The organism is Mesorhizobium sp. WSM4898, assembly GCF_029625845.1.
Lineage (GTDB): Bacteria > Pseudomonadota > Alphaproteobacteria > Rhizobiales > Rhizobiaceae > Mesorhizobium.
In genome coordinates this window covers 57672-105954 of record NZ_JARTVQ010000012.1, presented here as the reverse complement: position 1 = coordinate 105954, position 48283 = coordinate 57672, and the positions used below count along the sequence as shown (strand labels likewise).

The window sequence follows — 48283 nt, the reverse complement described above, 5'->3', positions numbered from 1 at the left end:
ACCTCCACAAGGAAGTGAATCACAAACCTTACATCAGCGGAATCCTTCGCGATTCAATCTGATGGTCCGACGCTCTAGTCGCCGTCGACGAACACCTTGGCGAGGAAGCGTACGCTGTTCTGGTGTGAGACATGCATCAGGATGGCCAGCAATACGCTGCCCGTGTTCTGGTAAAGCCAGGTGAAGACGATCCCGGCCAGCACGACGTTGATCGTGCTGTAGAGGCTGAGATCGCCAAGCAGGCCGAGCGGCAAGTGCCAGATTGCCCATATCACGCCGAGGATCAGGCTGCCGGCGAGTGCTGGGCGACGGCCAAGAAAATGCGGGGTCGCAAAGCCGCGCCAGCCGGGCTCCTCGCCCAGCGGACCGCTGAATACGGCATAGAGCGCGATCATGGGCGCCACCTCGGAGAAGGCCGGAATGTTCCCCCACGACGGCTCCGCCGAACCGAGGAACGGATTGATCACGATCGAGGCGAGCTGCGTCCCGAACGGCAGGCCGACCGCCACCAGATACCAGATCGGGCGAACGCGCCATTTCACCATCGAGGCGAGGATGGTCTTCACCGCACCCCAGCCGCCGGCGAGTGCCGCGACGGTGAAGCCCGAGATTGCCGGTCCGAAGGTGAACCAGGGAATGCTCTCGCCATGCGACAGATAGAAGGGAATGAACGCCAGCCATGTCAGGCCGAGCGCCAGCGAAAAGAAGATGGTCAACTGGTGCCCGCGCACCTCGCCCAGGAAGGAGCTCATAACGGTCCTCTCATCGGGCCATTGTTGCGAGTGGTCGCCTGCCCGAGAGGTCGACGCTTCGGGAAAAAGCCAGCCGAGCCGCTCGGCGGTCTGCGCCGGTTCACCCGGTCAACGTGCCGGTATTTGGCGCCGGCGCGGCCGAAAAATCCCGAACGGTTTCTGAGAATTTTCCGATATTGCCGCCTCGGCGGCAGCGGCAGATGTTGCCTGCCATCACTGTCAGGACAGATTTTGGGTTACGGACGGCAATCTTGATTTCGCCGCCCAACAGGTGAAAAGCTCGACGTATGGAATGGCGCGACGAGGGAATCATTCTCGGCACCCGCAGGCATGGCGAAACCAGCGCCATCCTCGAGGTGATGACGCGCGCCCATGGCCGGCATCTCGGCCTGGTGCGGGGCGGCCGCTCGCGCAAGCAGCAGCCGGTGCTGCAGCCCGGCAATCGAGTCGACCTTTTGTGGCGGGCACGTCTCGACGAGCATCTCGGCATCTTCCAGGCCGAGGCGATCGAGATGAACGCCGCCCGGCTGATGGACAGCGCAGTCGCCGTCTACGGCCTGCAGACCATGGCCGCGCATCTCAGGCTTCTGCCCGAACGCGATGCCCATGGCGGCCTTTACGAGGCTCTTGCGGTGATGATTTCCCATCTGGGCGATGCCGATGCCGCGGGCGAGCTGGTGGCGCGCTTCGAATTGCTGATCCTGGATGAGCTCGGCTTCGGCCTCGACCTCAGCCAGTGCGCGGCGACCGGATCGCGGCAGGATCTCGCCTATGTGTCGCCGAAATCCGGGCGCGCCGTCTCGCGCGCCGCGGGCGCGGCATGGCACGACAAGATGCTGGCGCTGCCCGCCTTCCTGCAGCGCGGCTCCGGCGTTCGCGCCGATGCCGCGGCGCTGGAGGACGCCTTCCAGCTGACCGGCTTCTTCTTCACTCGCCACGTCTATGAGCCGCGCGGCATCGAGCCGCCCGACGCCCGCGCCGGCTTCCTCGCGGCTCTGCGCCGGCATCAGGCGGCGGTGAAGGAGATTGCCGGCGAATGAGGCGAGGATCTAATCGGCTCGCCGTCGTTCCAGAAAATCGTCGAGGATGGGACGCTGGCCTTTCAGGATCTTGAGACCGGCGTCTGGGAGTGAGAACCAGCCGGCTTTGTCCACTTCGGGAAATTCCTTCATGGCGCCCGACCTTGGCGGCCATTCCATGGTGAACATGTTGCTCCTGACGGCATTCACATCGATGTCCGCTTCGACGCTCCAGGCGATCACGATTTTACCGCCCGGCTGCTTGTAGCTGCCGACTGGCTGGAAATCGCCGTCGATCGCGACGCCTAGCTCCTCCTCGGCCTCACGCCGAGCGGCCACGAGATCGTCCTCGCCATCGTCGATCAGCCCCTTCGGGATCGACCAGGCCCCTTCATCTTTCCTTGCCCAGAACGGTCCGCCGGGATGGACCAGCAGGAACTCGAACACACCGGCGGTTTGCTTGAAGATCAGCAGGCCCGCGCTTCGTTGCGGCATCGGTCATCCTCTTGTTAATTCCCGCTAGCGTTCGAGGATAGCACGAGTGTTCCGCGGCGAGCGGCCGGCAATTTGCGGCCCGAGCCTCAGCCGCTTCGACGTATCGCCGTTGGACAAAGCCTGCGGTCGCTGGCAATCGGCGCCGAAACATGCTCGATCTTGCAGGCCGGCCGGGCGCTGATTGGGTAGCCGTCTCATCGCCGCATTTGTCGGCCACGACTGGCACGGTTTTGAGGGGAAACCGCCATGTTTTTCGGCCTGATCGCCATTGCCGCCGTCATCGCTCTATTCGTTATCATTTCACGCCAGCAGACGCGCATCGGCCTGATCGAGCGCGAGCTTGGCGCGCTGCGCAGCCTGGTGCTTTCGGGTGTCCCGCAGCCCGCGCCCCGAACTGGCGAGGCCGCGGAAGCTGCTGCAGGCCAAGCTACCGCCGTGATTGCCGCAGCGGCCGCGCCGTCGGCAGGTGAAGCAGCCCCGCAGGCCACAGCCGCCGCGACGCCCGACGAACCAAAAGCCGAAGCGCCAGCCCAAGCGGGCGAGGGGACTCCGTCCGAACCCGCCGGAGAGGGACAATTGACGCAACCTGCCGCGCCGGCCGAAGCGGCAGTACCTGCAAGGGCCGCCCGCGATGTCGAGACGGCCCTCGGCACACGTTGGGCGGTCTGGGTCGGCGGCATCGCGCTGGCGCTGGGTGGCCTGTTCCTGATCCGCTACACGATCGAGGCCGGCATTTTCGGCCCCGGCGTGCGACTGACCATGGCCGGCGTTCTCGGTCTTGTGCTGCTTGCCGGCGCCGAGTTCATCCGCCGCACCGGCTTCCGGGTGCCGGTGCAGGGAGCTGCCGGCGCCTACATCCCGGCGATTCTGACGGGCGCCGGCGCCTTCATCCTGTTCGGCACCGTCTATGCAGCCTATGGCATCTACGGCTTTATCGGCCCGGCGCTCGCCTTCACGCTGCTCGGCGCGATCGGCGTCGCCACCATTGCCGTCTCGCTGGTCCACGGCCTGGCGCTGGCCGGCATCGGCCTCGTCGGTGCCATGGTGACGCCGGCCCTCGTCGCCTCGGAGGCGCCGAACCCGTGGGCGCTGTTCGTCTATTTGGCGATCGTGCTTGCCGCCACGGCGGCTATCGCCCGCATCCGCGATTGGAAGGCGCTTGTGGCGGCAGCCTTTGCCGGCACCGGCATCTGGACCATCGTCTACATGACCAATGCACCGGAGGTGAATCTCTCGACGGTGCTGTTCATCAGCCTGGCCTCGCTTGCCGTGCTCGCCTTCGTCTGGCTAGCCGATTTCTTGACTGCTGGCCGCGACGACGCGGAGCCCGGCTTCGACTGGCCATCAATCGCGCCCGGCTTCTTCGTTGCGCTGACCGCGCTCGGGCTGTCGGTCGATCCGGTGTTTGCCAAGGCGGGTTATGCCTCGCACGGCGCGGTGCTGCTCGCCGCGCTGCTGGCAGTGGCGCTCTACCGGCCGCGCGCCTTGCCGCTCCTCTTCGCCGCCGGCCTGGCGACCGCGCTGATCTATCTCGGCATCATCCCGCCCGCCACCATCGGCGCCGATGCGCTGGATGTCGGCCTGGGCGCCGAGCCGCTGGCCGCATCCGACACGCTGACCTTCCGCCTCGGCATCGCGCTTGCCCTGGTCTTCATCGCAGCCGGATTCTGGGCCGCGCGCCGCTTTGCGGCTGCTGCGCCTATCCGCGCCGCGTCCTGGGCGGCATGGGGTGTCATTGTGCCGCTGGTCGTGCTCACCGCGCTCTGGCTCACCTTCGGCGGCATCGACCGCGATTTTGGCTACGCGCTGCCGGCCCTGCTTCTGGTGCTCGTCTTTGCCGCCGGCGGCGAGTGGATCGCGCGTGCCGAGGAACCGCCGCTCCGCGGCGGCCCCGCCGTCTCCTTCGCGCTCGGCAGCGGCGGCGTCGCAGGCTTGTTGATGCTGCACATGGCCTTCGGCTCCGGCTGGACGACGGTGCTGCTCGGCGCCGCCGCCGTCGTGCCGGCGCTCGCGACGCGCTGGCGCAGCTTCCCGGTGCTGGGCTGGATCGCGGTCGGCGCGGCGGTCGCCGTGCTCGGCCGCGTCGCCTTCGATCCAACCATCGTGGGCGCGGCGGCACTGTCGAGGACGCCGGTCTTCAATTGGCTCTTGCCGGGCTATGGCGTTCCGGCGCTCGCCTTCGGCTTCGCCGCCTGGCAACTCGCGCGCACCACCAACGGACGGCCGCGTCTTGCCATGGAAGCGGCCTCGGCGCTGTTCGGTCTGCTCACCATTGCGATGCTGGTGCGCCATGCCATGCATGGCGGCGTCATCGACACCGGCCCCGTCACCCTTGCCGAGCAGGCGATCTACACGCTGATCGCGCTAGGCGCCGGCGCCCTACTGGTCGCCATCGACCTGCGCTCGCCGAGCCCGGTGTTGCGCTATGGCTCGATGGCCGCCGGCGTGCTCTCGGTCGCCTTCATCCTCATCCGGCACTTCGTGGTGCTGAACCCGCTGCTGACGGATGAATCGACCGGCGCCGTCCCGTTCTTCAACCTGTTGTTGCTCGCCTATCTGCTGCCGGCGGTCGCAGCAGGAGCATTGGCGCTTTACGTCCGCGACAGCCGCCCGAGATGGTATGCCGCGATGCTGGCGCTGGTCGCTTCGCTGCTTGGCTTCGCCTACGCCACGCTGTCGGTCCGGCGCCTGTTCAAGGGCGAGTTCATCGGCCTGTGGAGCGGCCTCGGCCAGCTCGAGACCTATACCTATTCGGCGCTCTGGCTGATCATCGGCGTGGCGCTGCTGACAGCCGGCGTCTGGCTGAGGTCGCAGGTGCTGCGCATTGCCTCGGCCGTGCTCATAGCGGTCGCCGTGCTGAAGGTCTTCCTCTTCGACATGTCGGAGCTGGAAGGCGTGCTGCGCGCACTCTCCTTCATCGGTCTGGGCGCCGTGCTGATCGGCATCGGACTTTTCTATCAGCGTCTGCTGACAAGGGCGGCGAGGTTAGGAGCCGAATAAAGGTCAGGCCAGATCGGTCTGCGAGAAGTCGTTGCCTTTGTAGAGCAGAGGTACGCGATAGGCTTTGGCGCATGCGTAGCTGAAGCAGTCGCCGAAATTCAGTTTGGCTGGGTGGCCCACATATCGACCATAATCTTGCGCGGCCCTTACAGCGAGTTCTCGGATCCGCGTGTCCAGCGGGACCTCAACGGCCTTGAGTTCGGCCAGGAAACCCAAGACGATCATTTTACATCGTTCGATCAGGGCGGGTGGTGTCGGAAGCTGGTCGCCGTTTTCCGCTACGGACTTCCTGCGAGCTATCCCAACAATCGCCTCGAATGCGGAACTCGGCGAGAAATAAAGCTTCTCGGCGGCTTCCATTTTCCTAAGAAGGCGGTTCGCATCCGGCTCTTCCGATATGATAGCGATGATAGTGGAAGCATCGAGGAACATCAGAGGTCATCCCATCCTTCGTCCATGAATTTCTTCATGTCGAAGTCCGGGTCGTCCGGACCGAGCGCCCTCGCTGCGTCCTGATACTTTCTAATGCGCTCGCTTAGTGGGAGGACGGCATGTGCCCGTTCGAGCTCACGCTTGAGCGCGATCCGCACGGCTTCAGTCTTCGTGGGCGCCTTGATCGCGGACTGCAGCTGACGCGCCAGCGCGTCAACCTCGTCATCGCGGATATACAAAGACATTGTCGAATTCCTCCGGCGTATATTCTAAGATGAATATGCAAGATATTCAATGACGAATATACGATGGCCAGAACCGGTATTCAACCTTGGTTCCGCTTCCGCTCGCGCCGGGAATAAACCGGCATCCGCCGGCGTTATCCAGGTGCTTGGGTACCGGAGCGGGTGGTCCGCTTCGTGCTGGCTGCTTGCGCCGCGCCGGGAAAGCGCGTTCAATCGAATGGAAGACGACGAAACAAGCGGTCATGGACGACAAGAAGGCAGCGATCCTGAGCGAGATACCGCGTCTGCGCCGCTACGCGCGCTCGTTGCTGCGCGACCGCGATTCCGCCGACGATCTCGTCCAGGACTGCCTCGAGCGGGCGCTTGTGCGGCTCGACAACTGGCAAACTGGAGAAAGCCCCAGGAGGTGGCTGTTTACGATCATGCATCATCTGTTCATCGACCAGATGCGCAAGGTTAACCGGCGAGGCGAGGCGGCAATGTTGCCTCTGGAAGCCGGCGAGGCCCAGGCCGCGCCCGCCGATCAGGTCGAAAGCATAGCCTCGCGCGAGATCATGGATGCCCTGCAGGCGATCGGCCCCGATCGGCGCGCGGCATTGGTCATGGTCGCTATCGAAGGCTTTTCCTATGCCGAGGCCGCCAACATCCTGGGCGTGCCGGCCGGCACGCTGATGTCGCGCATCGCGCGCGGCCGCGAGGAACTGCGCGGCCTGCTGGACGACTCCTCGCGCCGCCGCTCGATAAGGATCGTCGAGCGATGACCCGGCGCGATTTCACCGAACGCGATATCCACATGGCCCTCGATGGCGAGCTGCCGGGCGAGGAGCGCATGGCCTATGACGCCTGGCTCGAAGCCAATCCCGAAATGAAGGCGAAGAGCGCCCGTTACATAGCCGACCGTGCGGCGCTCCGCGCCGCCCTGGCCGGCGTGATGGACGAACCGGTGCCGGCAAGGCTACGGCACGCCGTGCTTGGCGAAGCGCCGGCGCGGACGCCTGCCTGGCGCTCGCGCTGGTGGCTTTCGGCGGCGGCAGCAGCCGTGCTGATGGTCGGCGGGTTCGGTGGATATCTCGCCGGCATCGACGGCATTGGCCGCAGCGGTGAGAGCGACGACCAACTCGCGGAGCAGGCGATTTCCGCCCATCTCATCTACGCCGTCGAGAAGCGTCACGCGGTCGAGGTGCCGGCAAGCGACAAGGACCATCTGCAGACCTGGCTGTCCAACCGGGTAGGGCTGAAGCTGGTGGCGCCCGATCTCGCGGCCGAGGGCTTCGCACTCGTCGGCGGCCGGCTGTTGCCGGCGGGCGAGCGTGGCAAGGCCGCGATGTTGCTTTACGAGGACGCCAAGGGCGAGCGCATCTCGCTCTTCGTCACCGCCGAATCATCGCAGACCACCAAGGGAACCTATACGGCCGAGGCTGACGGTCCGGAAGCGGTGTATTGGCTGGACAAGGGCTATGGCTGCGCCGTCGTCGGCACATTACCGCCGGAGCGTCTGTCGGAGGTCGCCAAGAGCGCCTATGGCCAGCTTCTGGCCGGTATTTCGAGCTGAGGAGGCGGCTATTTTCAACGGCCTACGCTGTTTCGAATTAGTGGTTCAATTCAAAGCCGTGGTGCTTTTCTGCCGCCGCGGAACCTGTCACAATTCGGCCCTAATCAAGGAGCGATAGCGCTTGATGAAGACCGGCGCTTCGGCCGGGGTGCTGCTTTTGACCGGGGCCGTTTCCTTTAATCCAATCGAGGTTCTCCCAAACCCCGCATGCCTGCCGAGATCCGCAAGGCCCGCGCGTCGGACGTCGATGACCTCGCCGCCATCGAGAAGGCTGTCTTCTCAAGCGATCGCCTGTCGCGCCGCTCCTTTCGCCAGTTGATAGAGCATGAGACCGCCGAGATGCTGGTGGCTGAGAATGACGGCCATGTCGCCGGCTACGCGGTGGTCTTGTTTCGCAAGGGCAGCGGCGTGGCCCGGCTCTATTCCATCGCCGTCGGTCCCTTCTTCGGCAATCTCGGCATCGGCCGCCAATTGCTGGCCGCGGCCGAAGAGGCGGCTTATGAACACGATCGCATGATGCTGCGGCTCGAGGTTCGCGAGGACAATCAGCGCGCCATCGGCATCTACGAGCAGGCAGGCTACCGAAAGATCGGCCGCGAGCCCGACTATTACGAGGACGGCGCCACTGCGCTCCGTTACGAAAAGACGCTGCGCGGCGATGTCCCGACCAGCACCGGGGTGCCGTTTTACCAGCAGACCTGCGAGTTCACCTGCGGTCCGTGCTGCCTGATGATGGCAATGGCCAATTTCGATTCCGGCTTCGTGCCCGATCCGGTCATGGAAATACGCCTGTGGCGCGAGGCGACCACGGTATTCATGATGTCGGGGCCGGGCGGCTGCGAGCCTTTCGGCCTGGCGGTTGCCGGCTATGAAAGCGGGCTTGCCGCCGAGATCTTCGTATCCTTTCACGGCGCGCTGTTCCTGCAGTCGGTGCGCAGCGAGGACAAGCGCCGGGTGATGGAGCTCGCCCAGGTCGACTTCCGCCGGCGCGCGGAACTTTACGGCATCCCGGTGAATTACCGTCCGTTCGGCATCGACGACATCCGCGCCGCCCTTGCCGAGGGCAAGCTGGTGCTGGTGCTGATCAGCGGCTTCCTGATGTTCGGCAAGAAGGTGCCGCATTGGGTGCTGGCCATCGGCGACGACGGCGACCATATCCTCATCCACGATCCTTGGGTCGAAGACGAAAGGCAGGAAACCATCCTCGACGCCGCCAACATTCCCGTGCCCTATGGCATCTTCATGAACATGGCTCAGTTCGGCCGCGACGGGTTGCGCGCCGCCATCAACCTGGGAAAACGCTGACACAATGACCTGGGTCATCCTAACAGGCAGGCAGAACGATCTCGACCAGGTGGCGACGCCGCACAAGATCATCACCAACCGCGACTATCTCGCGCATCCGGCGCTGTTTCGCGGCCAGCGGCCGAAGGTGATCAACCTTTCGAACAACTACGGCTATCAGAGCCGCGGCTATTATGCCTCGCTGCTCGCCGGATCGCGCGGCCACAAAGTGATTCCGACCGTCGAGACCATGATCGATCTGTCGGAGCGCAAGCTCTATGAGCATGCGTTGCCGGAACTCGAGCTCGCTCTCAACAAATGCCGCAAGGATCTCGACGGAACCTTTCCGACGAAGGTCGCAGTCTTTTTTGGCATCGGGCCCTCGAAAGTTTGGGACCGGTTCACCAAGCTCTTGTTCGACTGGTTTCGCGCGCCGGCGCTCGAGGTCCACATCAAGGACAGCGCCGAATGGGCTTCGATCCGCAAGATCGGCTTCCTGCCGCTCGCGCGCATGAGCGAGGAGCAAGAAGAAGTCTTCCTGCAATGCCTGGAGACCTACACCAACCGCGAGTGGCGCGACACCAAGGGGCGCACGCCGGCGCGCTACACGTTCGCGACGCTCGTCGATCCGCATGAGGAATTGCCGCCTTCGGAGATTTCGTCCCTGCGCTACTGGGCGAGGATCGCGGAGAAGATGGGCGTCGAGGTCGAGCCGATCACCAGGAAGGATTTGGCCAAGCTCGCCAATTACGACGCGCTGTTCATCCGCGAGACGACATCCATCTCCAACCACACCTACCGCTTCGCGCGCCGCGCCCAGCAGGAGGGCATGCCGGTGATCGACGACCCGCTGTCGATGATCCGCTGCACCAACAAGGTCTATCTCAACGAGCTGATGACCTACAACAAGGTGCCGGTACCGCCGACGGTGATGATTGCCGGCACCTCCGATCTGGAGCTCGCCGCCCAGACGCTGGGCTTTCCGCTGGTGCTGAAAATCCCGGACTCATCCTTCTCGCGCGGGGTCAAGAAATGCGAGAACCTTGCCGATCTGACAAAGCTGGCGACCGAGTGGCTGGAGGATTCCGACCTCCTCATCGCGCAGAAATTCATCCCCACCGAATATGATTGGCGCGTCGGCGTGCTCGGCGGCCAACCGCTGTTTGCCGTGCATTACCTGATGGCCAAAAAACACTGGCAGATCGTCAACCACAAGGCCAACGGCAAGCCCGATCAGGGCGGCATCAAGACCTTCACGCTGAAGCAGACGCCGCCGCACGTGGTCGAGACGGCGGTCAAGGCGGCGCGCTGCATCGGCGACGGGCTCTACGGCGTCGACCTCAAGGAAACCAAGGACGGCGTCTTCGTCATCGAGGTCAACGATAACCCCAATCTCGACCATGGCTGGGAGGATTCCGGCGAGAAGGACGAGCTCTGGGTGCGGCTTACGCAATGGTTCCTGGAGCGGCTGGAGCGCACTGGTCGCTAAAGCATTTTGCATCCGGACGGGATCGCCTGGCGTCGCTGAATCCGGCTAAGACAATCAACTGAATGGGGGCAAGATGCTGTTTTTCGTTGTCGAGGATTTTCGCGGCTGCGACCGCAAGGAAATCTACCGGCGGTTCCGCAATCGGGGCCGGCTGAAACCGGACGCGCTTGTCGTTCACCATAGCTGGATCGCAGGCGACATGAGCCGCTGCTTCCTGCTTGTCGAGGCCGATGACGTCACGCTGCTGCAGCGTTGGGTCATCGAATGGGCCGATCTGGTGGAGTTCGAGATCGTTCCGGTAGCCACCAGCAAGGACATGGTCGCGGCCCTGGCCGGGCATCTCTGACTGCTAGGCACCGAGCGCCGGCGACCTGACCGCGCGCACGCATTCCGCGATCAGCCACTCGCGAAACGCCGCCACCACATCGCGCCTTGCGCTGCGTTCAGGGATCGTCAGGCAATAAGGCTGGCGCAATTCCAGCGCTCGGGCAACCGGCCGGACCAGCCTGCCGTCTTCCAGCGCCCGGGCGCAGTAGATGCCTTGCGCCAGCGCCACGCCCAATCCCGACATGGCGAGATCGAGTGCGGCCCGCGACGAGTTGGCCGAAAGCCCGCGCTGGGCCGACCGGCCCGGCGCGATGCCCCCCGCCTCGAGCCAGTTGCGCCAGGACGGAAAGGCAGCACCGGTCGGGCCCCAGTCGGTGTGGATCAACGGCAGGCCGGCGAGAGTTTCCGGCTTGGCTGCGCCGGCAAGGCTGGGCGCGCAGACGGGATAGACCGCATCCCGGGCGATCTCCTCGGTCGGATGCTCGCGATAGTGCCGGCCGTAGGATAGCCGGATGTCGACCATCTCATGGTCGAACGGCACAGGGTCGTCCTCGCCTCTCAGCGAAATATCCGCGGCGCCGTGGCTGGCGACAAAGCCGGCGAGGCGTTCGGAAAGCCAGCCCATCGCCATCGAAGGCGGCACCGAGATGACGAGCCTCGGCCGGAACGCATCGCCGCCTACATCCCGCGCGACGCTGCCGATTTCCTGGAAGGCCATGGTAAGCCTCGGCAACATCTCGACGCCGGCTTCGGTGAGCAGGACGCGCCGGTTGACGCGGTGGAACAACTTGCGGCCCATCTGTTCTTCCACGGTGCGGATGAGCTGGCTGACCGCCGCCGCCGAAATCGACAGCTCTTCCGCCGCTGCGGCAAAGCTGCCGCTGCGCGCCGCCGCCTCGAAGGCTTGAAGTCCGCGCAGGGAGGGAAGTGCGACCATGGCGACGGAAAAGATAAGCTGAGCTTATCTATTTTGCAGAATTCCTCGTTTTTCGAAAGCTTTCTTTCTGCAGTACGGTAGCCTCATGAGCGCCATCGACCACACCATCGACCACCGCGACGTCATCGCCTCGCTGACCAATGAGGAGCGCAGCCGGCTGACCGGCAAGTCCGATCTGCCGGGCATCATCCAATTCGTCGTTCATCTCGGCGCCATCGTCGCTCTCGGCGCGCTGATCGCGGCCAAGGTGCCGTACTGGCCGGTTCTGATGCTGCCGCAGGGCATCCTGATCGTGTTCCTGTTCACGCTGCTGCATGAGACCGTGCACAGGACGGCCTTCGAAACGCAGTGGCTGAACGATGCCGTCGCGCGGCTCTGCAGCCTGGCGATCGCGCTGCCGGCCGACTGGTTCCGCTATTTCCATTTCGCCCATCATCGCTTCACTCAGGACCCGCAGAACGATCCGGAGCTGGCTTTCCCGAAGCCCGAGACCTTGCGACAGTACATCGTCCATGTGTCTGGCCTGCCGGTGTGGTGGGGTCATTTCAAGACGCTCTACAGAAATGCCAGCGGCCGCTGCGGGGACAGCTATGTGCCCCCGAAAGGCTTGCCGAAAGTCCAGGCCGAGGCGCGGGCGATGATCGCCTTCTACCTCGTCGTGCTGACGCTTGCGATCTGGCTCGAGGCGACCGTGCTCCTCTACGTTTGGCTCGTACCGGCGCTGCTCGGGCAGCCCTTTCTCAGGCTTTATCTGCTGGCCGAGCATGGCCGCTGCCCCTTCGTCGCCAATATGCTGGAAAACACCAGGACGACGCTGACCAACTGGTTCGTGCGCAAGCTCGCCTGGAACATGCCCTACCATGCCGAGCACCACGCCTATCCGGGTGTGCCGTTCCATCAATTGCCGGCTTTTCATCGGCTGATCGCGCGGCATCTCAAAGTGGTAGAACCCGGCTATGTGAGCTTCCACGAGAAATATTTCGAGACGCTGCGCTGACCGGTGCCTGGCATCAACCGGATCGGCGAAGCTTTTCCTGCGAGCGCAGCAGGCGGCTCATCTCCGAGGCCCTGGCCGGCGCGCCGATCAGAAAACCTTGCGCCTCGCCGCAGCCGGCCTTGCGCAGCATGTCGAGCTGCGCTTCGGCCTCGACGCCTTCGGCGGTGACGGTGATGCCGAGCTCGGCGCCGAGCCCGATAACCGTGCGCACGATCGCCGCCGTGTCGCGCTTGTCGAGATCGTGGATGAAGGAGCGGTCGATCTTGATCTTGTCGACCGGGAAGCGCCGCAGATAACCGAGCGAAGAATAGCCGGTGCCGAAATCGTCGAGCGCGATGCGCACGCCGAGCCCGCGCAATTGCCCGAGCGTCCTCAGCACGCTGTCGCTCTCGTCCATCATCACCGTTTCGGTGATTTCGAGTTCCAGCCGGCTTGCTGGCAGGCCGGAAAAGGCGAGCGCCGCAATCACGCTGCGGGCGAAGCCGCCGCTCTTGATCTGGGCCGCCGAGACGTTGACCGCCATGCGCACGTCCTGCGGCCAGCCCGCCGCCACGCCGCAGGCCTTGCGCAGCGCCCAGTCGCCGAGCTGCACGATCAGCCCGGTTTCTTCGGCCGCGGCGATGAAGTCTTGCGGCGGCACCAGCCCGCGCGACGGCGAGCGCCAGCGCATCAGCGCTTCGGCGCCGACGATCTCACCGGAGGCGATGTCGAGAATCGGCTGGAAATCCAGTTCGAACTCGCGCCTCGGGAGTGCAGCTTCGAGGTCGGCCTCGAGCGCCAGGCGCTCCCGCACCATGGCATCCATGCCCGGCTCGAAGAAACGGTAGATGTTGCGCCCCTCGCTCTTGCCCCGGTAGAGCGCCATGTCGGCATTGGTGAGCAGCGTATCCGCATCCTGCCCGTCGCTGGGATAAAGCGCGATGCCGAGGCTCACCCCGACATGCATTTCGCGGCCCTTGTCGCGATAAGGCTTGCCGATCACCTCGATAATGCGCTTGGCCAGCTTTTCGGCGTCGACCGCGTTTCTGATATTGGATTGAATGATGGCGAATTCGTCGCCGCCGAAACGCGCCACCACGTCCTTGTCGCTGCGCAGGCAGCGTTGCAGGCGCTCGGCCACCCTTTTCAGCAGCCAGTCGCCGGCCGGATGCCCGAACGTATCGTTGACGGCCTTGAAGCGGTCGAGGTCGAGCGAGAAGATCGCCACCGGCGCGGCTTTGGCCTCGCTCAATGCCTGGTCCAGGCGCTCGCGGAACATCGAGCGGTTGGGCAGGTTGGTCAGCGTGTCGTGATGCGCAAGATGCGTCATGCGCTCTTCGGCGCGGCGACGCTCGGTAACATCGTCGAAGGTCACGACCCAGCCGCCGCCGCTCATCGGCTGCCGAACCACCAGAAAAGTCCTGCCGTCGGCAAGATAGCGGTAAGCCGACTGCATTTTCCCTGCTCGCAGGCAGGCTTCGGTCCTGGTGACTTCGCTGTCGACGTCGATCTTGGTGTAGATGCCGAGTTCCAGCAGTCGTTTGAGCGCGTCGCGGTGTGTCGTTCCAAAAGGGAAATCTGTCGCGGCGACGTTGTAGAGCTCGAGAAAGCGCTGATTGCGCACGATCATCTTGCCGTCGGCGTCATACATCAGCAGGCCTTGCGACATGTTGGCCAAAGCGGCGTCGAAGCGGCGATGCTGCTCCTTCAGTTCCTCTTCGGAGCGCCGCTGCACGGTCACGTCCTCGTAGATCGACACCCAGCCGCCGGAGGCCAGCGGCCGATGCGAGATGACGATGATGCGCCCGTCCGCCAGCGTCTCCTCATAAGTCGAGGGCTTGGCGCCGTCGATATAGGGTTTGCGGACGGCGTAGAGCTGCTCGGCGGTTTGCGAGGCGATGCCGATTTCGACGCTGTGCTGCAAGATGTCGAAGAAGCGAATGCCGGGCTTCGTGACTTTGGCGTCGAGGCGGAAGAGGTCGATGTAGTTTCGGTTGCAGATGATCATGCGCTCGTCGGCGTCGAACATGCACAGGCCATGCGACATGTTCTCGACGGCGGCCGAAAAGCGCTCGTTTTGTGCGCGAAGTTCCTCCGCTATTCGTCGAACCGGGCCAATACCGGTTGCCTTCCGCCTGACTGCGGCCGAACCAGCCTTGACATGAGCAACGGGCATGAGCGCGCCTGCCGACCGTGACTGAACAGTTTACTGTCGTGGCCGCCGGTTAATTTAGCGTTCTTTTATTTGACGGAATTGGCAGCGAGAAAAGGCTGGCGTTTAGCTTCCAGCGCCGCGAATCGTTTCAGAAATGCCGCCTGCGCCCAGGTCACCGAGCGTGGAGTGAAGTCGAAATGGTCGGCGGAAAAGCTGCGCGGCCGGCCGAAATACTCCGTCGCCTCCGCGGTCGAGAAGCCGGCAAGCAGCGTCGCTTCGTAATAGGCGGCGATCTGGTCGGCGCGCTTGATGTCCTTGCGCAAGGTGGAACCGAGCTCGGCCGGCAGCGAGAAACGTTGATGGATGGCGCGCTGCAGCCTGAGCTCGCAGTCCTTGTAGGAGCCGCCCATCACCGATTTGAAGGGGGAGATCATGTCGCCGATGACATATTCGGGCGCGTCGTGCAGCAGCGCCGCGAGCCGCGCCTCGGCGGAGGCGGCCGGCACCAGCTCACCATAGAGTGCCTCGACCAGCAGCGAATGCTGAGCCACCGAAAAGGCGTGCTCGCCGCTGGTCTGGCCGTTCCAGCGGGCGACGCGGGCGAGGCCATGCGCGATGTCGGCGATCTCGATGTCGAGCGGCGAGGGGTCGAGCAGGTCGAGCCGCCGGCCGGACAGCATGCGCTGCCAGGCGCGCGGCGGCGCTCCCGCCCTGTCGGCCGCCATCAGGCCTCCTCCGCGCTGACGGTGTCTTGCGGGAAGGAGAATTTCGCCCAGCCCGGGATGGCGAGCGTCACCGGGACGTCGCCGGCCATGATCGGGTCGCGGGCATCGAGCGCTGCCTTGACGCGGTCGATGCGGGCGATGGCGAGGCCGCGTCCGCCGCTTACCGAACCCAGCGTGCCGACCGGCCGGCCGGCGACGGTGAGCTCGGTACCGGTCGCAGGCAGGGAACCCCCGGCTGTGGCGACCAGCACGCGGCGTCGCGCGGTGCCGCGATGCTGCATGCGCGAGACGACTTCCTGGCCGACATAGCAACCTTTCTTGAAGCCGACGCCGCCGGTCTCGTCGAGCAGAACGTCATGTGGGAAAGCGTCACCGAGCTGGTAGTCGCTGCCGCTTTCGGCGATGCCGTTGGCGATACGCAGGGCCTGCCATGCGCCGGCATCGCCGCTGTCCTGAACTGCGCCCTCATATGTGCGCCTGACCTCCACCTCGCGGAAGCGCGTGTCGGCGAGGGAAGTTGAATTGGCAAGTGAGGCGGTTGAATCATCGCCCCATGCAACCGTGACAAGCGCCTGATCCTGCTTGGCAATCTCGGCCTTTGCCCTCAGCCGGTAAAGCATCAGCCGGCGCACGAAGTCATCGGCTATGTCGGTCCGGCATTCCAGCCGGAAGCCGTTCTCGCCGGCGCGAGAGATGAGAAAATCGAACAGGATCTTGCCTTGCGGCGAAAGCAGCGCGCCGGGCTTTGCCTCGCCGGCGCCAAGCGCATCGAGATCGGTGGTGAGGATGTTTTGCAAAAAATGTTCGGCATCCTGGCCTGACACGGAAATGAGCGCGCGGTCTTTCAGCAGGGCAAAGGGCATGGGCGTGAAGTCGGCCTGATCTTGCAAAAATGATGGTCATTACGTAAGCCGGCCACACTCCCCCCGCAAGAGATTGGACCAGTCCATGGCAACCACCTTCGACCTCATCCTGACAGGCGGCACGGTAGTCAACCATGACGGTGAAGGCCGGCGCGATGTCGGCGTGAAGGCCGGGCGTATTGCCGCGATAGGGGATCTCGGCCAAGCGTCGGCCGGCGAGACGATCGATTGCACGGGCCTGCACATCCTGCCCGGCGTCGTCGACAGCCAGGTGCATTTCCGCGAGCCGGGACTGGAGCACAAGGAAGATCTGGAAACCGGGTCTCGCGCCGCGGTTTTGGGCGGCGTCACCGCGGTCTTCGAGATGCCCAACACCAATCCGCTGACCACCAGCGAGGCGGCCCTTGCCGACAAGGTGCGGCGCGCCACCGGCCGCATGCATTGCGACTTCGCTTTCTGGGTTGGCGGCACGCGCGACAATGCCGGCGATGTCGGCGAGCTCGAGCGGCTGCCAGGAGCTGCCGGCATAAAAGTCTTCATGGGCTCGTCCACCGGCGACCTGCTGGTCGAGGACGACGAAGGCGTCGCCTCCATCCTGCGCAACACCCGCCGCCGCGCCGCTTTCCACTCCGAGGACGAGTTCCGTCTGCGCGAGCGGCTCGGTCTGCGCGTCGAGGGCGATCCCTCGTCGCATCCTGTCTGGCGCGACGAGATCGCGGCGCTGCGCTGCACCGAGCGCCTGGTGCGCATCGCGAGACAGACGCGCGCGCGCATCCATGTGCTGCACATCTCGACGGCCGAGGAGATCGTTTTCCTCGAGCAGCATAAGGACGTCGCTACATGCGAGGCGACGCCGCATCACCTGACGCTCTCAGCTGACGACTATGCGCGGCTCGGCACGCTGATCCAGATGAACCCGCCGGTGCGCGCGGCGCGCCACCGCGACGCCGTCTGGCACGGCATTGCGCAAGGGATCGTCGATGTGCTGGGGTCCGACCACGCGCCCCACACGCTGGCCGAGAAGGCCAAGCCTTATCCTGCCTCGCCTTCGGGCATGACGGGCGTGCAGACGCTGGTGCCGATCATGCTCGACCATGTCAACGCCGGCCGGCTCACTTTGCAGCGTTTCGTCGATCTCTCCAGTCACGGTCCGCAGCGCATCTTCGGCATGGCGGGAAAGGGCCGCATCGCCGCCGGCTACGACGCCGATTTCACCGTCGTAGACCTGAAGCGCCGCGAGACCATCACCAACGCGCAGGCTGGCTCCAAGGCGGGCTGGACGCCCTATGACGGCAAAGAGGTCACCGGCTGGCCGGTCGGCACCATCGTGCGCGGCAACCGGGTAATTTGGGACGGCGAGATCGTCACGCCCGGCCAGGGCAGGGCGGTGGAGTTTTCCGAGGCGCTGGCGGCTTAGGCCACGTTGGATTTCTTAAGCGCGCCCTGCATTATGAGTGCCTGCAGCTGCGAGAACTTGCCCTGGTCGATTTTCTTCTTGCAAATGCCGACGGTGGGAGCCGATGCGATTCCGGCTCTGCGAGAGGAGGCAAACCGCATATGGCCGCAGACCAAAATTGGCAAGGGATGAGCTTCTGGCTCAATCCCCGGCGACGAAGAACAGCCACTGGCCGGCGGGCGTGATGCCGACGCGATAGAAGATATAGGCGCCGAACTGCTTCATGTCGTCATAGTCGCTTGCGGTGACGAGCTTGAACAGCTCGACGCGCTGCCTGGGATCCAGCTTGTCGAGCGGCAGCGCGAAGAAATACGGCCAGACATAGAGCTCCTGCGGCGTGCCGGTGTCGACATGGACATAGCCGGCGCTGAGCACCTCTTCCAAAATGGCGAGAATCTCTTGGCCGTCGCCGTCGCCGGAGAGTCCCTTGAGGAAAGCGACCGGGTCGCCCTCGATGTCGCCGAGCGATAGCTGCGTCATGGATTCGCCCGAGCCGATCAGCGGCCGAAGTTTCTCGATATCGCCGCTCTTGCAGGCCTCGATGATCAGGCCGTGCATGCGTTTGACCGGCTCGGGAAGCTTGTCGAGGTCGTAGACGACGGGCGGCGGCGGCGAATCCGGGTCGGAGCGCGGGCTGGTGATGCCGCCGCTGCCGGTTGGCGCTTCGGGCGCGCTCTTGTCCGTCTCGTCGGCCGGCTGGCTGTTGTCGGAGGGTTTGGTGCCGGGCGCGGCCGGCATTGGCACGGTGGTCCCCGGAGCGGTCGTTTCGTCACTGGTGGACGGAGTGACCGGCGAAGGCAACTCCTCGCGTTGGATCTCGCTTAGCGCATAGCAAGGCGTGCTGGCGAGGCAGATTGCCAATGGCCCGGCGCAGGAAGCAGAGATCCAGATGCCGAGGGCCAGCCCGCGCGGCCTGCCTGCCAACGAAAATCTCACCCCTTGCCTCTCCATGGTTCCGGGCTCGCTAGGGCAATTCCAGAAAACTGTGCAATGGTTTCCGTCCGGAATTGCGAAAAACTAATGGCTAGGCGGCGGGTATGATGCCCAAACGGCGCGTCGCCGTCAAAAGCAGCCAAAGCGGGCGGGCTAGTGCCTGAGCCGTTCCGGCTCGAACGCGCCGGAGATCACCTTTTCGCGCATGCGGTCGAGCAGGGCCAGCGCTGAGGTCTCACCATTGGCGCGCAGCATCTCGCCGAAGGCGGTTTCCAGCGCAGCCTCGGCGATGATTTCGGGCTCGATGCCGGCCGACAATCCTTCCGCCCAGGCTTCACTGTGGCTCTCCACGGCGGTCAGGCGCTTTTCTTCCCTGACCAACGCGTCGATGTCGCTGACGCCATGTTCCATTGCGATGTCCACCTTTTCAAGCGTCGGTCCGGCAAGGCACCGGGCTTGACTTGCCAGTTCATGCGCTGCTCGTACAAGTGCTTGTAAATACGACATTTCTGCAGTCGCAATCTACATATCGAGCAAGGCTGCGATCAATTCCGACCGAGCTTAGCCGATTAGACCAGCTTGCGGCATTAAAACCTTCAGTTTGAGTTAATTCCGCATTTGTCCACTAACGTTTCATTAACATTGTTGCACAAGCGCAACAGATGATTGCACCAAGGCGCAGCCTGATACAATGAGGCCGGCCACATTGGAGCGATTTGTCGGTGGATAGTCGCGATCGATGCCGGTCCTCAATTCCCGTAGCGGGAAGCGATATCGCGCGACAGCGTCTCGCCTTCCTTCATGTAGCGGGCAATGGCCTCGGTGGCCGAAGGCGTGCACTGCGTGTAGGTGCCGCTGAAGGAGCGGTAGCCGCGATTGAAGGAGGCGATGAAGCGGGCGCGCCGGTTGGGATCGGGATTTTCCGACTCGAGCAGCTTTTCCATCTCCAGCCGCCACTGGTCGCCTTTCTCGCCGCAGAGGTTGCGCAGGAAATGCAGCGAACCCAGCACCTCGGCGAGGCGCATCAGCCCGGGCTCGAACGGCGCCTCGGCCGCCGATGCCGGCTGCACCGTGACGGCCATGCTGATAGCGAGGCTTGCGGCGAGAAAGGGGGAGGCGCGGGTCATCATGGCCTTGCGATGGAAGAGCAAGGCTTTGTGGCGAAACATTTTGTCGCCCGCAAGGCCATTCTGGGGTCACCGCTCGGCGGCTTGCGCAGGACCAAGCAACTCCTCGGCAACTTCAAACACATCGCCCGCCAGCGGCATCGCCGCCATTTCCGCCAGCGTGTAGAACGCCGCCGTCTCAGCGTCATCGCTCGCTGCCGGCTCGCCGCCGACATAGGCCGCGCCGAACACCGTCAGCAAATAGTCGACCGCGTGGTGCTCAGCGCGGCCGTCGATATGGATGTCGCGCAGCGGGCGGTAATCCTTCGCCTGGAGCCCCGTTTCCTCCTTGAGTTCGCGCGCCGCGGCTTGCGCCAGCGTCTCGCCCGGCTCGACCTTGCCGCCGGGATACGCGTAGAGCCCTTGCGAAGGCGGCCGCGCCCGCTTGACAAGCAGCACCGTCTTGCCGCGCACGACGGCGACGGAGACTGCCGGGATAATCTTGCGAACCTTGTTCATGCGTTGCGAATCGCGCCGGCTGCCGGCTTGGTTGTGGACCGGACAGCTTTAGCGGTTGCGGCGCGGCGGTTCCATCGCCACTTTCATGGCGATCCCGACCGAAGAGCCAATCCATGTGCGGACGCTTTGCCCTGACCGCCTCGCCGGACCAGACCGCCGCCATTCTTGGCCTGGCGGAGCTGGAGGCGTTTCCGGCCCGCTACAATATCGCTCCGACGCAGCCGGTGCTGATGGCGTTCGCCGGTCCGCCAAGAGCGCCAGGCTCCAACCTGCCTGACCGCCAGGCGATGCTAGTGCGCTGGGGCCTGATCCCAACTTGGGTCAAGGATACGAAGGAATTTCCGCTGCTCTTCAACGCGCGCTCGGAAGGCGTGCTGCAAAAGGCATCGTTCAAGACCGCCATGCGGCATCGTCGCACGCTCGTGCCGGCATCCGGCTTTTATGAATGGCAGCAATCGGGGAGCGCCAAGGGCCAGCCCTACTGGATCCGGCCGCGCCGAGGCGGGGTGATCGCCTTCGCCGGTCTGATCGAGACCTATGCCGAGCCGGGCGGTTCCGAGATGGACACCGGCGCGATCCTCACCACGCGGGCCAACGCCGGCACCGCCCATATCCACGACCGCGTACCGGTGGTGATCGAGGAACGCGATTTCGCCCGCTGGTTGGATTGCCGCACGCAGGAGCCGCGCGACGTGCTCGACCTCCTCAAGCCCGCCGAGCCCGATTTCTTCGAGGCGATTCCGGTTTCCGAGCTCGTCAACAAGGTCGCCAACACCGGGCCGGAGATTCAGGAGAGGGGCATGGTCGGGCCTCACCCCGACAGGGTCAGGCGCCAGAAACCCGGCGCGGACGAAAACCAGATGACCCTGTTTTAGCGAAGGCTGCTAGCGGAGGCCTTCCATCTCCAGGGCGAGCATTGGCGTCGCCCTCATTGCCGGCACCCCGATCATCGGAGACTGCGCCGGTCCTGCCGTTTCAAGCGGCGCGCGGCGAGATGATCTTCTGCGCCGGCTTCTTCTTCTTCGCGGTGTGAAGAAGGGCTGCGACGATGGCCGCAGGGCCGATCGCGCGGTAGTGGCTGGCGAGCGGCTGCTGCGCCGGTCGGCTTTGTTCTTGCTTACTTCGAGGCATTGTTCTCTTCCCTGGTAACGTTTTCGTGTCTGGGTTTGGTGGTCGATTCGGACCAAATCGTGACGTTTGGCGGTCTAGTCCGATAATGTTTCATCACTGTGCCGAGATGCTTAATAAAATGTTTCGGCCCGTTTTTACCTGTGATGGAACGACAGCTTTCCCGAGTTGAGCGACTTGACGGCAACACCTGCGGACGCGATAAAGCCGGGCATGAAAACGTCTTTCGCCATTTGTGGCATTTGCATTATTGGCTAGCCTCGCGCTGGTCCGGACGTTTTCGCCTTATCTTCCCCTAGATTGGACAAACGCCCCGGCCAGCAGGCTGGAGCCCGATTTGCGCCCGCGCGCGGGGAGGCTCCGTCCAACATAAGGGATCGGAAGAGCACGCATGTCTGACGCATCGAAGGGCCTCAGCCTTTACAACACGCTGACGCGGGCGAAGGAGCGTTTCGTTCCGATCGATCCGCAAAACGTGCGCATGTATGTTTGCGGCCCGACGGTCTACGACTTTGCCCATATCGGCAACGCGCGGCCGGCGATCGTCTTCGACGTGCTGTTCCGTTTGCTGCGCCAACTCTATGGCGAAAAGCACGTCACGTATGTGCGCAACATCACGGATGTCGACGACAAGATAAATGCGCGCGCCCTGCGCGATTTCGGCGCCGAGATCGAAGCCGGGAAGCTTTCGCTGAACGACGCGATCCGGCGCGTCACCGAAAAGACCGCCGACCAGTACCACAAGGATGTCGCAGCACTCGGCTGCCTGGAGCCGACCTACGAGCCGCGGGCGACCGAGTTCGTCGCGCCCCGCGCCGACGGCAAGGCCGACATGCTGTCGCTGATCGCGCAGCTGATCGAGCGCGGCCACGCCTATGTCGCCGGCGGCGAGGTGCTCTTCGACACCGCCTCGATGCCCGATTATGGCGAGCTTTCGAAGCGCAATCTCGACGAGCAGCAGGCCGGCGCCCGCATCGCGGTCGACGCCCACAAGAAGAACCCCGGCGATTTCGTTTTATGGAAACTCTCGACGCCGGAAGAGCCCGGCTGGGAAAGCCCTTGGGGCAGGGGCCGTCCGGGCTGGCACATCGAATGCTCGGCCATGTCGGCCGCCTATCTCGGCGAGATCTTCGACATCCATGGCGGCGGCCTCGACCTGATCTTCCCGCATCACGAGAACGAGATCGCCCAGTCGCGCTGCGCCCACGGCACCAAAGTCATGGCGAATGTCTGGATGCACAACGGCTTCCTTCAGGTCGAGGGCCAGAAAATGTCGAAGAGCCTCGGCAATTTCTATTCGATCCATGAGCTCTTGGAGACCGAGACTTTCGGCGGCAGGAAATGGCCGGGCGAAGTGCTGCGGCAGGCGATGCTGATGACGCATTACCGCGAGCCGATCGACTTTTCCGTGCGCAAGTTGGAGGAGGCGGAAAACACGCTGCGCAAATGGAAGCGAGCGGCCGACCTTGCGCCCGCGGCGGCGAGGGACCAGCCGGCAGACGTGCTGGAAGCGCTGTCCGACGACCTCGCCACCTACGCTGCCTTCCAGCGATTGACACAGCTTGCCGGCGAGGCGGTGGAGTTCACTGGCGCCGGCGAGAACGCCGCCGCGGCTTCGCTGAAAGCGGCGCTTGTCTTTCTGGGTTTCGATGTCGGCGCAGCGAAGGTGGACGAAACCGTGACCGCTGAGGCGATCGCCAGGCGCCTGAAGTTCATCGCCGACAAGAATTGGGCTGAGGCCGACCGCATCCGCGACGAGCTTCTGGCGCAAGGCGTTCAGCTCAAGGACGGCAAGGATCCGGTCACCGGCCAGCGCGTGACGACCTGGGAGATCAAGCGGTGAGGGTGGCGCAGGGGATCGTTTCAGGACTGGCGGAGGCGCCGGTGACGTCCAATCTCCCCCCTTGCGGGGGAGATTAGCTCGGGCGTGCGATTTCGTTAATCGCAAACGTGAGGGCGTGTAGCTATGGGCCACGACCTCGTTCCATCCCGTCAGCGCAATAACGCCAAGTCCATGCGGCGTGCCATGACGGATGCCGAGCTGAAACTTTGGAACGAGTTGCGTGCCCACCGCTTGATGGGCATGAGCTTCCGGCGGCAGGTGCCGATCGGACCTTATATCGTTGATTTCGCGTGCTCGGCCCATCGCATAGTCGAGGTCGATGGCAGCCAGCATGGCGATGCGGAACACTTAAACCGTGACGAGGCAAGAAGTGGCTATCTAGCTGCAAGCGGCTGGACCATGCTGCGCTTCTGGAACGACGACGTGATCCGCGATATCGACAATGTCTGCCAGCACATCGTCATTGCGGCCGGCCTGGCCGGCGCCGAAGTGCCGGAGACCGCAACGCAGGAGCTCGTTCCATGATCGATCATCTCGGCATCAGCGTTTCCGATTTCGAAAAGTCCAAGGCGTTCTACGACAAGGCGATGGCGCCGCTTGGCGCTTCGCTGCTCTACATGGTGCCGGAGGAATATACCGGCGGCGCCAAGGTCGGCGGCTATGGCCGCGACCGGCCGGTGTTCTGGCTGAGCGCGGGCAAGGAGAAGCCGAAGGACCATCAGCATGTCGCCTTCACCGCGCGCAGCCGCGCCGAGGTCGACGCCTTCCATGCCGCGGCCCTTGCGGCCGGCGGCAAGGACAATGGCGGGCCGGGGCTGCGTCCGCATTACCACCCCAATTATTACGGCGCCTTCGTCTTCGATCCCGACGGCAACAATGTCGAGGCGGTCTGCCATGATCCGGAGTGAGCTCGATGGGAGGGATCGATGAGCCTTGATAACCGGCCGGTCTATACGGGCGGGTGCCAGTGCGGCGCCGTACGTTTCCGCGTTGAGGGCGCGCTGGGCGATGCCTCGGTCTGCCATTGCCGCATGTGCCAGAAGGCGAGCGGCAATTTCTATCTGCCGCTGGTCTCGGTGCGCGGCGCCAGGCTCGACTGGACGCGCGGCGAGCCGAAGCGCTTCCGCTCGTCCAGCGCGGCATGGCGCGGCTTCTGCGCCGAATGCGGCACGCCGCTGACCTTCGAGGCGCCGGACGGCGTGGCGCTGGCGATCGCCGCCTTCGACGACCCGGCCGGCATCGCGCCAACCATCCAGTGGGGCGTCGAAGCGAAGCTTCCCTATGTCGACGGCGTTTCGAAACTGCCCTCCGAGGAGACGATGGGCGATATTTCGTCGGCGCCTTATCTCGCCGAGCTCGTCTCCTATCAACATCCCGATCACGACACGGACCAATGGCCGCCGGAGGAAAAACCATGACCGATGAAATTCGAACCGGCGGCTGCCAGTGCGGCGCCGTGCGCTTCCGCGTCCACGGCAAGCTCGGGCGCCCGTCCATCTGCCATTGCCGCATGTGCCAGAAACAGTTCGGCAATTTCTTCGGCGCCCTGGTGACGGTGCCGAAGGATGGCGTCGAATGGACCCATGAGGAGCCGAGCTATTTCCAGTCCTCGGTCAACATCGATCGCGGCTTCTGCCGCCGCTGCGGCACGCCGCTCACCTACCGCCAGCCGGGCGGGCTGGAGATCGCCATCGGTGCCTTCGACGATCGTTCGGACTTGGCGCCGCAGATCCAGGTCAACTACGCGGTGCGGCTGCCCTGGGTGGAGAAGATCTTCGAGGCGCCGGTCCACGACGACCCCGACTACTATCGACGGCAGGAGCAGATCATCTCCTTCCAGCATCCCGATCACGAGACGGCCAACTGGCCGCAGCAGGGACTGAAACTATGACGATCCACAGCAGCTCCTTGCGCACGCTCTATCTCGAGATCGAGCCGTTCGAAACAGGCATGCTCGATGTCGGTGATGGCCACACCATCTATTGGGAGCGCTGCGGCACCAAAGGCGCCAAGCCAGCCGTGTTCCTGCATGGCGGCCCCGGAGGCACGATCTCGCCGAAACACCGGCGGCTGTTCGACCCGAAACTCTACGACGTCATCCTGTTCGACCAGCGCGGCTGCGGCAAGTCGACGCCCAACGCCTCGTTGGAAGCCAACACCACCTGGCATCTCGTCGCCGACATCGAACGCCTGCGCGAGATGGCGGGCTTCGACAAATGGCTGGTGTTCGGCGGCTCGTGGGGCTCGACGCTGGCGCTGGCCTATGCCGAAACGCATCCCGAGCGCGTCAGCGAGCTCGTCGTGCGCGGCATCTATACGCTCACCCGCGCCGAGCTCGAATGGTACTATCAGTTCGGCGTCTCCGAGATGTTTCCCGACAAGTGGGAACGTTTTTTGGCGCCGATCCCCGAGGCCGAGCGCGGCGACATGATGGCGGCCTACCGCAAGCGGCTGGTGGGCACCGACCGCAAGGCGAAGGTCGAGGCGGCGCTTGCCTGGAGTCTGTGGGAAGGCGAGACGATCACGCTTTTGCCGGAGCCGGAAACCAGCACGCCTTTCGGCCAGGACGACTATGCCATCGCCTTCGCCCGCATCGAGAACCACTATTTCGTCCATGCCGGCTGGCTGGAAGAAGGACAGCTGCTGCGCGATGCCTGGAAGCTGAAGGACATCCCCGGCACCATCGTCCACGGCCGCTACGACATGCCGTGCCCGGCGCGCTATGCCTGGGCCCTGCACAAGGCCTGGCCGAAGGCGGATTTCCACCTCATCGAAGGCGCCGGCCACTCGTATTCGGAGCCGGGGATTCTGGACCGGCTGATTCGGGCGACGGATAAATACGCCGGCAAATAACCATGCAGGTTTGTGCTCTACGGCGCCCCCGGCGCGAAGGATCGCGACTTTTCGAGCTACAGCCATGATGAAGCAACGCCTCTACCTCTTCGACACCACGCTGCGCGACGGCCAGCAGACGCCGGGCATCGACTTTTCCGTCGAGGACAAGATCGCGATCGCCAAGCTGCTTGACGAATTCGGCATCGACTATGTCGAGGGCGGGTATCCCGGCGCCAACCCGACCGACACCGCCTTCTTCCATCAGAAGCGCACGGAAAGCGCGAAATTCGTCGCCTTCGGCATGACCAAGCGGGCAGGGGTTTCGGCCTCCAACGATCCGGGGCTGGCGGCGCTGGTGCAATCGAAGTCGGACGCGATCTGCTTCGTCGCCAAGAGCTGGGACTATCACGTGCGCGTGGCGCTCGGCTGCACCAACGAGGAGAACCTTGAGTCGATAAAGGTCTCGGTCCAGGCGGCGGTCGCCGCCGGCAAGGAGGCGATGGTCGACTGCGAGCATTTCTTCGACGGCTTCAAGGCCAATCCGGCTTACGCGCTGGCCTGCGCCAAGACTGCCTATGATGCCGGGGCGCGCTGGGTGGTGCTATGCGACACCAATGGCGGCACGCAGCCTTCGGAAGTGCGGGCCATCGTCGAGAAGGTGATCGCGGGCGGCATCCCTGGCGACCATCTCGGCATTCATGCCCATGATGACACCGGCCAGGCGGTGGCGAATTCCCTTGCCGCCGTCGAGGCCGGTGTGCGCCAGATCCAGGGCACGCTGAACGGCATCGGCGAGCGCTGCGGCAACGCCAATCTGGTCACAATCATCCCGACGCTCGCGCTCAAGCCGGCCTTCGCCGATTGCTTCGAGACAGGCATTTCGGCCGAAGCACTGACCGGCATTTCGCGGCTCTCCCGCGCTTTCGACGAATTGCTCAACCGCGCGCCGGAAGCTCAGGCGCCCTATGTCGGCTCATCCGCCTTCGCCACCAAGGCGGGTATCCATGCCTCGGCGCTGGCCAAAGAGCCGGCGACTTACGAGCATGTGCCGCCGGAAGCCGTGGGCAACCGCCGCCGTGTCATGGTCTCCGACCAGGGCGGCAAGGCCAATTTCCTCGCCGAATTGAAGCGGCGCGGCATCGACGTGCCGAAGGACGACAGCCGGCTCGACGCGCTCATCGCCATCGTCAAGGAGCGCGAGGCCGAAGGCTACGCCTATGAGGGCGCCGACGCCTCCTTCGAGCTCTTGGCCCGCAAGACGCTGCACGGCCTGCCGGAGTTCTTCAACGTCACCTCGTTCCGCTGCATGGTCGAGCGCCGCTTCGATGCCAACGGCAACCTGAAGACCGTGTCCGAAGCGATCGTGAAGGTGATGGTCGACGGCGAGGAGAAGATGTCGGTGGCCGAAGGCCACGGCCCGGTCAACGCGCTCGACATCGCGCTGCGCAAGGATCTCGGCAAGTATCAGAACGAGATCGTCGACCTCGAGCTCGCCGACTTCAAGGTGCGCATTCTCAACGGCGGCACCGAAGCCATCACCCGAGTGCTGATCGAATCGCACGATTCCACCGGCGCCCGCTGGTGGACGGTCGGCGTATCGGAAAACATCATCGACGCCTCCTTCCAGGCGCTGATGGATTCGATCATCTACAAGCTGATGAAGAACCGTGATATGGCTGGCTTAGTCGCGGCGGAGTAGGTTGAACCATCATCAAAAGTCCATTGATCCATCAGAATTTTGCGATGGTCTTGGACGGTCCCCTGGGCCATAGCGTTGGGCCATGGTCACCGCAACAGCCGATCTCGATCAAGATGCCAAGGCCCGCCGCGGCTTCCTTTTGGCGCTCGGCGCCTATTTCCTCTGGGGGCTGTTGCCCTTCTACATGAAAGCGGTGGCGCACCTGCCTCTGATCGAGGTGATCTCGCACCGGATCGTTTGGTCGGTGCCGATCGCCGCTGCCGTGCTGGTTTGGGCCGGCCGCACCGCCGACTTTAAGGCCGCGATCCGCTCGCCAAAAAGCCTCGCCATGGCGGCGCTGACGGCGACGCTCATCTCGGTCAACTGGGGCATCTATGTCTGGGCGATCGCAGTCGACCGCACGGTCGAGACGGCGCTCGGCTACTATATCAACCCGCTGGTCAGCGTGGTGGTCGGCGCCGTTCTCCTCGGCGAACGGCTCGACCGGCTGCAGATCGCGGCGGTGGCGCTGGCCGCCATTGCGGTGACCGTGCTTACTGTCGAGGCCGGCAAATTACCCTGGGTATCGCTGGCATTGGCCTTCTCCTTCGCCGCCTACGGCTTCTTCCGCAAGACGCTGCCGATCGGGCCGAGCCAGGGCTTTCTGCTTGAAGTTCTTTTGCTGTCGGTGCCGGCGCTTTGCTACATTGCCTACCTGATCGCCGCGGGACAGGACCATTTCATCTCCAGCACCGGCGCCGACACCGCGCTGCTGATCGGCTGCGGCCCGGTGACCGCGGTGCCGCTTCTGCTCTTTGCCTTCGGCGCCAGGCTTTTGCGCCTCTCCACCATCGGCATCATGCAATATATCGCGCCGACGATGGTGTTCCTGATCGCCGTCCTGATCTTCGATGAGCCGTTCGGCACCACGCAGGCCATAGCTTTCGCCCTTATCTGGACTGCGCTGGCCATGTACAGCTGGTCGATGTTCAGAGGGCGCGAGGTTCGCCAGGCGGGTCCCGCGACGAGGTGAGGGCGGCAAATGTACCAGCTTTATATCGGCAACAAGAACTATTCGTCCTGGTCGCTGCGGCCTTGGCTGCTGATGCGGACCCTCGACATTCGCTTCGAGGAGCGGCTGACGCCGTTCCCGACCGGTTCAAGTTTCAGCCTCTTCCGGTCATTCTCGCCGAATGGCCGCGTACCCTGCCTGGTCGACGATGGCTGGGCGGTGTGGGATTCGCTCTCGATCGTCGAATATCTGGCAGAGCGTCATCGAGGCGTCTGGCCGGCCGATGCGAAAGCGCGCGCATGGGCGCGCTCCGCCGCCGCCGAAATGCATTCGAGCTTTACCGCGCTGCGCAATGACTGCCCGATGAGCTGTGGCGTGCACGTCAAGCTGGCATCGATGTCCGCTGCGCTGAAGCACGATCTCTTCCGCCTGGGCGACTTGTGGAACGACGGCCTTGCGCGCTTCGGCGGACCGTTCCTTGCCGGAGACCACTTCACCGCGGTCGATGCCTTCTTCGCTCCGGTCGCTTTCCGGGCACAGTCCTATGGACTGGCATTCGAGGGCGCTGCCGCTGCTTATCCCAAGCGGTTGCTCGATCTGCCTGCCATGCGCGAATGGTATGCGGCCGGTCTCGCCGAGACATGGCGCGAGCCGGACCATGAGGCGGAAGTCCGCGCTGCCGGTACGGTCGTCGAGGATCTGCGCGCAAGCGCATAGGACGCTAAACCCGGCCCAGCCGCCGCACGACCATGTAGACGATGCCGGCGACGACGACCGCTATCGCCGTCACCACCCAGAAGCCGAGCGCCGTGTCGACCAGCGGGAGCCCGCCGACATTCATGCCGAACAGGCCGGAGATGATGGTCATCGGCAGCAGCACCGCGGTCATGACGGAGAGGATGTAGAGCAACTGGTTCAACCGCTCAGTCAGCTTCGCCATCAGTTCGTCCTGCAAAAGCCGGGTTCGCGCCTGCAACTGCTCGCCGTCGTGATGCAGCGTATGCGCGCGGTGCGAGAGCCTTGCCGCCATGTCGCCGGTCGCTTCCGCTATAAAAACACGACTGAACAGTCCTACTCCTGCTGTCCCGCCAACGCCGCCTGAACGGCCGCCATTCCGGGATCGCGACCCTTGAGCAGATCGTCGATCGACCATGGCGCGGCAATGTCGGGCTCCAGCGTCTTGAGCGCAACCGGCTTGCGGCCCTTGCCTTTGTCGATGGTGGCGACAAGCACGGGCGTCGTGCCCGTGGCGGAACTCGGTTGCGCCTTGCCGACGAAACAATCGGCGTAGGCCTTGCAGCCGTTTTGAAGGTCATAGCGCTGCGTCGCGGACTGCAGCGTGAGGCCCGAATGCGGCAGCGTCACCTGCTGCTGATCGGCGAAGAACATCATGCGGTCGCCGGGCGCTTCGCCGACCAGTGTGACCCTGTCCCCGCCAGCCTGCTTGAGATAGGCGACGTCGACAATTCCCGCCGAAAAGGTAATCGGGCTTTCCAGCACGAACAGCCGTCCCGGCGGTTTGACGCGGGACGGCCAGGAACTGAGCGCATCGCGGGTCAGCATCAAGTTGCCGCCGGTGTTGAAGCGCATGTCGAGGACGAGGTTCTTGCGGCCGAGGCGGACCCGGGCGGCTTCGACCTCAGCCAGGAAATCGGCGATCTTCCCGGTCTTGCCGTCGACGTTGCGTCTGATCTCGGCGACGATGCCATCGAGTTCGGGCGCATCGCGCCAGCGGAACGGCTGTTCCTGATCCTGCAGCGGCCAGGGCGCGCGGCCCTTGGGAAAAATCTTCACCCAGTCGCGGCGCTGCGGCTCCGGGGCGAGCTTGCGGTCGATGATGCGGCCGTCGGGCGTCTGGAAGCGAAAGGTCGCGTCGCCGGCGGCATTGGCGAGCCCGAGCGCATGCAGCAGGTCGGGCCGGACGATCGCGTCGGTCGCCTCGATGTCGCGCCATGCCGCCACGCCGCCATGCAGGCTGCGCAGCGCCGAGGACACTTCAGCAGCCGGATGGCCGTCGATGCCGGCGAGTCGGCTGCCCAGCAGATCGCTGTTTTGGGGGCTGGCCGCTATGACGTAGAAGGCGCCGTCGATGGGTAGCAAAGACATCGCCACACCATTGGCGCGCGGCAACTTGCAGGTCGTGTGACCATTGTCGGCCAGTGCCGCGATCTGGCAGAGATCGACAGCGAAGACGGTCGCGTCGGTCGGACCTGCCGCGGTTTCGAGCGCCTGCAGCCGCGATGCCGCTTCCACGCGGGCGGCGCTGGAAAAAGACTTGTCGACATCGAGGAAGTCGTGACGGAAGACTTTCAGATCCTCGACCTGTGCGTCATGCGAGGTGGCCCAGTCCGGACTTTGCGCGGTCGTCTGGCCGAGCGCCAACAGGCTGAGCAGGGGCAAGGCGAGCAGCCGGGCAAAGGTCATGGCTTCCCTCTTCGATCGCGATCCGGCCCGCTGCCGATAAAGCTGAGGAATAGGGCAGCTTCGCACGTGGCTGCGTTCACATCTTTGCGAGCGGGATGGAGTGGGGTCCCGCTCGGAGGCTGCGGTTGCGCCGGGACCGGAACGGGGCCTGACCGTCAAAAGGCGGTCCGCCGCACGGGCCGGGTTCACCCCTTAAAGCCTTGTCATCATTGGCCGGGGCGGCGCGGTCGGTCACTCCCACGCGATGGGGCACGTCCCGAACAGCCCGCCCCGGGCATGCGTTTTTGAGTGTGGTCTTCAACCTAACCCATTCAATTCTTACGGGAATTTAATGTCGCGCGCAATTGCACAGCCCGGTTCCGGCGTTATGTTCCCGGCCGGACTGCCTCTTGGGCCTGTGACGCTGGCCAATGACGTGGTCGACCTGGCCGCATGCGGTTCGACGGATAGGTGACAAAGTGGACGACGAAGTCGCCAGCCGGCTACAGCCGCTCCGTGAGCCGATGACGGACATCAAGCCGGTGGTCGTGCGCCGCCGGCGCCGCGGCTGGATGGTCGCGCTGCTGCTGGTCGCGGCTGGAGCGGGCGTCGCCTTCTGGCTTCATCCAGCGCCGGTGCAGCAGCAAGGCGCGCGCGGGGGCGGACGCTTCCGGGGCGGCGATCTCGGCGCGCAGCCGGTCGCCGTCGCCTCGGTGACGCAGGCCGACATCCCGATCACGCTGGAGGCGCTGGGCACGGTCACCTCACTGTCGACGGTGACGGTGCGCCCGCAGGTCAGCGGGCAGATCACCGCGATCGCCTTCACCGAAGGGGAGATGGTGAAGAAGGGCGATTTTCTTGCCCAGGTCGACGACCGCACTCTCCAAGCCTCGCTGCATCAGCTGCAGGGCCAATTGAAGCACGATCAGGCGCTGCTGACCGATGCCAGGCTCGACCTCGACCGCGATCTGAAGCTGACCTCCAACGCCATCACGCAGCAGGCGGTCGACCTGCAGCGCGCGACCGTGCAATCCGACGAGGGCACGGTCATGTCCGACCAGGCGCAGATCGAGGCCGTCGAGGTCAATATCGCCAACAGCCATATCGTTGCACCTGCCGACGGCCGCATCGGCCTCAGGCTGGTCGATCAGGGCAATTACGTCACGCCTTCCGACAGCACCGGCATTGCGGTGATCACCGAGATGCAGCCGATTTCGGTGCTGTTCTCGCTGCCCGAAGACACCCTCGCCGAAGTGCTGGAACAGACGCATGGCAATGCCGGGCTCAAGGCCACCTTGTTCGACCGCAACGACACCAAGCAGATCGCCGAAGGCACGCTGCAGACGATCGACAACCAGATCGATCCGACCACCGGCACCGTGAAGCTGCGCGCCGTGTTTGCTAACGCCGACGGCGGGCTTTATCCCAACCAGTTCGTCAACGTGCATCTCCTGGTGCGCACGCTGACCGGCGTGACGGTGCTGCCCAACGCCGCCATCCAGCACGGCGCCCCAGGCACTTTCGTCTATCAGCTCAACGACGACAGCACTGTCTCGGTGAAGACCGTTTCCCTTGGCCCCGGCGACGCCTCGGTCACGCAATTGCTGTCGGGCCTTCCGCCGGGCGCCAAGGTGGTCGTCGATGGCGTCGACCGGCTGAAGGACGGCGCCAAGGTGACCGTGCCTGACAACAGCGCCGCGCCGACCGCCGGCGCTGGATCTCCCGCGCAGCCGCAAGCGGAGGGTAGGGGCAGCGGGGCCGCCGCGACCAGCAATACGTCTGCCGTCAACCCCGGCAACGCGCCCGCGATCTCGAGCAGCCAGGGCCAAGGCTCGGCAGGCGGCGGCGCGGACGCATCGGGCGATGCCGGCCGCAAGCACCACCGCCACCATCGTCGCGACGGCAGCGGCAATAGCGGTAGCAGCGGAAATGGTGGCGACACCGGCGAAGCCCAATGAGCACGCCGAGCGGTCTCGTCTCCGGCTGGCTGAACCCGTCGCGGCCCTTCATCCTGCGGCCGGTGGCCACCACGCTGATCATGGCCACCATCCTTGTGGTCGGCATGATCGCCTATCTCTTCCTGCCGCTCTCGGCCTTGCCTGAGGTCGACTACCCGACGATCCAGGTGCAGACCTTCTATCCCGGCGCCAGCCCAGAGGTGATGACGACTTCAGTCACGGCGCCCCTGGAGCGCCAGTTCGGCCAGATGCCGGGGCTGGAGCAGATGTCGTCGGGGAGTTCGGCCGGCGCCTCGGTCATCACGCTGCGCTTCAGCCTCGACCTCAGCCTGGATATTGCCGAGCAGGAGGTGCAGGCGGCGATCAACGCGGCCGGCAACCTTCTGCCCGCCGACCTGCCGGCGCCGCCGATCTACGCCAAGGTGAATCCGGCCGATGCGCCGATTCTGACGCTGGCGATCACCTCGAAGACGCTGCCGCTGACCGAAGTCGAGAATTATGCCGAGACGCGGCTGGCGCAAAAGATCTCGCAGCTTCCGGGCGTCGGGCTGGTCAGCATCTCCGGCGGCGAGCGGCCGGCCGTGCGCATCCGCGTAAACCTCAAGGCGCTGGCCGCCATGGGGCTCAACATCGACGATCTGCGCACCACCATCGGCACGCTCAACGTCAACACGCCGAAAGGCAGCTTCGACGGGCCGGCGCGTTCCTACACCATCAACGCCAACGACCAGATCAGCGACCCCAAGACCTATGCGGATATGGTCGTCGCTTACCGCAACGGGGCGCCGGTCAGGCTGGGCGAGGTCGCCGATATCATAGAGGGGCCGGAGAACTCGAAGCTGGGCGCTTGGGAAAACCGCTCGCCGGCGATCCTGCTCAACATCCAGCGCCAGCCCGGAGCCAATGTCATCCGCGTCGTCGACTCGGTGACGGCTCTGCTGCCGCAGCTTCGCGCCGGCTTGCCGGCGGCGGTCACCGTCGAGCCGCTGACCGACCGCACGACCACCATCCGTGCCTCAGTCCATGACGTCGAGTTCGAGCTGGCGACGGCGGCGGTTCTGGTCGTGCTCGTCACCTTCCTGTTCCTGCGCAACATTCCGGCGACGATCATTCCGAGCCTGTCGGTGCCGCTGTCGCTGATCGGCACGTTCGCTGTCATGTATCTTTGGGGCTTCAGCCTCGACAATCTGTCGCTGATGGCGCTGACCATCGCCTCCGGCTTCGTCATCGACGACGCCATCGTCATGATCGAAAACATCTCGCGCTTCATCGAGCATGGCGACGATCCGGTCACCGCCGCGCTCGAAGGCTCGGCCCAGATCGGCTTCACCATCATCTCGCTCACCGTCTCGCTAATCGCGGTGCTGATCCCGCTTCTGTTCATGGGCGACGTCGTCGGCCGCCTGTTCCACGAATTCGCCATCACGCTTGCGATCGCCATCGTCATTTCGGCCATCGTCTCGTTGACGCTGGTGCCGATGATGTGCGCCAGGCTGCTCAAGCCGCCGTCCGAACGCAGGCAGGGCGCGCTGGCGCGCGGCGCCGAGGCCGCCTTCGATGCCGTGGCCAACGGCTATGCCGCCGCCTTGCGCTGGGTGCTCGACCGTCAGGCGCTGACGCTGCTGGTCGCCGCAGCCACGCTTGCGCTCACCGTCTATCTCTATGTTGTCATCCCGAAAGGCTTCTTCCCGGTTCAGGACACCGGCGCGATTTCGGCCGTCACCGAGGCCGCGGGCTCGGCGTCCTACGCCGACATGGCAGCGCACCAGCAGGCGCTCGCCGATGTCATCTTGAAGGATCCGGATGTCGCGAGCCTGTCGTCCTTCATCGGCGTCGACGGCCAGAACATGACCGCCAACAGCGGCCACATGCTGATCAATCTCAAGCCGCGCGACGAGCGCGCGGCCGATGCCAGCGCGATCATCCGGCGGCTGGCTCGGGAGACCGACGTCGTGACCGGCATCGCGCTGCACATGCAGCCGGTGCAGGACCTGAGCGTGGACTCCACCTCCAGCGCGTCGCAGTACCAATACGTTCTGCAGGATTCGGATCCGGCCGAGCTGGCGACCTGGACATCAAAGCTCACCGATAGGCTGGCGGCACTTCCCGAACTCGCCGACGTGGCCAGCGACAGCCAGCAGAGCGGGCTTGCGGTCGACATCACCATCGACCGAGCGACGGCGGCACGCTTCGGGATTACGCCAGCGACCGTCGACAACGCGCTCTACGATGCCTTCGGCCAGCGCATCATCTCGACCATCTTCACCCAGTCGAACGAATACCGCGTCATCCTTGAAGCCGATCCTTCGGTCGGACAGACGCCGGCTTCGCTGGGCTCGATCTACCTGCCGTCCTCCGGTTCCGGCCAGGTGCCGCTATCGGCGATCGCCAATATCAGTGTCCGGCAGGCGCCGCTGCTGGTGAACCACCTTGCCCAGTTCCCGGCCGCGACCATCTCCTTCAACCTCGCCCCGGGCGTGTCGCTCGGCGACGCCACCGCGGCGATCAGCAAGGCGGAACATGACATGCAGCCGCCCGCCGGCCTGGTCACCGGCTTCCAGGGCGCCGCGCTTGCCTTGCAAAGCTCGCTCTCCAACGAGCTGCTGCTGGTGCTCGCGGCAGTCGCCACCGTCTATGTCGTGCTTGGCGTGCTTTATGAGAGCTTCATCCACCCGCTGACGATCCTCTCGACGCTGCCCTCGGCAACCGTGGGCGCGCTGGTGGCGCTGATGCTCGCCGGCCACGATCTCGACGTGATCGGCATCATCGGCATCGTGCTCTTGGTCGGCATCGTCAAGAAGAACGCCATCATGATGATCGACTTCGCCCTGCAGGCCGAACGCCTGCAGGGGCTGGACCCGCGCGAGGCGATTTACGAAGCCTGCTTGCTGCGGTTGCGGCCGATCCTGATGACGACGATGGCCGCGCTGTTCGGGGCGCTTCCGCTCCTGCTTGGCGGCCTTGCCGGCTCGGAATTGCACCAGCCGCTCGGCATCACTATCGTTGGCGGGCTGATCGTCAGCCAGGTGCTGACGCTCTTCACCACGCCGGTGATCTACCTTGCCTTCGATAGACTGACGCGGTCGGGGGCACGTGAAGCGAGAGCGCCGGCCGGCGGGCTCACGCCGTGAATCTCTCCGCGCCCTTTATCGCCAGGCCGGTCGCCACGACGCTGCTGGCCATCGGATTGGCGGCGGCGGGCCTGATCGCATACGTCAATCTTCCCGTCGCGCCGCTGCCCAAGGTGGATTTCCCGACCATCTCGGTGCAGGCTTCGATGCCGGGCGCCAGCCCCGACACGATGTCGACCGATGTCGCGGCGCCGCTCGAACGGCATCTCGGCCAGATCGCCGGGGTTTCCGAGATGACGTCGCGCTCCGGCACCGGCTCGACCAATGTTGTGCTGCAATTCGACCTCGATCGGGACATCAACGGCGCCGCGCGCGATGTTCAAGCCGCCATCAACGCCGCGCGCGCCGACCTCCCGTCCGACCTGCGCAGCAACCCGACCTACCGCAAATACAATCCCGCCGACGCACCGGTGATGATCCTGGCGCTGACCTCGCGCACACTCACACCCGGTCAGCTCTACGATGCCGCCGCGACCGTGCTGCAGCAGCGCCTGTCCCAGGTCGAGGGTGTCGGCAATGTCGACCTCGGCGGCTCGTCGCTGCCCGCCGTTCGGGTGGAGCTCAATCCGGGGGCGCTGTTCCATTACGGCATCGGCCTGGAGGATGTGCGCGCCGCACTTGCCTCGGCCAATGCCCGCAGTCCGAAGGGCTTCGAGGAGGACGGCGCGCTCCGCTACCAGCTCTACACCAACGACCAGGCGAGCCATGCCGCCGACTATCGCGACCTGGTGATCGCCTGGCGCAACAGTGCGGCGGTGCGCCTCGCCGACATCGCAGATGTCGAGGACTCGGTCGAGGACGTGCGCAATCTCGGTCTCGCCAATGGCGTGCCGGCCGTGCTTTTGGTGCTCTATCGCGAGCCCAACGCCAACATCATCGACACGGTCGACCGCGTGCGCGCGCTGATCCCGACGCTGCAGGCTTCGGTGCCGGCGGATGCTCGCCTCAGCATCGCGTCCGACAGCAGCCTCACCATCCGCGGCTCGCTGCGCGACACCGAGCTGACGCTGGTGCTGGCGGTGCTGCTGGTCGTCTTCGTGGTGTTCTGCTTTTTGCGCGACTGGCGCGCGGCGCTGATCCCGAGCGTGGCGCTGGTCGTCTCGATCCTCGGCACCTTCGGGGCAATGTACCTGCTCGGCTACACGCTCGACAATCTGTCTTTGATGGCGCTCACCATCGCCACCGGCTTCGTCGTCGATGACGCCATCGTGGTGCTGGAAAACATCATGCGTCACATCGAGGACGGCATGCCGCGCGGCCGGGCGGCGCTGGTCGGCGCTCAGGAGGTCGGCTTCACGGTGCTGTCGATGAGCGCTTCTCTCGTCGCCGTGTTCCTGCCGATTCTGTTGATGGGCGGCATACTCGGCCGCCTGTTCCAGGAATTCGCCATGACCTTGTCGCTGGCGATCGCCATTTCGCTGGTGCTGTCGCTGACGGTGACGCCGATGATGTGCGCGCATTTTTTGCGCGCGGGTGCAGTCCGGTCGGAGCGCCGTTCCATCCTCGCCCGCTTCGGCGAAAGCGTCTTCGAGCGCGTCCGCGCCGGCTACGGCCGCTCGCTCGCCTGGTCGCTCGACAATGCCGAGGCGATGCTCATCATCCTGATCGCGGCCGTCGCGCTCAACGTCTACCTCTATACGATCGTGCCGAAGGGCTTCTTCCCACAGCAGGACACCGGCGAGCTGATCGGCGGCCTGCGCGCCGACCAGGCCATTTCCTTCCAATTGATGCGGCAGAAATTCGAGCGGCTGGAGACGATCCTGAAGAGCGACCCGGCGGTGGCGAACGTCGTCGGCTACATCGGCGGCCGCCAGACCAACTCCGGCTTCGTCTATGTCAACCTGAAGCCGAAGGGCGATCGTGCGCCGCTGCAAGCGGTGCTGGGGCGGCTGCGCGCGCAGCTCAGGCAATTGCCCGGCGCGCAGCTCTTCCTCAACCCGCGCCAGGAGATCAGGGTCGGCGGCCGCCAAAGCCTCGCCACCTATCAATACACGCTGCAGGCCGATACGACCGCGGATCTCGACGAATGGGCGCCGAAACTCGTCGAATTGCTGAAACAGGCGCCGGAGCTAACCGACGTCAATTCGGATCGCGACGAGGCCGGGCTCGAAACCAACATCACCGTCGACCGCGAGAGCGCGGCCCGGCTTGGCCTGACGCCGGCGAGCATCGACAACACGCTTTACGACGCCTTCGGCCAGCGCCAGGTGTCGACCATCTTCAACGCCCGCAACCAATATCACGTGGTGATGGAAGTCGCGCCGCGCTATCTGCAGGATCCGAGCGCGCTCAACGGCATCTATGTCAGCACCTCGGGCGCGGCGGCGAGCGGCACGCAGAAGACCAACGCGCTGGCCGGCAGCCTGTCGGGCTCGCTGCAGAATCAGGCGACCAATGCGATCGCCGTCACCGGCCACGGCAGCGCCTCGAGCGGCGCCGCCGTCAGCACCTCGGCCGAGACCATGGTGCCGCTCGCCGCCTTCAGCACCTACGGTCCGGCGACCACGCCGCTTTCGGTCAACCACCAGGGCCACTTCGTCGCCACGACGATCTCGTTCAACCTTGCCGATGGCGCCACGCTCGGCGACGCCTCGGCGGCAATCGACCGCGCCATGGCGGAGCTGAAAATGCCGGTGTCGATCCACGGCTCGCTTGCCGGTACGGCGCTCGCCTTCCGCTCCAACCTGCTCAACGAGCTCCTGCTGATCGCTGCCGCGCTCGCCACGATCTATGTCGTGCTCGGCGTGCTCTACGAAAGCTACGTGCACCCGATCACCATCCTGTCGACGCTGCCCTCGGCCGGCATCGGCGCGCTGCTCGCGCTCATCGTCACCGGCATGGAATTCGACGTGATCTCGCTGATCGGCATCATCCTGTTGATCGGCATCGTCAAGAAGAACGCCATCATGATGATCGACATGGCCTTGCAGGCCGAGCGCCAGGAAGGGCTTGCGCCGCGAGAAGCCATCCACAAGGCGAGCCTCCAGCGCTTCCGGCCGATCATGATGACGACCTTTGCGGCTTTGCTCGGCGCCTTGCCGTTGGCGCTCGAGACCGGCACTGGGGCGGAGCTGCGCCAGCCGCTCGGCATCGCGATCGTCGGCGGCCTCATCGTCTCGCAGCTTCTCACGCTTTACACCACCCCGGTCGTCTATCTCTATCTCGACCGGCTCAGCGCCCGCGGACCGACGCTGCGAGTGGCGCCGGCGGAGTGATCGGGCACCGCGACCTTTGAGTTGTTCGACCGCGCGAAGCGAAACAGTTCGGCCCGGCGCGCCTTCATCTCCCTCAACGCTACCCAACGCGCTTGATCGTGAGATCTGTGCTATCGCTTCGTGAACTGGCACGAGGCTTCATCATCGGATGCGCCCTCGAAGGGCGCGACCAGTTCCTGCTCACCCGGCCATTGCCCGAGCGCTACACCGGGGCGTCGCGAGCGGGCCTTTTGCGTCGCATCCTTGGTCTATAGGTGCTGCCGGGTGAGCGGCAGCACCTCTCTTCATGCCGGTCTCAGCGCTTCGGGCCGAAGCCGGGATAGGGATTGAGCGGCACGATCGCCGCGATGTCCATCATTCCGGCCTCGACCAGCGGCAGGGTGGCGAGATGGCCGCGCACCTCCTTGTCGTCGGCAGCCTCGAACATCATGCCGCTGCCGGGGATGTCACCGCGGTTCCAGACCTGGCGCACGGCGCCTTGCGCATAGAGCGTGCGCCGCTGCTCGGCTTCGCCCGGAAGCAGCGGCGCGAAATCGCTATCGCTGAACTTTTCGGTGTTGCGGGTGAGAAGGGCAAAGAACTGCATGGCGGTCTCCTTTGTGGCCGGTTGATGCGGAAGATATCGCGCCGGCTGGTCAGACTGTCCAAGACTGATTAAGCTAAAGATCAGACCTTGAAGGACTTGAGTCATGGAGACGCAGAATGCTTGACCTGCGGCAGATCCGCTATTTCGTTGCCGTCGCCGAGGCCGGCAATGTCGGCCGTGCCGCCGAGCAGCTGCATATCTCGCAGTCGCCCTTGAGCCGGCAGATCATGCAGCTCGAGGAACAACTCGGCGTCACGCTGTTCGAGCGATCGAAGCAGCGCGTCCATCTCAACGCCGAGGGCAGGGCTTTCCTTGCCGAGGCGCGCGCTCTGCTCGTCAATGCCGTGCGGCTGGAGGAGCTCGGCCGCAAGCTTGCAAGCGGCGCGACCGGCAGCCTCGCCATCGGCTACGTCGAGGGGGCGGTGCATGCCGGGCTGATCGCCGCGATGCTCAGGGAATTCCGCCGCGAGCGGCCGGATTTTCATCTGCAACTGAGAAGCCGCCGCACGGCCGCGCAGTTCGAGGATCTGCGCCAGCGCGTGCTCGACCTCGGCTTCGTCTACGCGCCGGCGCCGCAAGGCGATCCGGATATCGAGAGCATGCTGGTGCGGCGCGAACCGCTGGTGCTGGCGATCCCCGAAGGCGATCCGCTTGTCGATGCGAGCGACATCGGGCCCCGCCATCTTGACGCCCGCGTCTGGATCACCGTCGTGCGCCAACCCGACGACACCAACCGCGCCCAGTTCCTGGCGGCCTGCGTGGGGGCCGGTTTCGTGCCCGACATCGCCTACGAGACGGCCGATCCCTTGACCTCGCTCGGCCTGGTCAGCGCCGGCCTGGGCCTGGCGACGGTACAGGAAAGCCTGCAAAGCGCTGCGCCCGCCGGCATCGTCTTTCGCGACCTGCCATGGTTCAAGCGCAGCGTTGAAATCCATCTCGCCTGGCGGCGCAATGACCGGAGGGCGGTGATTGAGGATTTGAGGAGGACGGTGAACGGTGAATGGTGAATAGCGAATAGTTACTATCTGGCGGTGGACAGATTTCGGCTCGCGCGATCCGCACTATTCACCATTCACCTTACATTTTGTCGATCACCGCCTGCACACCTTCCGTCGGCGCGTCGACCGACGAGCCCGCCACCATGATGGCGGCGACGATGGCCTCGGGGTCGTTGACCACCAGCGGCTTCACCCTATGTGCGGTGTGGATGAAGCCTTCGCCCGACATGTGCTCGATGAGCGCCAGCATCGGGTCCCAGAAGGCCTTGATGTTGGCGAACACGATCGGCTTGCGGTGATGGCCGAGTTGCGCCCAGGTCATGATCTCAACGATCTCCTCGACCGTGCCGATGCCGCCCGGCAGCGCCACGAAGGCGTCGGATTTCTCGAACATCCTGTGCTTGCGCTCGTGCATGTTGTCGGTGATCACCAGCTCGTCGAGCTTGTCGAGAGCGGTCTCGGTCGCCTCCTTGTTGATCAGGAAGCGCGGGATGATGCCGGTCACCTTGCCGCCGGCCTTGAGTGCCCCGTCTGCGACGGCGCCCATGATTCCCTTGGTGCCGCCGCCATAGATCAGGCGCAGGCCGGACTTCGCCAGCGAGCGGCCGAGCAGGTGGCCGGCCTTGACATAGGCCTCGTCGCGGCCCGGAGACGAACCGCAATAGACGCAGACGGATCGAATCGTGTTCATGTCATGATTGGTGATAGGGACGGTTGGCGCGGTCAAGCCCAAGGACGGGCTTTTTCTTGTGAGCTTGGTGAAAACACGCTAGACCGGCGTTAGGTGGCTAAGGGGCAGAAAAGATTATGGCTATCAATTCTTCCAAGGCGTTTTTGTTCGCGGCGGGCGGCGTTGCCGTCGTCGCGGCGGTCGCCTACGGGTCGGGCGCGCTCGACCCATACATCAACAAGCAGAATCCGCCGCAGGTCGCGTCGCTGCCGCAGGCAGGCACGAAGCCGGCCGAATCCTCAAGCACCTCCACCGAGGCGCGCGTACCGCAGGCGCAAGCCCCGGCCAATACAATGGCGCCGGCCAACAACACGATGGCGCCGGCCAACAAGATGGCGCCCGCCAACAATGCAATGGCGCCTGCCAACAACGCGACGGCCCCGGCGGAATCCGCCCCGGCCGCTCAGGCGCCGGCCGCCGCAGGACCCACACTGCCAACCTTCGATGTCGTGCGCGTCGAAGGCAATGGCTCGATTGTCGTCGCCGGCAGCGCGGCGCCCAATGCCAAGGTCGAGGTCCTGAACGGCGGCACGGTGCTCGGCTCGACCGATGCCGGTCCCGATGGTGCCTTCGCCATTGTGCTCGACGATCCGCTGAAGCCCGGCGACTACACGATCACGCTGCGCTCGACCGCTGGCGGCGTCGCCGTCGCCTCGGCGCAGACCGCCGTCGTCTCGGTGCCGCAGAGCCCGACCGGCCAGGTGCTGGCGATGGTCGAGGAGCCGGGCAAGCCGTCCGAATTGCTGACCATTCCGCAGCCCGCGGCCAAGCCGGCGGCAACTGCCGCCACCGGTCAGGCAGCCGCCCCGGATCCGCAGGTCCCGGCCGCAACCGCGCCGGCGGCGTCTGCCCCGGCGGCGCCGCCGGCTGCAACGGCACCGGCAGCTACGGATCAGGCTTCGGCTCCCGCGACCCAGAACGCCGCCGCAGACGAACCGAAGATCGCCGTCGAGGCGGTTGAGATCGACGGCGGCAAGATCTTCGTCGCGGGCAGGGCCGATCCCGGCCGCAAGGTGCGCGCCTATGCCGACGATGTACTGCTTGGCGAGGCGAAAACTTCGCCTGACGGCCATTTCCTGATCGAGGCGGCGCGCGACATTCCGGTCGGCAACCACACCATTCATGTCGACGGCCTGGCCGACGACGGCGTCAAGGTCGTCGCCCGCGCCGCTGTCCCGTTCGAACGCGAGCCCGGCGAGTCGATTGCCGCCGTCGCGCCCAACCAGACCAAGCCCGCCGACAGCAAGCTCGCCCAGGGTGCGGGGTCCCAGCCCGCGGAGGCGAAGTCCGGGGCGGCCAATCCCGCCGAGACGACGGCGCCGGCCACCGCTACCGACGAAGCGGGCAAGCCCGCCGCGACCGCCGACACGTCGGCCGAGGTCGCCGAAGCGAATCCTGCGGCCGACGTGCCTGAAACCATGGCGCCGAAGCTCGAACACGTCGATGGAGCCGTCATCATCCGCCGCAACGATACGCTCTGGCGCATCTCGCGGCGCGTCTATGGCCATGGCGTGCGCTACTCGACCATCTATCTCGCCAACCAGGATCAGATCCGCAATCCCGACCGCATCTGGCCCGGTCAGGTCTTCAAGGTCCCCGGCAAGTCGAAGGAAGGCGAGCCGGCCGACATGAAGGCCATGGGTGACCAGATGACGGCGCCAAAGACGGAGTAAGAGCGCAATCCCCCTCGTGGGGATGTCCGGCAGGGCAGAGGGACGCCGGCGTTCGACACTTCCTACCGTGCTACCCATCCGCCTGGCTTGCCCTCTCATCCTCCATCGTTTATCGGCGATGAACGATGACCGAATCCCTATCCGTCAACCGCGCCCTCAATAGCCGAGCCCTCGACAGCCGCGGCATCGCCACGCGGTTCGCGGCGCTGTCGCATCCGGCACGCATTGAGATCCTGAAGCATCTCTCGGCCAGTAGCTGCTGCTCCTGCCGCGAGGTGGTCGATCATCTCGATCTCGCCCAGTCGACCGTTTCGCAGCATCTGAAGATCCTGGTCGAAGCAGGGCTCGTCCGCTTCGAGGCGGATCGCCAGCGTTCACGCTACGCGGTGGACCGCGCTACGCTCGCCGAGGTCTCGGCGTCGCTCGCGGCCCTGGTCGATTCCTGCTGCGGCGAAAGCATGAAAGAAAGCTAAGAACAAAATGGCCGACAAGACCGTCTCCGCCGAAACCGGCACCCTCACCACTCTGCGCAATCTGTGGCCCTATATGTGGCCGGCCGACCGTGCCGACTTGAGAGCCCGCGTCACCTGGGCGACGCTGCTTCTCGTCGTCGCCAAGGTCACCCTGGTCGCCGGCCCCTATTTCTTCAAATGGGCAACCGATGCGCTCGCCCACGCCTCGAAGACGCCGCCGCCGCTGCCCGCCTTCATGCTCGCGCCGGTGATGCTGGTCATCGCCTATAATGTGCTGAGGCTGGTCCAGCTCGGCTTCAACCAGCTGCGCGACGCGCTGTTTGCCCGCGTCGGCCAATATGCGGTGCGCCAGCTTGCTTTCCGCACCTTCGTCCACATGCATCAGCTGTCGCTGCGCTTCCATCTTGAGCGCCGCACCGGGGGTCTGTCGCGCATCATCGAGCGCGGCACCAAGGGCATCGAGACGATCGTGCGCTTTGTCATGCTGAACACGGCGCCGACCATTCTCGAATTCGCGCTGACGGCCGGCATTTTCGCCTACACCTATGGCTGGAAATACGTCGCCGTGGTCGCGGTCACCGTGTGGATCTATGTCTGGTTCACGGTCAAGGCCAGCGACTGGCGCATCTCGATCCGCCGCGACATGAACGAAAGCGACACCGACGCCAACACCAAGGCGATCGACTCGCTCTTGAATTTCGAGACGGTCAAATATTTCACCAATGAGCGCATGGAAGCCGAGCGCTTCGACCGCTCGATGGCGCGTTATGAAACCGCCGCCACCAAGACCTGGACCTCGCTCGGCTGGCTTAACTTCGGCCAGGGTCTCATCTTCGGCCTCGGCACGGTCGTCGTCATGTGCATGTCGGCGCTGGAGGTGCAGGCCGGCACGCAGTCGGTCGGCGATTTCGTCTTCATCAACGCCATGCTGATGCAGCTGTCGGTGCCGCTCAACTTCATCGGCTTCATCTATCGCGAAATCCGCCAGGGCTTGACCGATATCGAGCACATGTTCGACCTGCTCGACGTGCCTCAGGAGATCGTCGACAAGCCGGACGCCAGGCCGTTGAAGGTGAGTGCCGGCAAGGTCGAGTTCCGCGACGTGCACTTCTCCTATGATTCAAACCGCAAGATCCTGAAGGGCGTCTCCTTCGAGGTGCCGGCCGGCAAGACGGTCGCCATCGTCGGCCCCTCCGGCGCAGGCAAGTCGACCATCTCCAGGCTTCTGTTCCGCTTCTATGACGTGCAGCGCGGCCAGGTGCTGATCGACGGCCAGGACATCCGCGACGTCACCCAGGAGAGCCTGCGCGCGGTGCTCGGCATGGTGCCGCAGGACACGGTGCTCTTCAACGACACCATCGCTTACAACATCCGCTATGGCCGCATCGGCGCCAGCGAGGAGGAGGTGCGCAAGGCCGCCGAACTCGCCCAGATCGGGCCGTTCATCGAAAAACTCCCCGACGGCTACCGCTCGATGGTCGGCGAGCGCGGCCTGAAACTGTCGGGCGGCGAGAAGCAGCGGGTCGCGATCGCCCGCACGATCCTGAAGGCCCCGCCGATCCTGATGCTGGACGAGGCGACCTCGGCGCTGGACACCCAGACCGAGCAGGAGATCCAGGCGGCGCTGGACCTCGTCAGCAAGGGCCGCACCACCCTTGTGATTGCCCACCGGCTGTCGACGGTGATCTCGGCCGACGAGATCATCGTGCTGAAGGACGGCCAGATCGCCGAGCGCGGCACCCACGCCGCACTCTTGCGCCAGCAGGGCCTCTATGCCTCGATGTGGGACCGCCAGCGCGAGGCCACCGAAGCCGAGGAGCGCCTGCGCATTGCGCGTGAAAGCGACGAGTTCGGCGTGATCGTACGGAGAAGGACGTCGGAGGTGAGCTAGCGCCTACTTCCCCTTCTCCCGTAAGGGAAAGAGGAAAGGGTAAAAAATTCTGTTGACCTCAACCTAGCTTGAGCTTGCAAACCGGCTCCGAACCCCTGCGAAGCAAGCCTTCCAAGAACGGAGACCGATCGATGAATAATAAAGATCAACGCGCTGGCAGCGTGTTCCGGGTCGACAAATTCGTCGTGCCGGCGGAAGCGCGCGACGAGATCCTCGGCAAGGTCAGGATGACGCACGAATTGCTGCGCCAGCAGGACGGCTTCGTGCAGGACTTCCTGCTCGAGCAGTTCTCCGGCCCCGGCGAATTCAACATCGTCACCATGGTCGAATGGGAAAGCCAGGCCGCGGTCGACAACGTCGTGCCGATCGTCAAGGCCGCGCACGAGCGCATCGCCTTCAGCCCTCAGGCAACGATCGCCCGCCTCGGCGTCAAGGCGGATATCGCGCACTATCAGCGCGTGCCGGAGGTGTAAGACGGCCAGCCTGCGCCGGGTGCAGGCGCGGCGACGCCCAGTACCTGGCCGGTGCGGGCGTCGCCGACCATGTTCTCGAAGCCGCGCCATTCGGCGGCGGTGATGAACAGCGTCCTGCCGTCGGCACCGCCCAGCATGCAGGCAAAGCAGCCCCGATCGACCTCGACCTTGTCGATTTCGCACCGCCCTCGCGCACCCTGACACAGTGCCGGCGCTAAAATCACGGCTATGAGTCCCTCGCTATTCGCCTCTCCCATTGTTGCGTTGCGGGGAGGGGGGCTTTCCGCTATTCAGACCGGACTGAAACAGCGACCGCCCCAAGCCCTATGACGCTTCTCGATACGATCAAGAATACGTTCGTTCCGATCCATCGCGAGGGCTATCCCTTTATCGCCGCCTTCGGCGCGGCAACGCTGTTCCTCGGCTATTTCTCCTCGATCCTGTTCTGGCTCGGGCTGATCCTCACCGGCTGGTGCATCTATTTTTACCGTGACCCAGAGCGCGTCACGCCGGTCGACGACCGGCTGGTGGTCAGCCCGGCCGACGGCGTGGTTTCGGCGGTCGGGCCTGCCGTGCCGCCGCGCGAGCTTGGTCTGGGTACGGGCGAAATGATCCGTATCTCGGTGTTCATGAATGTCTTTTCCTGCCATATCAACCGCGCGCCGGTGCGCGGCAGGATCACGCGCATCGAGCATCGTCCCGGCAAATTCCTCAATGCCGAGCTCGACAAGGCAAGCTCGGAGAACGAGCGCAACGGGCTGGTCATCGACAGTCCCAACGGCACCGTTGCCGCCGTGCAGATCGCCGGCCTTGTGGCGCGCCGCATCGTCTGCTGGGCCGAGCAGGGCGGCTCGATCGGCATCGGCGAGCGTTTTGGCCTGATCCGCTTCGGCTCCCGCGTCGACGTCTTCCTGCCGTCGAACGCCGTGCCGCGCGTCGCCGTCGGCCAGACGGCGGTGGGCGGCGAAACGGTGCTTGCCGAGTTCGGCGGCGCGGCGGTCGCCCCGCTGGTCAGGATTTCCTGAGCGGTGGGCGCGCCTTTCAAGAAGTTCGAGGCACACGCCAGCGGCGGCCCTCGCATCCGCGAAATACCGATGCGCATGGTGCTGCCCAATCTGGTGACCGTTCTTGCGATCTGCGCCGGCCTGTCCGGCATCCGCTTCGCCTTCGAGGACCGCTTCGAGCCGGCCGTGGTCATGGTGCTGCTCGCAGCCTTCCTCGACGGCATCGACGGCCGCTTGGCGCGCATGCTGAAGGCGACCTCGAAGTTCGGCGCGCAGATGGATTCGCTGGCCGATATCGTCAATTTCGGCGTCGCGCCGGCGCTGGTGCTCTATGCCTTCCTGCTCGACCGCGCCGGCTCGCCGGGCTGGATCGCGGCACTCCTGTTCACCATTGCCTGCGGCATGCGGCTCGCCCGCTTCAATGTGCTGGCCGACGACACCGACCAGCCGGCCTGGCAGACCGAGTATTTCGTCGGCGTCCCGGCGCCGGCGGGCGCGGTGCTGGTCATGCTGCCTTGCTATCTCTACTTCCTGCGGCTCGGCCTGGAACCGACCCGGGGGGCGGCCTTCGTTGCCTCTGGCTTCACCGTGCTCGTCGCCTTCCTCTTGGTCAGTCGCCTGCCGGTCTATTCGGGCAAGAGCGTCAAGGTGCCGGGAGACAGGGTGCTTCCGGTCATCCTCGGCGTGGTGCTCTACATCCTGCTGTTGATGGCCTATCCCTGGTACACGCTGACCGCCTCGGTCGCCGGCTACCTCGTCTTTCTGCCGTTTTCGGTGCGCGCCTATTCGAAGCGGGCCATGCGCGAAGGCGAGAAGGTGCCGCCTTCGGATATCGGCTGAACCCGCTCGAGAGGCGCGACTTCGAGCCGCCGAGTTCCTTCGCGCCTCCCTCTGTCCTGGCGAACATCTCCCCACTTGGGGGAGAAATTGGCAGCTTCGTTCAAGCCGCGTATCCTGCAACGATGCTGATTGGCGAAAGCCGAGAGG

At 64.8% G+C, this 48283-nt stretch carries 47 protein-coding genes; 29 read left to right on the top strand and 18 right to left on the bottom strand.

The genetic code is table 11. The features are described from left to right. Positions 1–74 precede the first annotated feature (74 nt). A complete protein-coding gene (locus P9228_RS28805; protein ID WP_278056830.1) occupies positions 75–752 on the bottom strand; it encodes a type II CAAX endopeptidase family protein in 678 nt (225 codons plus the stop codon). A 287-nt stretch (positions 753–1039) separates the two neighbouring features. Here P9228_RS28805 and recO point away from each other — a divergent pair, with 287 nt between their 5' ends. Next, positions 1040–1792 (top strand): DNA repair protein RecO, encoded by a 753-nt coding sequence (gene recO, locus P9228_RS28800; RefSeq protein WP_278056828.1) that lies wholly within the window; start codon positions 1040–1042, stop codon positions 1790–1792. A gap of 9 nt (positions 1793–1801) precedes the next feature. Here the strand turns inward: recO and P9228_RS28795 are convergent, their stop codons facing one another. Then, entirely contained in the window at positions 1802–2266 is a 465-nt protein-coding gene (locus tag P9228_RS28795) for an NUDIX domain-containing protein (RefSeq protein ID WP_278056827.1), read from the bottom strand. A gap of 246 nt (positions 2267–2512) precedes the next feature. Between P9228_RS28795 and P9228_RS28790 the strand changes: the two genes are divergently transcribed. After that, positions 2513–5266, top strand: a complete 2754-nt coding sequence (locus P9228_RS28790; RefSeq protein WP_278056825.1) for a DUF2339 domain-containing protein — start codon at positions 2513–2515, stop codon at positions 5264–5266. Between the two features lie 3 nt (positions 5267–5269). On the opposite strand, the gene P9228_RS28785 is transcribed toward P9228_RS28790, so the two are convergent. Together P9228_RS28785 and P9228_RS28780 are read right to left on the bottom strand one after the other, a co-directional pair. Continuing rightward, positions 5270–5698, bottom strand: coding sequence for a type II toxin-antitoxin system VapC family toxin (locus P9228_RS28785; protein WP_278056824.1), 429 nt, complete (start codon positions 5696–5698; stop codon positions 5270–5272). Beyond that, a complete protein-coding gene (locus tag P9228_RS28780) occupies positions 5698–5943 on the bottom strand; it encodes a type II toxin-antitoxin system VapB family antitoxin (RefSeq protein ID WP_095777849.1) in 246 nt (81 codons plus the stop codon). Before P9228_RS28780 ends, P9228_RS28785 begins: the two co-directional genes overlap by 1 nt. A 242-nt stretch (positions 5944–6185) precedes the next feature. Here P9228_RS28780 and P9228_RS28775 point away from each other — a divergent pair, with 242 nt between their 5' ends. The 5 genes from P9228_RS28775 (at position 6186) to P9228_RS28755 (ending at position 10614) form a co-directional block, all read left to right on the top strand. After that, a complete protein-coding gene (locus P9228_RS28775) occupies positions 6186–6704 on the top strand; it encodes an RNA polymerase sigma factor (protein ID WP_066998131.1) in 519 nt (172 codons plus the stop codon). Then, complete coding sequence (locus tag P9228_RS28770; protein ID WP_278056821.1) at positions 6701–7495, top strand: anti-sigma factor; 795 nt, start codon at positions 6701–6703, stop codon at positions 7493–7495. The genes P9228_RS28775 and P9228_RS28770 overlap by 4 nt, the downstream gene beginning before the upstream one ends. Positions 7496–7702: 207 nt before the next feature. Further along, the gene (locus tag P9228_RS28765) at positions 7703–8800 is read left to right on the top strand and encodes a GNAT family N-acetyltransferase/peptidase C39 family protein (RefSeq protein WP_278056820.1); all 1098 of its coding nucleotides are present in this window, start codon (positions 7703–7705) and stop codon (positions 8798–8800) included. Between the two features lie 4 nt (positions 8801–8804). After that, positions 8805–10268 (top strand): RimK family protein, encoded by a 1464-nt coding sequence (locus P9228_RS28760; RefSeq protein WP_067321133.1) that lies wholly within the window; start codon positions 8805–8807, stop codon positions 10266–10268. Positions 10269–10341: 73 nt separating this feature from the next. Beyond that, positions 10342–10614, top strand: coding sequence for a DUF3303 family protein (locus P9228_RS28755; protein ID WP_127216105.1), 273 nt, complete (start codon positions 10342–10344; stop codon positions 10612–10614). A 3-nt stretch (positions 10615–10617) separates the two neighbouring features. Here P9228_RS28755 and P9228_RS28750 read toward each other — a convergent pair whose 3' ends face one another. After that, positions 10618–11532: a LysR substrate-binding domain-containing protein gene (locus P9228_RS28750; protein ID WP_127403688.1), complete on the bottom strand. Its 915-nt coding sequence runs from the start codon at positions 11530–11532 to the stop codon at positions 10618–10620. A gap of 106 nt (positions 11533–11638) precedes the next feature. Between P9228_RS28750 and P9228_RS28745 the strand changes: the two genes are divergently transcribed. After that, positions 11639–12529, top strand: a complete 891-nt coding sequence (locus P9228_RS28745) for a fatty acid desaturase family protein (protein ID WP_347404325.1) — start codon at positions 11639–11641, stop codon at positions 12527–12529. A 13-nt stretch (positions 12530–12542) separates the two neighbouring features. On the opposite strand, the gene P9228_RS28740 is transcribed toward P9228_RS28745, so the two are convergent. From P9228_RS28740 to P9228_RS28730, 3 genes are all read right to left on the bottom strand, one after another. Next, entirely contained in the window at positions 12543–14555 is a 2013-nt protein-coding gene (locus tag P9228_RS28740) for an EAL domain-containing protein (RefSeq protein ID WP_245307405.1), read from the bottom strand. Between the two features lie 194 nt (positions 14556–14749). Further along, positions 14750–15388 carry an HD family hydrolase gene (locus P9228_RS28735; protein ID WP_095781517.1) on the bottom strand — a complete coding sequence of 213 codons (639 nt, stop codon included), beginning with the start codon at positions 15386–15388 and terminating at the stop codon, positions 14750–14752. Continuing rightward, positions 15388–16251, bottom strand: a complete 864-nt coding sequence (locus P9228_RS28730) for a folate-binding protein YgfZ (protein ID WP_278056815.1) — start codon at positions 16249–16251, stop codon at positions 15388–15390. Before P9228_RS28730 ends, P9228_RS28735 begins: the two co-directional genes overlap by 1 nt. Before the next feature lie 85 nt (positions 16252–16336). Between P9228_RS28730 and P9228_RS28725 the strand changes: the two genes are divergently transcribed. Next, a complete protein-coding gene (locus tag P9228_RS28725) occupies positions 16337–17668 on the top strand; it encodes a dihydroorotase (protein ID WP_278056813.1) in 1332 nt (443 codons plus the stop codon). A gap of 180 nt (positions 17669–17848) precedes the next feature. Here the strand turns inward: P9228_RS28725 and P9228_RS28720 are convergent, their stop codons facing one another. From P9228_RS28720 to P9228_RS28705, 4 genes are all read right to left on the bottom strand, one after another. Beyond that, entirely contained in the window at positions 17849–18643 is a 795-nt protein-coding gene (locus tag P9228_RS28720) for a hypothetical protein (protein ID WP_278056811.1), read from the bottom strand. 150 nt (positions 18644–18793) lie between these two features. Further along, the gene (locus P9228_RS28715) at positions 18794–19051 is read right to left on the bottom strand and encodes a hypothetical protein (protein ID WP_066997401.1); all 258 of its coding nucleotides are present in this window, start codon (positions 19049–19051) and stop codon (positions 18794–18796) included. 338 nt (positions 19052–19389) lie between these two features. Further along, positions 19390–19767, bottom strand: a complete 378-nt coding sequence (locus P9228_RS28710) for a TIGR02301 family protein (RefSeq protein ID WP_095781940.1) — start codon at positions 19765–19767, stop codon at positions 19390–19392. A 69-nt stretch (positions 19768–19836) separates the two neighbouring features. Beyond that, the gene (locus tag P9228_RS28705; protein ID WP_095777839.1) at positions 19837–20265 is read right to left on the bottom strand and encodes an NUDIX hydrolase; all 429 of its coding nucleotides are present in this window, start codon (positions 20263–20265) and stop codon (positions 19837–19839) included. 113 nt (positions 20266–20378) lie between these two features. Between P9228_RS28705 and P9228_RS28700 the strand changes: the two genes are divergently transcribed. Beyond that, on the top strand, positions 20379–21140 hold the full coding sequence (locus P9228_RS28700; RefSeq protein WP_278056808.1) for an SOS response-associated peptidase: 762 nt from the start codon (positions 20379–20381) through the stop codon (positions 21138–21140). Positions 21141–21240: 100 nt separating this feature from the next. Here P9228_RS28700 and P9228_RS28695 read toward each other — a convergent pair whose 3' ends face one another. After that, on the bottom strand, positions 21241–21396 hold the full coding sequence (locus tag P9228_RS28695; protein ID WP_082953737.1) for a hypothetical protein: 156 nt from the start codon (positions 21394–21396) through the stop codon (positions 21241–21243). A gap of 388 nt (positions 21397–21784) precedes the next feature. Here P9228_RS28695 and cysS point away from each other — a divergent pair, with 388 nt between their 5' ends. From cysS to P9228_RS28650, 9 genes are all read left to right on the top strand, one after another. Next, positions 21785–23236, top strand: a complete 1452-nt coding sequence (gene cysS / locus P9228_RS28690; RefSeq protein WP_278056806.1) for a cysteine--tRNA ligase — start codon at positions 21785–21787, stop codon at positions 23234–23236. Positions 23237–23359: 123 nt separating this feature from the next. Next, positions 23360–23761, top strand: a complete 402-nt coding sequence (locus P9228_RS28685) for a DUF559 domain-containing protein (RefSeq protein ID WP_278056804.1) — start codon at positions 23360–23362, stop codon at positions 23759–23761. Then, positions 23758–24144: a VOC family protein gene (locus P9228_RS28680; RefSeq protein ID WP_095800105.1), complete on the top strand. Its 387-nt coding sequence runs from the start codon at positions 23758–23760 to the stop codon at positions 24142–24144. The genes P9228_RS28685 and P9228_RS28680 overlap by 4 nt, the downstream gene beginning before the upstream one ends. Before the next feature lie 18 nt (positions 24145–24162). After that, positions 24163–24654 carry a GFA family protein gene (locus tag P9228_RS28675; protein WP_095800104.1) on the top strand — a complete coding sequence of 164 codons (492 nt, stop codon included), beginning with the start codon at positions 24163–24165 and terminating at the stop codon, positions 24652–24654. Further along, positions 24651–25127 carry a GFA family protein gene (locus P9228_RS28670; protein ID WP_095777832.1) on the top strand — a complete coding sequence of 159 codons (477 nt, stop codon included), beginning with the start codon at positions 24651–24653 and terminating at the stop codon, positions 25125–25127. The genes P9228_RS28675 and P9228_RS28670 overlap by 4 nt, the downstream gene beginning before the upstream one ends. Beyond that, positions 25124–26089, top strand: a complete 966-nt coding sequence (gene pip / locus P9228_RS28665) for a prolyl aminopeptidase (RefSeq protein WP_278056801.1) — start codon at positions 25124–25126, stop codon at positions 26087–26089. Before P9228_RS28670 ends, pip begins: the two co-directional genes overlap by 4 nt. A gap of 64 nt (positions 26090–26153) precedes the next feature. Further along, entirely contained in the window at positions 26154–27770 is a 1617-nt protein-coding gene (gene cimA, locus P9228_RS28660) for a citramalate synthase (protein ID WP_278056800.1), read from the top strand. Between the two features lie 82 nt (positions 27771–27852). Then, a complete protein-coding gene (gene rarD, locus P9228_RS28655; protein WP_095800101.1) occupies positions 27853–28782 on the top strand; it encodes an EamA family transporter RarD in 930 nt (309 codons plus the stop codon). A gap of 9 nt (positions 28783–28791) precedes the next feature. Further along, positions 28792–29478: a glutathione S-transferase family protein gene (locus P9228_RS28650; protein WP_278056404.1), complete on the top strand. Its 687-nt coding sequence runs from the start codon at positions 28792–28794 to the stop codon at positions 29476–29478. A gap of 4 nt (positions 29479–29482) precedes the next feature. On the opposite strand, the gene P9228_RS28645 is transcribed toward P9228_RS28650, so the two are convergent. Together P9228_RS28645 and P9228_RS28640 are read right to left on the bottom strand one after the other, a co-directional pair. Then, on the bottom strand, positions 29483–29791 hold the full coding sequence (locus P9228_RS28645; protein WP_278056406.1) for a CorA family divalent cation transporter: 309 nt from the start codon (positions 29789–29791) through the stop codon (positions 29483–29485). Between the two features lie 41 nt (positions 29792–29832). Continuing rightward, positions 29833–31185 carry a hypothetical protein gene (locus P9228_RS28640; protein ID WP_278056799.1) on the bottom strand — a complete coding sequence of 451 codons (1353 nt, stop codon included), beginning with the start codon at positions 31183–31185 and terminating at the stop codon, positions 29833–29835. A 458-nt stretch (positions 31186–31643) separates the two neighbouring features. Between P9228_RS28640 and P9228_RS28635 the strand changes: the two genes are divergently transcribed. The 3 genes from P9228_RS28635 to P9228_RS28625 are packed head-to-tail and all read left to right on the top strand — an operon-like array spanning position 31644 to position 39468. Continuing rightward, positions 31644–33122: an efflux RND transporter periplasmic adaptor subunit gene (locus P9228_RS28635; RefSeq protein ID WP_278056797.1), complete on the top strand. Its 1479-nt coding sequence runs from the start codon at positions 31644–31646 to the stop codon at positions 33120–33122. 29 nt (positions 33123–33151) lie between these two features. Then, positions 33152–36253 carry a multidrug efflux RND transporter permease subunit gene (locus tag P9228_RS28630; RefSeq protein WP_278056837.1) on the top strand — a complete coding sequence of 1034 codons (3102 nt, stop codon included), beginning with the start codon at positions 33152–33154 and terminating at the stop codon, positions 36251–36253. Further along, complete coding sequence (locus P9228_RS28625; protein WP_278056795.1) at positions 36250–39468, top strand: efflux RND transporter permease subunit; 3219 nt, start codon at positions 36250–36252, stop codon at positions 39466–39468. Before P9228_RS28630 ends, P9228_RS28625 begins: the two co-directional genes overlap by 4 nt. Before the next feature lie 295 nt (positions 39469–39763). Here P9228_RS28625 and P9228_RS28620 read toward each other — a convergent pair whose 3' ends face one another. After that, positions 39764–40054, bottom strand: coding sequence for a muconolactone Delta-isomerase family protein (locus P9228_RS28620; RefSeq protein WP_066997354.1), 291 nt, complete (start codon positions 40052–40054; stop codon positions 39764–39766). A 116-nt stretch (positions 40055–40170) separates the two neighbouring features. Here P9228_RS28620 and P9228_RS28615 point away from each other — a divergent pair, with 116 nt between their 5' ends. Next, positions 40171–41061, top strand: a complete 891-nt coding sequence (locus tag P9228_RS28615) for a LysR substrate-binding domain-containing protein (protein WP_278056793.1) — start codon at positions 40171–40173, stop codon at positions 41059–41061. A 70-nt stretch (positions 41062–41131) separates the two neighbouring features. Here P9228_RS28615 and P9228_RS28610 read toward each other — a convergent pair whose 3' ends face one another. Then, positions 41132–41743: a TIGR00730 family Rossman fold protein gene (locus tag P9228_RS28610; protein WP_066997348.1), complete on the bottom strand. Its 612-nt coding sequence runs from the start codon at positions 41741–41743 to the stop codon at positions 41132–41134. A 116-nt stretch (positions 41744–41859) separates the two neighbouring features. Here P9228_RS28610 and P9228_RS28605 point away from each other — a divergent pair, with 116 nt between their 5' ends. From P9228_RS28605 to P9228_RS28590, 4 genes are all read left to right on the top strand, one after another. After that, positions 41860–43455 carry a LysM peptidoglycan-binding domain-containing protein gene (locus P9228_RS28605; RefSeq protein WP_278056790.1) on the top strand — a complete coding sequence of 532 codons (1596 nt, stop codon included), beginning with the start codon at positions 41860–41862 and terminating at the stop codon, positions 43453–43455. Between the two features lie 125 nt (positions 43456–43580). Continuing rightward, entirely contained in the window at positions 43581–43928 is a 348-nt protein-coding gene (locus P9228_RS28600; RefSeq protein ID WP_067321203.1) for a metalloregulator ArsR/SmtB family transcription factor, read from the top strand. A 7-nt stretch (positions 43929–43935) separates the two neighbouring features. Next, positions 43936–45819, top strand: a complete 1884-nt coding sequence (locus P9228_RS28595; RefSeq protein ID WP_278056420.1) for an ABC transporter ATP-binding protein/permease — start codon at positions 43936–43938, stop codon at positions 45817–45819. Positions 45820–45950: 131 nt separating this feature from the next. Further along, a complete protein-coding gene (locus P9228_RS28590; protein ID WP_127215985.1) occupies positions 45951–46292 on the top strand; it encodes an antibiotic biosynthesis monooxygenase in 342 nt (113 codons plus the stop codon). Here the strand turns inward: P9228_RS28590 and P9228_RS28585 are convergent. Then, entirely contained in the window at positions 46271–46516 is a 246-nt protein-coding gene (locus P9228_RS28585; RefSeq protein ID WP_278056423.1) for a hypothetical protein, read from the bottom strand. The two genes, P9228_RS28590 and P9228_RS28585, sit on opposite strands and share 22 nt — an antisense overlap. 18 nt (positions 46517–46534) lie before the next feature. Here P9228_RS28585 and P9228_RS28580 point away from each other — a divergent pair, with 18 nt between their 5' ends. After that, the gene (locus P9228_RS28580; RefSeq protein ID WP_278056835.1) at positions 46535–47317 is read left to right on the top strand and encodes a phosphatidylserine decarboxylase; all 783 of its coding nucleotides are present in this window, start codon (positions 46535–46537) and stop codon (positions 47315–47317) included. Positions 47318–47392: 75 nt separating this feature from the next. After that, entirely contained in the window at positions 47393–48136 is a 744-nt protein-coding gene (locus tag P9228_RS28575) for a phosphatidylcholine/phosphatidylserine synthase (protein WP_245299656.1), read from the top strand. Positions 48137–48283 lie beyond the last annotated feature (147 nt).

What these genes read in the sequence shown, in the direction of transcription:
- cimA (WP_278056800.1), top strand. Translation starts at nt 26,154, where the DNA reads ATGATGAAGCAACGCCTCTACCTCTTCGACACCACGCTGCGCGACGGC.
- P9228_RS28760 (WP_067321133.1), top strand. Translation starts at nt 8,805, where the DNA reads ATGACCTGGGTCATCCTAACAGGCAGGCAGAACGATCTCGACCAGGTG.
- P9228_RS28595 (WP_278056420.1), top strand. Translation starts at nt 43,936, where the DNA reads ATGGCCGACAAGACCGTCTCCGCCGAAACCGGCACCCTCACCACTCTG.
- P9228_RS28780 (WP_095777849.1), bottom strand. Translation starts at nt 5,943, where the DNA reads ATGTCTTTGTATATCCGCGATGACGAGGTTGACGCGCTGGCGCGTCAG.
- P9228_RS28620 (WP_066997354.1), bottom strand. Translation starts at nt 40,054, where the DNA reads ATGCAGTTCTTTGCCCTTCTCACCCGCAACACCGAAAAGTTCAGCGAT.
- P9228_RS28680 (WP_095800105.1), top strand. Translation starts at nt 23,758, where the DNA reads ATGATCGATCATCTCGGCATCAGCGTTTCCGATTTCGAAAAGTCCAAG.
- P9228_RS28700 (WP_278056808.1), top strand. Translation starts at nt 20,379, where the DNA reads ATGTGCGGACGCTTTGCCCTGACCGCCTCGCCGGACCAGACCGCCGCC.
- P9228_RS28670 (WP_095777832.1), top strand. Translation starts at nt 24,651, where the DNA reads ATGACCGATGAAATTCGAACCGGCGGCTGCCAGTGCGGCGCCGTGCGC.
- P9228_RS28605 (WP_278056790.1), top strand. Translation starts at nt 41,860, where the DNA reads ATGGCTATCAATTCTTCCAAGGCGTTTTTGTTCGCGGCGGGCGGCGTT.
- P9228_RS28770 (WP_278056821.1), top strand. Translation starts at nt 6,701, where the DNA reads ATGACCCGGCGCGATTTCACCGAACGCGATATCCACATGGCCCTCGAT.
- P9228_RS28730 (WP_278056815.1), bottom strand. Translation starts at nt 16,251, where the DNA reads ATGCCCTTTGCCCTGCTGAAAGACCGCGCGCTCATTTCCGTGTCAGGC.
- rarD (WP_095800101.1), top strand. Translation starts at nt 27,853, where the DNA reads ATGGTCACCGCAACAGCCGATCTCGATCAAGATGCCAAGGCCCGCCGC.
- P9228_RS28575 (WP_245299656.1), top strand. Translation starts at nt 47,393, where the DNA reads ATGGTGCTGCCCAATCTGGTGACCGTTCTTGCGATCTGCGCCGGCCTG.
- P9228_RS28645 (WP_278056406.1), bottom strand. Translation starts at nt 29,791, where the DNA reads ATGGCGGCAAGGCTCTCGCACCGCGCGCATACGCTGCATCACGACGGC.
- P9228_RS28710 (WP_095781940.1), bottom strand. Translation starts at nt 19,767, where the DNA reads ATGACCCGCGCCTCCCCCTTTCTCGCCGCAAGCCTCGCTATCAGCATG.
- P9228_RS28685 (WP_278056804.1), top strand. Translation starts at nt 23,360, where the DNA reads ATGGGCCACGACCTCGTTCCATCCCGTCAGCGCAATAACGCCAAGTCC.
- P9228_RS28610 (WP_066997348.1), bottom strand. Translation starts at nt 41,743, where the DNA reads ATGAACACGATTCGATCCGTCTGCGTCTATTGCGGTTCGTCTCCGGGC.
- P9228_RS28805 (WP_278056830.1), bottom strand. Translation starts at nt 752, where the DNA reads ATGAGCTCCTTCCTGGGCGAGGTGCGCGGGCACCAGTTGACCATCTTC.
- P9228_RS28705 (WP_095777839.1), bottom strand. Translation starts at nt 20,265, where the DNA reads ATGAACAAGGTTCGCAAGATTATCCCGGCAGTCTCCGTCGCCGTCGTG.
- pip (WP_278056801.1), top strand. Translation starts at nt 25,124, where the DNA reads ATGACGATCCACAGCAGCTCCTTGCGCACGCTCTATCTCGAGATCGAG.
- P9228_RS28750 (WP_127403688.1), bottom strand. Translation starts at nt 11,532, where the DNA reads ATGGTCGCACTTCCCTCCCTGCGCGGACTTCAAGCCTTCGAGGCGGCG.
- P9228_RS28735 (WP_095781517.1), bottom strand. Translation starts at nt 15,388, where the DNA reads ATGGCGGCCGACAGGGCGGGAGCGCCGCCGCGCGCCTGGCAGCGCATG.
- P9228_RS28785 (WP_278056824.1), bottom strand. Translation starts at nt 5,698, where the DNA reads ATGTTCCTCGATGCTTCCACTATCATCGCTATCATATCGGAAGAGCCG.
- P9228_RS28765 (WP_278056820.1), top strand. Translation starts at nt 7,703, where the DNA reads ATGCCTGCCGAGATCCGCAAGGCCCGCGCGTCGGACGTCGATGACCTC.
- P9228_RS28590 (WP_127215985.1), top strand. Translation starts at nt 45,951, where the DNA reads ATGAATAATAAAGATCAACGCGCTGGCAGCGTGTTCCGGGTCGACAAA.
- recO (WP_278056828.1), top strand. Translation starts at nt 1,040, where the DNA reads ATGGAATGGCGCGACGAGGGAATCATTCTCGGCACCCGCAGGCATGGC.
- P9228_RS28790 (WP_278056825.1), top strand. Translation starts at nt 2,513, where the DNA reads ATGTTTTTCGGCCTGATCGCCATTGCCGCCGTCATCGCTCTATTCGTT.
- P9228_RS28755 (WP_127216105.1), top strand. Translation starts at nt 10,342, where the DNA reads ATGCTGTTTTTCGTTGTCGAGGATTTTCGCGGCTGCGACCGCAAGGAA.
- P9228_RS28640 (WP_278056799.1), bottom strand. Translation starts at nt 31,185, where the DNA reads ATGACCTTTGCCCGGCTGCTCGCCTTGCCCCTGCTCAGCCTGTTGGCG.
- P9228_RS28600 (WP_067321203.1), top strand. Translation starts at nt 43,581, where the DNA reads ATGACCGAATCCCTATCCGTCAACCGCGCCCTCAATAGCCGAGCCCTC.
- P9228_RS28715 (WP_066997401.1), bottom strand. Translation starts at nt 19,051, where the DNA reads ATGGAACATGGCGTCAGCGACATCGACGCGTTGGTCAGGGAAGAAAAG.
- P9228_RS28775 (WP_066998131.1), top strand. Translation starts at nt 6,186, where the DNA reads ATGGACGACAAGAAGGCAGCGATCCTGAGCGAGATACCGCGTCTGCGC.
- P9228_RS28740 (WP_245307405.1), bottom strand. Translation starts at nt 14,555, where the DNA reads ATGTCGCATGGCCTGTGCATGTTCGACGCCGACGAGCGCATGATCATC.
- P9228_RS28795 (WP_278056827.1), bottom strand. Translation starts at nt 2,266, where the DNA reads ATGCCGCAACGAAGCGCGGGCCTGCTGATCTTCAAGCAAACCGCCGGT.
- cysS (WP_278056806.1), top strand. Translation starts at nt 21,785, where the DNA reads ATGTCTGACGCATCGAAGGGCCTCAGCCTTTACAACACGCTGACGCGG.
- P9228_RS28725 (WP_278056813.1), top strand. Translation starts at nt 16,337, where the DNA reads ATGGCAACCACCTTCGACCTCATCCTGACAGGCGGCACGGTAGTCAAC.
- P9228_RS28615 (WP_278056793.1), top strand. Translation starts at nt 40,171, where the DNA reads ATGCTTGACCTGCGGCAGATCCGCTATTTCGTTGCCGTCGCCGAGGCC.
- P9228_RS28695 (WP_082953737.1), bottom strand. Translation starts at nt 21,396, where the DNA reads ATGCCTCGAAGTAAGCAAGAACAAAGCCGACCGGCGCAGCAGCCGCTC.
- P9228_RS28675 (WP_095800104.1), top strand. Translation starts at nt 24,163, where the DNA reads ATGAGCCTTGATAACCGGCCGGTCTATACGGGCGGGTGCCAGTGCGGC.
- P9228_RS28650 (WP_278056404.1), top strand. Translation starts at nt 28,792, where the DNA reads ATGTACCAGCTTTATATCGGCAACAAGAACTATTCGTCCTGGTCGCTG.